At 38.5% G+C, this 57,671-nt stretch carries 46 protein-coding genes (1 of these 46 running past the window's edge); 19 read left to right on the top strand and 27 right to left on the bottom strand.

What is annotated here, in order from left to right; all coding sequences use genetic code 11:
- Window positions 1-66: the 5' end (the start) of a fumarate reductase/succinate dehydrogenase flavoprotein subunit gene (locus AC13EX_RS14965; protein ID WP_482893303.1), read on the bottom strand. Its footprint begins 1,869 nt before the window's first position; the window shows 66 of its 1,935 coding nt (coding positions 1-66); its start codon is at window positions 64-66; its stop codon lies beyond the left edge, outside the window.
- 448 nt (window positions 67-514) lie between these two features.
- On the opposite strand from AC13EX_RS14965, the gene AC13EX_RS14960 reads away from it, so the two are divergent.
- Together AC13EX_RS14960 and AC13EX_RS14955 are read left to right on the top strand one after the other, a co-directional pair.
- Window positions 515-1,387, top strand: a complete 873-nt coding sequence (locus AC13EX_RS14960; protein WP_482893302.1) for a sterol desaturase family protein — start codon at window positions 515-517, stop codon at window positions 1,385-1,387.
- Window positions 1,388-1,573: 186 nt separating this feature from the next.
- On the top strand, window positions 1,574-1,909 hold the full coding sequence (locus AC13EX_RS14955) for a CbrC family protein (RefSeq protein ID WP_482893301.1): 336 nt from the start codon (window positions 1,574-1,576) through the stop codon (window positions 1,907-1,909).
- A gap of 64 nt (window positions 1,910-1,973) precedes the next feature.
- On the opposite strand, the gene AC13EX_RS14950 is transcribed toward AC13EX_RS14955, so the two are convergent.
- Entirely contained in the window at window positions 1,974-3,827 is a 1,854-nt protein-coding gene (locus AC13EX_RS14950) for a leucine-rich repeat domain-containing protein (protein ID WP_482893300.1), read from the bottom strand.
- 37 nt (window positions 3,828-3,864) lie between these two features.
- The gene (locus tag AC13EX_RS14945; RefSeq protein WP_482893299.1) at window positions 3,865-5,385 is read right to left on the bottom strand and encodes a fibronectin type III domain-containing protein; all 1,521 of its coding nucleotides are present in this window, start codon (window positions 5,383-5,385) and stop codon (window positions 3,865-3,867) included.
- 226 nt (window positions 5,386-5,611) lie between these two features.
- Here AC13EX_RS14945 and AC13EX_RS14940 point away from each other — a divergent pair, with 226 nt between their 5' ends.
- From AC13EX_RS14940 to AC13EX_RS14920, 5 genes are all read left to right on the top strand, one after another.
- Window positions 5,612-5,809 carry a hypothetical protein gene (locus tag AC13EX_RS14940; RefSeq protein ID WP_482893298.1) on the top strand — a complete coding sequence of 66 codons (198 nt, stop codon included), beginning with the start codon at window positions 5,612-5,614 and terminating at the stop codon, window positions 5,807-5,809.
- 625 nt (window positions 5,810-6,434) lie between these two features.
- On the top strand, window positions 6,435-7,724 hold the full coding sequence (locus tag AC13EX_RS14935; protein WP_482893297.1) for an SGNH/GDSL hydrolase family protein: 1,290 nt from the start codon (window positions 6,435-6,437) through the stop codon (window positions 7,722-7,724).
- Between the two features lie 608 nt (window positions 7,725-8,332).
- Entirely contained in the window at window positions 8,333-9,088 is a 756-nt protein-coding gene (locus tag AC13EX_RS14930) for a DUF5995 family protein (protein ID WP_482893296.1), read from the top strand.
- A gap of 413 nt (window positions 9,089-9,501) precedes the next feature.
- Window positions 9,502-10,002: a GreA/GreB family elongation factor gene (locus AC13EX_RS14925; protein WP_482893295.1), complete on the top strand. Its 501-nt coding sequence runs from the start codon at window positions 9,502-9,504 to the stop codon at window positions 10,000-10,002.
- 527 nt (window positions 10,003-10,529) lie between these two features.
- Window positions 10,530-11,132, top strand: coding sequence for a YkgJ family cysteine cluster protein (locus AC13EX_RS14920; protein WP_482893294.1), 603 nt, complete (start codon window positions 10,530-10,532; stop codon window positions 11,130-11,132).
- Between the two features lie 274 nt (window positions 11,133-11,406).
- On the opposite strand, the gene AC13EX_RS14915 is transcribed toward AC13EX_RS14920, so the two are convergent.
- From AC13EX_RS14915 to AC13EX_RS14900, 4 genes are all read right to left on the bottom strand, one after another.
- Window positions 11,407-12,459 (bottom strand): DUF3500 domain-containing protein, encoded by a 1,053-nt coding sequence (locus AC13EX_RS14915; RefSeq protein WP_482893293.1) that lies wholly within the window; start codon window positions 12,457-12,459, stop codon window positions 11,407-11,409.
- Window positions 12,460-12,503: 44 nt separating this feature from the next.
- Window positions 12,504-13,670 carry an FG-GAP repeat domain-containing protein gene (locus AC13EX_RS14910; RefSeq protein ID WP_482893292.1) on the bottom strand — a complete coding sequence of 389 codons (1,167 nt, stop codon included), beginning with the start codon at window positions 13,668-13,670 and terminating at the stop codon, window positions 12,504-12,506.
- Window positions 13,671-13,750: 80 nt separating this feature from the next.
- Entirely contained in the window at window positions 13,751-14,416 is a 666-nt protein-coding gene (locus AC13EX_RS14905) for an SDR family oxidoreductase (protein WP_482893291.1), read from the bottom strand.
- 164 nt (window positions 14,417-14,580) lie between these two features.
- Window positions 14,581-15,417, bottom strand: a complete 837-nt coding sequence (locus AC13EX_RS14900) for a purine-nucleoside phosphorylase (RefSeq protein ID WP_482893290.1) — start codon at window positions 15,415-15,417, stop codon at window positions 14,581-14,583.
- 272 nt (window positions 15,418-15,689) lie between these two features.
- Here AC13EX_RS14900 and AC13EX_RS14895 point away from each other — a divergent pair, with 272 nt between their 5' ends.
- Window positions 15,690-16,214, top strand: a complete 525-nt coding sequence (locus tag AC13EX_RS14895) for an NADPH-dependent FMN reductase (protein WP_482893289.1) — start codon at window positions 15,690-15,692, stop codon at window positions 16,212-16,214.
- Window positions 16,215-16,217: 3 nt separating this feature from the next.
- On the opposite strand, the gene ftsZ is transcribed toward AC13EX_RS14895, so the two are convergent.
- The 14 genes from ftsZ to AC13EX_RS14825 form a co-directional block, all read right to left on the bottom strand.
- Window positions 16,218-17,804 (bottom strand): cell division protein FtsZ, encoded by a 1,587-nt coding sequence (gene ftsZ, locus AC13EX_RS14890; protein WP_482893288.1) that lies wholly within the window; start codon window positions 17,802-17,804, stop codon window positions 16,218-16,220.
- 53 nt (window positions 17,805-17,857) lie between these two features.
- A complete protein-coding gene (gene ftsA / locus AC13EX_RS14885) occupies window positions 17,858-19,174 on the bottom strand; it encodes a cell division protein FtsA (RefSeq protein WP_048642338.1) in 1,317 nt (438 codons plus the stop codon).
- A gap of 11 nt (window positions 19,175-19,185) precedes the next feature.
- Complete coding sequence (locus AC13EX_RS14880; RefSeq protein ID WP_048642339.1) at window positions 19,186-19,950, bottom strand: cell division protein FtsQ/DivIB; 765 nt, start codon at window positions 19,948-19,950, stop codon at window positions 19,186-19,188.
- Entirely contained in the window at window positions 19,940-21,340 is a 1,401-nt protein-coding gene (murC, locus tag AC13EX_RS14875) for a UDP-N-acetylmuramate--L-alanine ligase (protein ID WP_482893287.1), read from the bottom strand. The genes AC13EX_RS14880 and murC overlap by 11 nt, the downstream gene beginning before the upstream one ends.
- Window positions 21,337-22,449 (bottom strand): undecaprenyldiphospho-muramoylpentapeptide beta-N-acetylglucosaminyltransferase, encoded by a 1,113-nt coding sequence (gene murG, locus AC13EX_RS14870; RefSeq protein ID WP_482893286.1) that lies wholly within the window; start codon window positions 22,447-22,449, stop codon window positions 21,337-21,339. Before murG ends, murC begins: the two co-directional genes overlap by 4 nt.
- Window positions 22,450-22,453: 4 nt before the next feature.
- Window positions 22,454-23,623, bottom strand: coding sequence for an FtsW/RodA/SpoVE family cell cycle protein (locus AC13EX_RS14865; RefSeq protein WP_339715902.1), 1,170 nt, complete (start codon window positions 23,621-23,623; stop codon window positions 22,454-22,456).
- On the bottom strand, window positions 23,623-24,969 hold the full coding sequence (gene murD / locus AC13EX_RS14860; protein ID WP_482893285.1) for a UDP-N-acetylmuramoyl-L-alanine--D-glutamate ligase: 1,347 nt from the start codon (window positions 24,967-24,969) through the stop codon (window positions 23,623-23,625). The genes AC13EX_RS14865 and murD overlap by 1 nt, the downstream gene beginning before the upstream one ends.
- Window positions 24,970-26,181, bottom strand: a complete 1,212-nt coding sequence (gene mraY / locus AC13EX_RS14855) for a phospho-N-acetylmuramoyl-pentapeptide-transferase (protein ID WP_048642343.1) — start codon at window positions 26,179-26,181, stop codon at window positions 24,970-24,972.
- Window position 26,182: 1 nt separating this feature from the next.
- A complete protein-coding gene (locus tag AC13EX_RS14850) occupies window positions 26,183-27,649 on the bottom strand; it encodes a UDP-N-acetylmuramoyl-L-alanyl-D-glutamate--2,6-diaminopimelate ligase (RefSeq protein WP_482893284.1) in 1,467 nt (488 codons plus the stop codon).
- Window positions 27,646-29,754 carry a penicillin-binding protein gene (locus tag AC13EX_RS14845; protein ID WP_482893283.1) on the bottom strand — a complete coding sequence of 703 codons (2,109 nt, stop codon included), beginning with the start codon at window positions 29,752-29,754 and terminating at the stop codon, window positions 27,646-27,648. Before AC13EX_RS14845 ends, AC13EX_RS14850 begins: the two co-directional genes overlap by 4 nt.
- The gene (locus AC13EX_RS14840; protein ID WP_482893282.1) at window positions 29,751-30,137 is read right to left on the bottom strand and encodes an FtsL-like putative cell division protein; all 387 of its coding nucleotides are present in this window, start codon (window positions 30,135-30,137) and stop codon (window positions 29,751-29,753) included. The genes AC13EX_RS14845 and AC13EX_RS14840 overlap by 4 nt, the downstream gene beginning before the upstream one ends.
- Before the next feature lie 2 nt (window positions 30,138-30,139).
- Window positions 30,140-31,045 (bottom strand): 16S rRNA (cytosine(1402)-N(4))-methyltransferase RsmH, encoded by a 906-nt coding sequence (gene rsmH, locus AC13EX_RS14835; RefSeq protein ID WP_482893281.1) that lies wholly within the window; start codon window positions 31,043-31,045, stop codon window positions 30,140-30,142.
- Window positions 31,038-31,487, bottom strand: a complete 450-nt coding sequence (gene mraZ / locus AC13EX_RS14830; protein ID WP_482893280.1) for a division/cell wall cluster transcriptional repressor MraZ — start codon at window positions 31,485-31,487, stop codon at window positions 31,038-31,040. Before mraZ ends, rsmH begins: the two co-directional genes overlap by 8 nt.
- Window positions 31,488-31,815: 328 nt before the next feature.
- Window positions 31,816-32,790: a polyprenyl synthetase family protein gene (locus tag AC13EX_RS14825; protein WP_048644517.1), complete on the bottom strand. Its 975-nt coding sequence runs from the start codon at window positions 32,788-32,790 to the stop codon at window positions 31,816-31,818.
- Window positions 32,791-32,909: 119 nt separating this feature from the next.
- Between AC13EX_RS14825 and AC13EX_RS14820 the strand changes: the two genes are divergently transcribed.
- The 5 genes from AC13EX_RS14820 (at window position 32,910) to AC13EX_RS14800 (ending at window position 38,594) form a co-directional block, all read left to right on the top strand.
- Window positions 32,910-34,604: a 1-acyl-sn-glycerol-3-phosphate acyltransferase gene (locus AC13EX_RS14820; protein ID WP_482893279.1), complete on the top strand. Its 1,695-nt coding sequence runs from the start codon at window positions 32,910-32,912 to the stop codon at window positions 34,602-34,604.
- Window positions 34,582-35,643, top strand: a complete 1,062-nt coding sequence (locus AC13EX_RS14815; protein ID WP_048644519.1) for an NAD(P)H-dependent glycerol-3-phosphate dehydrogenase — start codon at window positions 34,582-34,584, stop codon at window positions 35,641-35,643. The genes AC13EX_RS14820 and AC13EX_RS14815 overlap by 23 nt, the downstream gene beginning before the upstream one ends.
- Before the next feature lie 179 nt (window positions 35,644-35,822).
- Window positions 35,823-36,731 (top strand): TIGR01777 family oxidoreductase, encoded by a 909-nt coding sequence (locus AC13EX_RS14810; protein WP_482893278.1) that lies wholly within the window; start codon window positions 35,823-35,825, stop codon window positions 36,729-36,731.
- Window positions 36,732-36,856: 125 nt separating this feature from the next.
- On the top strand, window positions 36,857-37,669 hold the full coding sequence (locus AC13EX_RS14805; RefSeq protein WP_482893277.1) for a metallophosphoesterase: 813 nt from the start codon (window positions 36,857-36,859) through the stop codon (window positions 37,667-37,669).
- 124 nt (window positions 37,670-37,793) lie between these two features.
- Complete coding sequence (locus tag AC13EX_RS14800; protein ID WP_482893276.1) at window positions 37,794-38,594, top strand: hypothetical protein; 801 nt, start codon at window positions 37,794-37,796, stop codon at window positions 38,592-38,594.
- A 135-nt stretch (window positions 38,595-38,729) separates the two neighbouring features.
- On the opposite strand, the gene AC13EX_RS14795 is transcribed toward AC13EX_RS14800, so the two are convergent.
- From AC13EX_RS14795 to AC13EX_RS14785, 3 genes are read right to left on the bottom strand one after another with little or no spacing between them, the layout of a single operon-like run.
- Entirely contained in the window at window positions 38,730-39,515 is a 786-nt protein-coding gene (locus tag AC13EX_RS14795; RefSeq protein WP_482893275.1) for a phytanoyl-CoA dioxygenase family protein, read from the bottom strand.
- A 45-nt stretch (window positions 39,516-39,560) separates the two neighbouring features.
- Window positions 39,561-40,790: a M48 family metallopeptidase gene (locus AC13EX_RS14790; protein WP_482893274.1), complete on the bottom strand. Its 1,230-nt coding sequence runs from the start codon at window positions 40,788-40,790 to the stop codon at window positions 39,561-39,563.
- A gap of 12 nt (window positions 40,791-40,802) precedes the next feature.
- Window positions 40,803-41,837, bottom strand: a complete 1,035-nt coding sequence (locus AC13EX_RS14785) for a PorP/SprF family type IX secretion system membrane protein (RefSeq protein ID WP_482893310.1) — start codon at window positions 41,835-41,837, stop codon at window positions 40,803-40,805.
- A 95-nt stretch (window positions 41,838-41,932) separates the two neighbouring features.
- Here AC13EX_RS14785 and AC13EX_RS14780 point away from each other — a divergent pair, with 95 nt between their 5' ends.
- From AC13EX_RS14780 to wecB, 3 genes are all read left to right on the top strand, one after another.
- Entirely contained in the window at window positions 41,933-47,029 is a 5,097-nt protein-coding gene (locus AC13EX_RS14780) for a T9SS type B sorting domain-containing protein (protein ID WP_482893273.1), read from the top strand.
- Between the two features lie 3 nt (window positions 47,030-47,032).
- Window positions 47,033-47,785 carry a peroxide stress protein YaaA gene (gene yaaA / locus AC13EX_RS14775; protein WP_482893272.1) on the top strand — a complete coding sequence of 251 codons (753 nt, stop codon included), beginning with the start codon at window positions 47,033-47,035 and terminating at the stop codon, window positions 47,783-47,785.
- Between the two features lie 407 nt (window positions 47,786-48,192).
- Complete coding sequence (wecB, locus tag AC13EX_RS14770) at window positions 48,193-49,290, top strand: non-hydrolyzing UDP-N-acetylglucosamine 2-epimerase (RefSeq protein ID WP_048642355.1); 1,098 nt, start codon at window positions 48,193-48,195, stop codon at window positions 49,288-49,290.
- A gap of 26 nt (window positions 49,291-49,316) precedes the next feature.
- Here wecB and AC13EX_RS14765 read toward each other — a convergent pair whose 3' ends face one another.
- On the bottom strand, window positions 49,317-50,081 hold the full coding sequence (locus tag AC13EX_RS14765; protein ID WP_482893271.1) for a class I SAM-dependent methyltransferase: 765 nt from the start codon (window positions 50,079-50,081) through the stop codon (window positions 49,317-49,319).
- 484 nt (window positions 50,082-50,565) lie between these two features.
- Here AC13EX_RS14765 and AC13EX_RS14760 point away from each other — a divergent pair, with 484 nt between their 5' ends.
- The 3 genes from AC13EX_RS14760 to AC13EX_RS14750 are packed head-to-tail and all read left to right on the top strand — an operon-like array spanning window position 50,566 to window position 54,735.
- A complete protein-coding gene (locus AC13EX_RS14760; RefSeq protein WP_048642357.1) occupies window positions 50,566-51,879 on the top strand; it encodes an efflux RND transporter periplasmic adaptor subunit in 1,314 nt (437 codons plus the stop codon).
- 59 nt (window positions 51,880-51,938) lie between these two features.
- Window positions 51,939-53,252, top strand: a complete 1,314-nt coding sequence (locus AC13EX_RS14755) for an ABC transporter permease (protein WP_482893270.1) — start codon at window positions 51,939-51,941, stop codon at window positions 53,250-53,252.
- Window positions 53,245-54,735, top strand: coding sequence for a TolC family protein (locus AC13EX_RS14750; RefSeq protein WP_482893269.1), 1,491 nt, complete (start codon window positions 53,245-53,247; stop codon window positions 54,733-54,735). The genes AC13EX_RS14755 and AC13EX_RS14750 overlap by 8 nt, the downstream gene beginning before the upstream one ends.
- A 442-nt stretch (window positions 54,736-55,177) precedes the next feature.
- Here AC13EX_RS14750 and AC13EX_RS14745 read toward each other — a convergent pair whose 3' ends face one another.
- Window positions 55,178-55,630, bottom strand: a complete 453-nt coding sequence (locus AC13EX_RS14745) for a hypothetical protein (protein WP_048642360.1) — start codon at window positions 55,628-55,630, stop codon at window positions 55,178-55,180.
- A 128-nt stretch (window positions 55,631-55,758) separates the two neighbouring features.
- Window positions 55,759-57,297, bottom strand: a complete 1,539-nt coding sequence (locus tag AC13EX_RS14740; RefSeq protein WP_482893268.1) for a hypothetical protein — start codon at window positions 57,295-57,297, stop codon at window positions 55,759-55,761.
- Window positions 57,298-57,671 lie beyond the last annotated feature (374 nt).

The raw sequence follows: 57,671 nt of genomic DNA, 5'->3' as shown, positions 1-57,671 counted from the left end.
GTCCCTCAGGTCACCTTGAGGGATTTTTGATTTGGGAATTTGTTTACTATCAGTACTGAAATACATGCTTGAAAAATTAGATTTCTACTTCTACTAGTTAATAATAACAATTTTATACTTTGTTCTGATGAATTTTGTCCTTTAATAATGATATTAAATTCAAAGTGTGACATAAGTCACGATTTTAAATAATATAACAAGGTATTCTTGTATAGAAAAACCTGGTAAATGACTTGAGTTTCTTCTGGAACAAACCAATTTGAAAAAAATAAGGTTATAAAACTGTCTGCTAAATTTGGGCCCTTGGCTTTTTGTCTAGGGAAATGCAAAAGGATTTCCCGAATCAATACAGCAAGTGATCTTACCACATAATTGATTGTCTTTTACCTAATCGGGTTTAACCAAGAGAATGCAAAGAGCTTTGTGAATCAGACAGGGAGTGTTTTTATCAGCTTATAGATAGGTTTTGCCTGTTTCAGGTTAAACGATGCGGTAAAGTTTTGAAACTTAGTAAATGGAGAAGTATATAAAATTAATTGGAGATGCCTACTATGGTTATTTTAATTACCTAGTCAATGAGATCATGTACCCATCCTGGAGCAATTATTTCTGGTGGTTGGTAGGACTTTCATTGGTGGTGTGGTTACTGGAATTGTTGTTTCCCTGGAGAAAAGAGCAAGCAGCCTTGAGAAAGGATTTCTGGCTGGATGGCTTTTATATGTTTTTCAATTTCTTTTTATTTTCATTGATCGCATTTAATGCAATTTCCATGGTGGCAGTGGAGGCTTTCAATGAGTTCCTTGGCCTTTTTGGAATTGAAAATGTTGTGGCCATAGAAATTGATACCTGGCCTTCTTGGGCGCAGTTTTTGACATTATTTCTGGTTGCCGATTTTATTCAATGGAATGTACATCGTCTTCTTCATAGGGTTCCTGCGTTTTGGGAATTTCATAAAGTTCATCACTCTGTTGAAGAAATGGGCTTTGCTGCCCATTTGAGGTTTCATTGGATGGAGACCATTCTGTACAAAACAGCTCAATATCTCCCTTTAGCAATGATAGGCTTTGGGTTAACAGATTTTTTTATTGTGCATATTTTTGCTACAGCCATAGGACATTTAAATCATGCCAACCTTAGGATAACCTATGGCCCTCTCAAATACTTGTTCAACAATCCCATCATGCATATCTGGCACCACGCAAAAGAACTTCCTGAAGGACGTTATGGGGTCAACTACGGGCTTACGCTAAGTATTTGGGATTATTTATTTGGAACGGCTTACATTCCTCATGAAGGCAGGGATATACCTCTAGGTTTTGATGGGGTGGAAAAATTCCCTACAACTTTTTGGCAACAAATTAGCTATCCTTTTACCAAGAATAAGTAGGGGAATAGAGGCTTATAGTTCTAAGAATTTTTGTGGTAAAACTGCTGTGATTTAGCAGGGATTCTACATAGTTAAGCTTCAATCGGACTTGTCGATTATTTCAAGTCTCTTAAATAAATTTTTTTCAAACGAATCATTGCTTCAACATAATAATAGTCTGCATATATGGCTTGATCTAACCCTTCATTGTCAGAGTTGCAAATTGACGAAATTGCAAATCAAAAGACGATAGAGTTGGAAAAGACAACACCACATTTGGTTACTTGGCAGGACTGGAGTTGGCCTCGTGTCGTCGGAGACTATTGCAAATTTATTGGTTATGGTTCTCGACCATTTTATAACTCTTTGGTGACAAAAGCTACAGGCGAACAACTTTTCAAAAACTCATTTTATTTTAACTTAATGGACGACTCTGATATTTATGGGCCGCTAATAACAACGGATTACCAAAACTATATAATCTTTCTTTTCAATACTTTGGCATTGAATTCCACCACCGTCATATTCCACCCTGCGGTATAATTAAGACCAGTTACTTTTTATAACTTACCCTAGTAAGAAATACCATCTCGCTTTGTGATTTGGATTAATCTCCCTCTAGATAAGTTATAATTTGGGTATATGGAAGCATGGCCTTTATTTTTTCTTCCTCGCTGGGTGGGTAATTATTTCCATTGATTTCGAGGTGCTTAAGCGTGTCGGCGAGCTTATAAAAGGTGTCTGGGAATTTGGTGATTCTGTTTCTTCCCAAGGCTAGCATGGTTAGACTAGAGAGGTCTCCTATGGAAGCTGGGATTTCAGTCAAGTGATTATAAACCAATCTGATGCTCTTAAGCTTACTCAGTTGTCCAATACTTTCAGGAAGTTCTTTAATTTTACAATCATTAGCACGGAATGCTTCCAAATTTCTAAGCCCTCCAAAGCTTTGGGGTAAGTAATCTATTTCACCGGATAGTGTGAGGGACTTCAAGCTACTAAGATTTCCTAAGCTTTCTGGAAGTGTGGTGAGTTTTAGTGTCAAACTGAGTCTTTCTAACTGTCTAAGGTCCCCGAAATTTTGAGGAATCTCTCTTAACCCAGAAGTATTATTCACAGTAAAATCCTTTAGATTTATAAGGTTGGAAAAGCTCTTTGGGAGTCTCTGATAGTCTCCAGTAAGCCAAAGGGTATGAAGTCGGGTGAGTTTGCCGAAATCTTCTGGTAAAATTGCATTTGGACCATTAACCCTAAAGAAGCAAAATTCCAAAGCTGACAATTCGGAAAAAGAATTGGGGATACTTTTGGACAAGTATGGTCCTCTGAAGGTTCTGAGATTCTTAAGGTTCCCAATGTTTTCAGGGAGTTTTTCAATAGTGTTAAGGCCTAAGTCGACATAATCCAAACTGCTCAATTCACCAAAACTTTCTGGTAAATGTGTTACACCTGAATTGACTAAATCCAAAAATTTCAATTTTTTAAGATTTCCAAAGCTCTCAGGTATTCTTCCCAAATCGGGAACAGTACTGATAATGAGGGTGTCCAATTCTTGGAGATTTCCGATGTCCTCAGGCAGGTTTTGAATTCTATTATGAGAAAGGAGAAGGTAGGTGAGTTGTTGATAGCTTTTAGTAATCACTTCAGGGAATTTATTGATTGGGTTTCCAGGAAGGATAAGCCTTTTCAGATGCTTTAATGCCTGCAATTCAGGAAACAGCTCCAAATTCGCAAACTTCGAAGCTCTTCTATCACCTAACATGGCTATTTCAATAACGTCTCCATTTTCATTTTCTTTGTAGTAGTAGTGATTGTTCAAAATACCAAGTTCCTGCAAAGCCTCTTTTTGGTGGTATTCTCCCGGAATGAAATCCAAAGTATCTGAAGCCGACACACTGCCATACCATGTGGTCCAAACGATTTGTATAGGTGTCTTTTCTAATGCGTATACCCTTATATCCGGATATTCATCTTGTGGCTTATATGTTCCAGTGCTAAAGCCTTGAATGTGATGATAATCTCCAATAATGGACCACTTCCCTCGATCGTATTCTACTCCTGATACTTCTATCCTTGTTCGATAAAAATCAGCTCTGGACTCGGTAATTTGGGTTTTAAGCGGGACAAAAGAAACGTTTACCGTATCTTCAGTTTTCTTATCGTCTTTCAATAATTCCCACAAAAGGTGGTATTCCTCTCCGGGCAAGCCATTGAAAATAGCTTTTGGATCGGATTGATCAGAAAAGTAAACCTTATCATCTACTAATCCACTCAGAATGCTCCATTTCCCCTGCTCTTTGGGTTGCAATGAATCAGCATCCAGCTTAACCCAAAAATTGGACGAATTCAGGATATCCTCACCTCCCTGAGTAGGTGGAAAAGGAAGGTCGGGACGCGGAGTTTCTTCGACTTCCTGACAGGACCAAAGAGCCACTGCCAAAAGGATAAGCAAACCAAAAGATTTCATTCTCATAAAGCTTAAAAGGTATATTTTAAGAAATGATTTATTCGTTTAGGCTAGGATGTTCAAAGTATCCCCATGGATCAGCTTTTATAAAAAGCAACTTTTGATCACAATCAAAGGCATTCATATTTTCCCTACTGGCAGCAATTCTAAATCCAAAGTCACCATCAACCAAGATGTCCTTAGCTGAGACATTTGTCATAGATTCGCCATAAGATTTTCTCCATTCAACTGTCCTATTATTGCCAAATTTGACCAGCCCCATTTTTTTTTGATAAGAATAGGCATTTACCATTCCTATTGCTATTAATCCATTCTCGGGAGTCTCTTTGACAGAATAGAAATAATGGTAAGGATCTATATGGTCCCAAATTTTTTCACCATTCGAACGAATTTCAAAAATTCGGGCACTGTAAGATTGAGAATTACTGATACTGATTCCTCCAAAAACAATATTTCCGTTTTTAAGCTCGATAAGTGTTTGCGGCAGGTCTAAATTGGAATCACCATAGGTTTTTTCCCATTCGATCTCTCCTGACATAGAAAGTCTTAAAATCCAAAAATCAATTTGTTCACAATAGCCAGAATTAGATTCCTGCTTAGTACATCCATTCGTTTCTTTTCCTCCAAGAATCACTAAATTATTTTCCCGGGAGATCACTATTCTCTTAAAAGAACTTCGTAGTGATGTTTCAAAGAATTTTTCCCATACAATTTCTCCATCAGGACTTAGTTTCATCAATACTCCCTGCTTGATTACGTCAACCTTCTCCGAATTAAGGTCACCGATAAGGAATATTTCTTCTTTCGCTCCTTCTACAATATCTTTAATTTCGACTCCACCTATACCTCGATTGAACAGTTCAATAGCCTTTACCCAAATCTCATTTCCATTATTGTCTAATTTGATGACATGATGATTACTCATGATCAAGAGACCTGTTTTTGTTAAGAATGCTTGGATTTCCCAATAATCTCCATTTTCATAAGGATACGACTTCATCCAAATCGGATTCCCAAATGGATCAATTTTGGCAACAAAGTTGAAATAATTAGAGCCGTTTTCAGATGACTTTCCTATGGCAAGGTAATTCCCATCCGGTGCCTTAATAAGGTTTTGGATAAAGCCAGAAACACACTCTTGATCCATACTGAAATTCAGGTATTTTAAGAAGGTTTGATAATCTCTTTTCGTGATAAATTCAAAGTTCACTGAGTAGGTATTCCCCTGAGGATCTTTAGCTAATACTTTACCTGTGTAATTTGTCAATCCATTGAGTCTATCAATGACAAGGCCTGTATCAACTTGGTTTTCTGATAGTATGCTATCCCCCAAAAAGATTGTGTATTGATTTCTAAATCCCTCAGGATCTATGGATTCTTCCCAACTCAAAAATGCTTTGTCGTAGGTTACACTATCAACAGAAACAATGAATTTCTCTGGAGGTAGATTTATGTCACTTTTTTCATCTGGTGAAATTGGAATTTGATCATCTTCGGAAATTCCTTCACAGGAACAAAAAATTGCCAATAGCGCCAGTACTAAAAAATTATTCTTCATGAGTAAAAATCTGATTTCGAATCAAAAAATGATTTCTTAGTTCAATGATAATTTATAAGTTGGTTGTTTTCAAGGATTTTTTTTCAAAATATTGATAATCAGTGGGATTATTTTCTTAGGGGAAACCCCAAGAATGCTATGAGATCTAACGCCCCATGCTTGCCCCGCTATTGCCAAACGTACTTAGCAAAGGAGAAATAGTGGGAATCATTCGGCGTGTGTTAATATGAAACATCGGACGACTCTGCTAATCATCCAAAGCGTCGGACTTCGGATTAGTGAAGCAATCAACTTGCGGGTGAGAGGCATTCACTCAGAAGAAGGTTACTTGTTCATTAAAGGAGAAAAAAACTTAAAAGACCGTAGAAACGGTCCTTTCTCCCAAATTACACCAGGAACTTCGAGCATATTATCGTGGATTTAAGCCGTCATATTGGCTTTTTGAAGGACAGGAAGGAGGACAGTACACAACTAAAAGCATCCAAAATATCTTCTGGGCATCAGTTACCAACAGCTTGGCTAATCCTTTGGCGACAGCTCATACGCTCAGACATTCCTTAGCAACTCATTACCTACAATAATTGACCAATCTACGCATGATCCGAGTCCTATTAGGACACTGCAGTAGCAACACCAAAGACGTATACAGTCATGTTTTGAAAGTTTCCAACAAAAATAGTCATCACTTAACCAAATCATCGAGTTGCTTAATTTGACAGGACAAACAGCCGCAAAAGCTGACTTTCCAGCAACGGTTCTTATACAAGCATAAAAAGCCATAACTGAAAATAAAACCCTGATAGATAATAATTTAAGAGGGGAAGTTTGTCCAACTCCGTTTTTCTTTAGAGATGCCCGCAGGAGCAGGAGAAGATGAGTCTGTTTTTACAAGGCAAAGAAAAAGGCATTACAACAGTAGGTATCTAGCTATTTGAATAAGTGTTACTAGTCCTTATATTGTCTTCTTCAAACATTAGATACCCTATTGTTACGGGCAAGCAAAACAGTACTGACATTATGCAAAGTAAATTATTTAAATAATCAAGAATATGAAAAGCAAATTTATACTATCTAGTATTATATGGATAATCTCTTTACAATGCTTTGCTCAGTGGGAATTGAAAGACACAACTGAATTTTCACCAAGACAAGGTCTGCCTAATTTCTTTGATAAGATAAATACAAAACAAGACGTTAAAATTGGATTTATAGGTGGAAGTATCACTGCGGCAAATGGTTGGCGACCTAAAATAGTATATTGGCTAGAAGAGCAATACTCCATAAATGACTTGTTCAGCTACAGTGCAGCCATTGGAGGAACTGACTCTAAATATGGAGTATTTAGAATTGATGAACATCTACTGAGTAAGTCCGATTTTGACTTGATTTTCATAGAATTTGCAGTGAATGATGGCAGTGCAAGTTCCTCTGATGTAGAAAAAAGTATGGAAGGAATGGTGCGTAAAATATGGTCAAAAAATCCATATACAGATATTTGCTTCGTTTATACAGTTAATAAAGCTTCATTATCTGCCTGTGAAAACGGTAAAATGAATATGTCTGCGACTAAACATGATTCAATAGCGTCATATTATGACATACCATCAGTTTTATTGACTCCTCAAACTTTTAATAGGATTGAATCAGATTCTGTTGTTTGGTATGACAGCGATTATGACAAAACTACTTTCTTAAACAGTTCTGGACAGTACGTTTTTACAGGAGACAAAGTTCATCCAACAGATTTCGGACACGAAGTTTATAAGAAAATTTTAGCAAAATGTTTATTGAAGATAGATAAGTTGAGAGGTGTAAAAGAACATTTTTTAAAGCCTGTATTGATTACCGGTAATTATGAAAACACAACGATGGTTAAAGGTATAGTAATACAATCAAAAAATTACGATTATGTTGATTCAACTGGACAGTTAAGCTATCTCGACAAATTTAATCCAATAGAAAATCCCTATTTTGTTTCTCAAGACACAAGCTCTACTTACCAATTTTCCTTTATAGGGAATGAAATGGGTTTAGATATATTAGTAGGTCCAACAGGAGGAAGGTATATTATTGAGGTCGATGGAGTAAAAAATGAGTTTGCTAACTGGGATGGTTATTGTTCTTATTATAGAAAGCAGTCAAGATTTGTGAAATTGAATGATTTGAAGAAGCATATTGTGAAAATTTATCCCTCCTGTCAACCTTTAACTTTAGAAGAAAAAAGAAATTCATTGAATAATGAGAGTAGGAAAGCAGACTTTGACGCTAACCCTGAGAAATATGATAAAAATGAATTGATTTTTTCACATATATTTCTGAATGGAACATTGTCTGATTAATCAACTGATAATATGTCAAGGAAACACCATTGATTGGTATGGGGATTAATATTATGAAGACGGTGTTTTCTATGATGTATTTTCAATAAATTATGGTATTGACAGTTTCGCACAATTACAATTAAATGTTAATCCTTCATATCTGCTTCAGCACTATGACCCTCTAAACCAAAATTCAATACCCGACTGGTATAGCGATAGCTTGACAGAGTCAGGTAATTATCAGAAAATTTTCACATCAATAACTGGTTGAGACAGCATTCATTCTCTTCAGTTAAATGTTTCACCAATCCACACTAGTATTGAATTCAATGGATCAATAATCGATGTTGTCGTTTATCCTAACCCAACAAAAGATAGTAAGTGTGCTCCTTTCGTAAAGGAATTGCCCCTTATTGCCCAATTACCACAATTTATGAAATAAGTTCGAAAATCTTATTGCAAAATTCCGCGTAAACATATAACTGCATAATTTCCTATCTTTGAGGCTGAACCAAAAAATTTTTAAAAGCACCTAACGATAGGTATCAGCTTATTCCCTTAAGTAAGGTTACCATTAGGACCTTGTTCAATATGCTATACTTTTACGTTAGAAATCCTTATTAAACATGCCAGATACTACGACGATACAGGATGTCATTAAGGAGCTTGATGTGATTATTGATGAGAGCATCAAGACCAATAGCAGACTAGGTTTGTTTGCTTATATCTATAGACGAACTACTTTTGAGATCGCTTCCGAGATTGCTTTAGGGCACTTTGAGAACAATGCGCGCTTAGAAACTTTAGATGTGGCTTTCGCCAAATTGTATCTGGATGCTTACAGCGCCTATAAAAAAGGCGAAACTATAAGTGCTTCCTGGGCTTATGCTTTTGACCATGTTGGGGATTCATTGACAATTGTGCAACATATAATGTTAGGGATGAATGCTCATATAAACCTGGACCTTGCAGTGGCCACAGCAGCAACAATGTCTGGAGGAGAAATCCGTGATATAGAAAATGATTTCAATAAAGTGAATGACATCCTTTTTCAGATCACCAATGAGTTGCAAGACCGACTTAATCGTGTATCACCCTTAATGATTATTTTAGACATTATAGGGAAAAATAAAGATGAAAAGATCATAAACTTTAGCATGCGTAAAGCGCGTAAACATTCTTGGAATTCGGCAAAACTTCTATGGTCATTAGGCGAAACCCATAGTGGAGATACCAGAAATAAGATTGACTATTTTGTCCTTAAGTTAAGCGAACACATTCAATCCCCCAAGTCAATAGGGATTAGAATTTTACTCAAGTTGATTCAAAAATTTGAAACAAAAGAAGTGGGTGCCGTCATTTCTGAATTAAAAGCAGATTAGGCTAAACATTGATACAAACAATAAAACTCTCAAGGAAATCCTGCTAAAGGTTGTAGTAATTAGCCATAAAGTTTTTTACCACTTAATATTTTTAATAATAGTAATTCTACATTCAAATTTGAAATACGAAAGTAACAGTCGTTTAATTATCTAAATTTTTTTTCCTTAAATATACCTTAGGCTTTCTTTTTGTAGCTACTTCTTAAGCTGCACAGCCATAGTAAGCGCCATAAAATATAAATCTGGGGCTCTTTGAACCGAGAAAGTAAAGGTAATCTCATACAAATCAAAACTACCCTTCCCTTTCCCTTATCAAGCCCCAAAAAAGGGTTTATAGTTACGATTTAGGCTGTTTTAAATCGCCTAAACTCGAATTCAGGTTGTAAATAATTATAACGAAACTTAAGAATGTCATGAGTAGAGGATTTGTAAAAGAAGACGATCAGGAAGAAATTCCAATGGTTCCCCCTAGAGCCGACTTGCCAGAAGGAATAACGAATTACGTAACCCGGATCGGTATGGATGAACTTTTGGAAGAAAAGGAAAGGTTGATAGCGGAAAGAGAGCAGTTGGACTACAATAATGAGAAAGAAAGGAGAATTGCCTTTAATCATATCAACGCAAAATTGCGATTGCTAAATAGCCGTATAAATTCTGCCATAATAGTGGATTTGGGCAAGCAGCCTCAAAATGTTGTGCGGTTTGGAGCAATGGTAACCCTCAAAATAGGGGATGAGACTAAACTTAACAGGTATCAAATTGTAGGTGTAGATGAAGCAGATGTTTCAAAAGGGAAAATCTCCTTTATTTCGCCAATTGCAAGATTATTAATAGACAAGAAAGTTGGAGACAAAGCAATTTTGAAATTAGCCAAAGCAAATAGGGTTTTTGAAATAATAGAGATAAGCTATTAGAATATTTAAACCTAAAATAGGCAATACAATCTATAATGTGCTGAAATCACTTCAGAAGAAACCATTTTGTTTCTGGTTCTCCATAGTGGGCCATAGTTAGGGCAATAATTTAATTATTGGAAAAGTGCAGAAGGTTTTGGGATAGATCAAGGTACAATTATGAACTATCCTTGGGCCATGAGATTTTTTTAATGCAGAGATGTACTAACTGCTATGCATGATATTTCCTAAATTAAATCTATTTGCAACACTTAAGTGCGATCCCAAATAGTCTTATATTTTTTGTTTTCAACAATTCCTTAGAAATTTCAAGACAAACTTACTTGAATAATTTATCAAAATTCGGGTCATTAAAATGACTTTATTATCCCCTCTTTGGATTCAGGAATTGATTTGTTCTGGTTTAGACCGAGTTATACCTTTAGGTCTGAAATAATTTCATTGAGATTCTAAAATAAAACCGCACGATTTTTTTATAAATAAACATCATCTTATAGCATTTTTAAGTCTATCTTCGATAAAAAATAATGTCGATAGAACGAAGAGTGGAATTAGTGGAAAAGCTTTTCCATCAATTGGAGCAAGAAAGCGCTCAGTTTGAACAGGCATCAGGAATGAGCTGTGTTGCTGGTTGTGGTAAATGTTGTACTTATCCGGATATTGAAGCCTCTCCTTTAGAGTTTTTACCCTGGGCTTTTCATTTATTTTTGAATGGAGAGGCAGAAAAAACCCTTCTTCTGCTTGAAGAGGCCCATGGCCCAACCTGTCATATTTACAAGCCTTTAACCATCAATGGGCAAGGTAGGTGCAGCAGTTACAAGTACCGCGGTTTAATTTGTCGCTTGTTTGGATCTGCTGCCAATAAAGACAAATACGGAGTTTTGAGATTGGCCACTTGTAAAATTATCAAAGAAGGTCAGGCCAATAATTATAATTCTACCGTAGAGGCCATTTCTAAGGGATTGAATGTACCGATTTTTACAACGTATTACATGCAATTGAATCAGATAGATTTTCATATGGGCAACATAATTTTACCCATAAACAAAGCTCTTAAAATGGCATTGGAAGAGGTTCTGCAATATTATGCCTACAGACCTTCTCCTGAAATTAATAAAAGGGTGGTTTAACCCGAAATATGCAATAGACAATCTATTACGTGCTGAAATCGCTTTAAAATCAGCCACTTCGTTGCTGTTTTCAATTTCACCATAGCAGTGCTATGCTAAAATCTCCAAACAGCCTGATTTTCTTGCGATTGCAACACTCATCACTAATTCTATTACATAATCCGGGTTTAACCCAGATTCGCGGTAATTAACAAATATCTCATAGTATTAACTATGAGATATTTGGAGTGAAGCTAAGGTTTATAAAACACCTTAACCAACAAGTCTGGTTTATTTATTCAGCGCTGTGCGCTATATTATTTCCTAAATGATCTTGAAGATAATGGCTCTGAAGTAAGTCTTCTCCAAAGTCATTTTGTAGATCTCTCACTACAGCATGCACATGATTGGCATTGTTCTGAACATTGTCATACTCTATCAGTAATCCGGCTCCCTGTATGCTGTAATAGTGTGGATTACCAACAGCATTTATTTCTGAACCTGCCCAAGCAAAGGATATATTTCCCCAGCCTGATTTTTCAATTCTTTTCAGCATTTTCGCATGGTATTCTGCAGTATACCTGGAAAGGTAAATTCCTACAAGTTCTTTTAATAATGCGAGTTGATTGGGCTGTAGATCGCTACCCTTTACCCCTGGTTGGTCTAAGATTTTAGCCTTTCTGTCATTGGATGTGATAATGTCTGCAGGTGCCTTACCTGCGAAAATGGCTTGTTTTTTTTGAGCATCATTCAGGGAATGTAATAATTCGAAACCAACATTGGTTTCATCTGCCAATACCTGCCTGTTGATATGAGGGCCAGAAAGGATAATACCGGGATTAGACCCCATAAAGGATGGTGTGGACGAAGTAATGGATCCTTTAGCAGAGGAGAAATTTAAAGACATATGGTGTCCTTCCAATCTCCAGCCCCAGGCTTTGTCTGAAGAAGGTTGACCAAAAACACTAAAATGATAATTTAATGGATCTCTGTAGGTGTCATTTTCAGGCCGGTTTTCTACTTCCCTCAATACATTTTCGAGTTCGATAATGGCTGCTACCTTTTTTTGTCCAGCAACACCCAAAGAAGCCCTCATTAAATTTAAGGCATGTTCAGTTTGGTTTTTGTCAAAGTCGTGGAAAGTTGGGCCGTTTCTTTCCCTAGGAACAAAATGCCAGTTGAATCGTTCTGAGTGATCGAAAGGAAAACAGGCTTGTTTTTTTAATTCCGGACTTAAACTTTCTATGAAATCATTGGCAAGAGGAGAAATATCTTGGGCCTGACTGCAGAATACAATTCCTATTGTAAGTAGGAGGGCTGAGAAGGTGATTTTTATGGAATGCTTCATGAAATTGCTTTTAGCTTGGGTTTATATAAGTAAGTTGTACCAGATCAATAACTTTTGTTCCAATAGATTTTTAAATTCTTTGTTGATCGTCCTGAAGCGATAATTTCTGCTTTTCCATCTCCATCCAGGTCTGCGACTTTAAGGTCTTCGCAGGCCATGCCATTTTTATCAACCCAGTGTTTACTCCAACTGCCATCATTTTGAGGAACAAACATCTTGATCCCGAGATCTCCATCATCATTGGGCTCTCTCCAGCCAACTAATACCTGATCTGTGCCCATATTAAGCAAGTCTCCTGTGGCGAGTCCATGACCTTGCATCATTGCAGCAGTAAGAACATTGCGATTCAAGTTCTTTTTGGTAAAGGTGGAATTGTCAGTAGTATAAACAGACAAAGTTGGGCCATGAAATGGCTCAACCCCTGTGAGGAAGTGATGTCCACGAGCATCCTTACCAATGCGAATTTCGCCAAACCCGTAGTCGTTGATCAACCATCCATCATTCTCTTTGGGCTTCCAATCTCCCTCTTTGTAGGTTAAGGTTTTTACACCTTCTTTCCCAGCAATATAAAGGGTTTCAGCATTACCAACTGGAAGGGGTTCCATATTATGGGTTACATGCATGCTTTGATCTATGACCCAGTGTTTCCAATCCCGACCTTTTTTATCCTGTTTTTCATAGGCGATGACTTTAACGCCTTCACCAGCCCCTCCTTTATTACCTCGTCCATGGAGAGGAAGCATGATCAGATGAAATAAGTTATTATTGGCCTTTACCCAGCGCATTCTATGCACGGTCGGTTCATGATGAAGTTTTACCGGCTCCCAAGCTTGAGTGGGATCATCTGGTCGGATGAGATAATGAACAGACCCTGATTGTTCTTCATCTGAAGTTTCACTTGGGTTCCATTGCGCTCCTACTGCTACTTCCACCAATCCATCACCATCAATGTCCCTTGCTGCGATACAAACATTGTCATAGGGGGTAAGGTCTTTTACCATTACAAAGCGCTTCCAGTCACCATTTCTGTACCAGACAAATTCCTTTTTATCTGCCAGCAAGATATCTGGTTTACCATCCCCGTCCACATCGCCTATAGCAAGCCCGTAACCAATTTGGATATTGCTGTCAAGGACCTGGGTTAGAAAATTTGGTTCAGGTGAGTTGTTTAAAACAACAGAGGAGAATAAATAAATCAACCAGTTTATCATAGTTAAGGTTATTGGGTTATTGTACCAATAAATTTAACTAAAAAAATTATAAATGGCTAAAAACTGTACAATATGGAATTTTATGTCACTTCCTGTCCAGTTTTAAGATATAAACGTACAGCGTCTTCAATTTCTACCTTACCACTTAAAATTTCAAAAACCTGGGTACCGTCTATTCCATGATCTAGCATATGGATCAAAACGGCGGCTACATCTTTCCTAGAAATATCTCCTTTCTCATTAAAAATATTCGCTATTTTTATTTTTCCTGTAGCAGGGCCATTGGTCAATGCTCCCGGCCTAACAATGGCATAAGGAAGATTGGTAGATTTAAGGTATTCGTCAGCTGCTTTTTTAGCAAGAAGGTAATGTTGCATCGTTTCATCGGCCTTCTCAGCATTTTCAGCTCCTCTTGAGCTCAACATAATGAATTTCCTCACACCGTATTTTATCGAAAAATCCACACTTCTGATAGCCCCTTTTTTGTCTACTAAATCCGTTTTATCCTTTCCTGTTTTAGCCCCTGATCCAGCAGCGAAAATAACTTTATCCATTCCTTGGAAAGCATGGTCGAAATTTTCTTCTAAATCCGCAATAACTGTGGAAACACCTTTGTTTTTAAATTCTTCTGCTTGTGATTCTTTCCTTACCATAGCTACCGGACTGTAGTCGGGGTGCTCAGATAGGTTTTCAATAAGAATACGTCCGACATTTCCATTTGCACCAATTATCAATACTTTTTCCATAATTATTTATTTTTTATGAAAAGTGTCCAATAATTGTTCCAATACTTAACTTTTGTGGTAATTTCCTGCAAATGAGTATTTAAATCCCTCAAACTAATTCCCATTATTCTCAGGGAAAAAAGTGTTAAACAGAGCCGGAAAGGTTTTTGTAAATTACCTATGGATTACGATGACTTAATAAGAGTAAGTAAGACTTTCCTCATCGAGGGTTCTGCTTTGGCAGCTGCTTGGAGAATATCAGGAAGATTTATTTTCTTAATATTTCCTGGGGTACAAAGATCGGTGATAGCCGATAGAGCAAAAACTTTCATTTCAGATTGGGCCGCTACAATTACTTCTGGTACGGTACTCATCCCTACTGCATCTGCACCAATAGTTCGCAGGTACCGGTATTCTGCGGGGGTTTCAAGGTTTGGGCCTTGGACACCTGCATATACTCCTTTTCTCAAGGAAATATTGTTTTGCTGGGCAATTTCAGAAGCTAGCTGAATCATTTCTTTGCAATAGGCCTCGCTCATGTCAGGAAAACGATCTCCAAATTGATCCAAATTTTGCCCTCGCAATGGATTCTCAGGAAAAAGATCTATATGGTCTTCAATGACCATAATGTCTCCAATCTTAAATTCTGGGTTTAATCCCCCGGAAGCGTTGGAAAGCATTAATGTTTGAATACCTAGCATTTTCATTATCCGTATTGGGAAAGTCACTTCCTTCATAGAATAACCCTCATAATAATGAAATCGGCCTTTCATTGCCAGGATAATTTTGTTTTCAACTTTTCCTAGGATTAATTTTCCTTGGTGTGAAGTGACTGTAGCTATTGGGAAATGTGGGATCTCCTGATAGGGGATTTCGGTAATAATTTCAATATCGTGGAGTAAACCTCCCAATCCAGTCCCTAGAACTATTCCTGTATCTGGACTTTGGCTTATTTTTTCTTTTAGGTAGGCTACCGCCTGATTTATTTTTTCTAAATAAGAAATTTCGAGGTCTTTGTTCATAAGAATTTGGCAATTCCGTAATCAAGAGTAAAATATAGATTCAACTAAAATAGGTAAATTCCTCGTACTTAGTGTGGATATTGTTAGACAATCGAGTAATTCACCTTTTTGTTTTTGCCTATCTACGGATAAACTATACTGGCAAAACTTTTATGTTAGCCCAGTATTTTCATCACCTGATAGATTTTTTAATACGGATTTTGGGTTTAATCTAAAATTAAGAAACTTTCTACGCTCCTTGCTTGTAATAATAGAATTAAAATTGAGTCTTTATGATTAAAATAATAGTTGGTACCAACCGTAAAAATGCAATTTCAAAGAAAATCGCTGTGATTTATCAGGAGATTTTAGCGCAACAAGGTGGCGAGTCCGAGATTATTAACCTTACCGAATTACCGGATGATTTTGTTTTTACAGCACTATATGAACACAATGGTAAAAACAAAGCCTACAATGTCATTCATGACAAAATTAAAAGTGGGAGCAAGTTTGTTTTTATCGTTCCTGAATACAATGGCTCTTTTCCGGGAATACTAAAATCCTTTATTGATGGCATGACTTATCCCAACAGCTTTGTTTCTAAAAAGTGTGCCTTAGTTGGTATTTCTTCAGGTATCGGGGGCGGTGGCATTGCGCTTAGCCACCTTACCGACATCTTTAATTACCTTGGTATGCATGTTTTGGCCAATAAAATTAAATTGGCCAAAATAGAGGAAAATATGTCAAACGATCATGTTACCAACAGGTTGTACATGGCACTTTTGCATGAGCAGGCAAAAATGTTGATTGACTTTTAAAGGTCAATCAACATTGTCATGTAAAAACCTGTTGTTACTTATGATTTCATTGTCATCATTAAGGTTGAATTTTGAAATACTCCTTTCAGAACTGTGTTGAACTTCCTGAAGTTTGATTTTTTTCCTCATATAAGCAGGAACCTCAATTTTCTCTTTAAACTCTTCGGGAGTCTGATTCACGGATCTCATTTGTCTTAATTTCTCAAAACGATCATGGGCTCTTTTAAGGGCCTTTTCCTTGATCTGTTCGAAATAATCTACCTGATTCACAGGCTGAGTTTCAGTTTCTCTTTTTTCCGGCGAATTTTGCTCTGGTTTGTCAAATAAAGTCAAAACCTTCTTAGGTTCAGGAGAATGAAATTCAAAATCCTCTGAATCATCTTCCTCCTCTGGTTTAGTCATTCCACTTTGAGGGGTTTCCTTGGGAGTGGTGTTGCTGTATACCGTTTCTTCCTGTTTTGGTGTTTCCTGAACAGGTAAAGGAGGTTGTTGTACAGTGAAGGTTACTGATTGCCCTGTAAGTGAGGCTTCCTCTTCTTTAGAAGTTTTGCCTGATTCCAGATCAATCACTTTTTTTGATTCCTCTTCTTCTTTGTTTTTGCTGGCTTTGGCTGGTAAAGATTTTGTTTCAAAACCAGTGGCAATTACCGTTACTCGGATTGCCTTTTTAAGGTCTGGGTCTATACCTTGACCAAAAATCACATCAGCCATATCTCCAGCTCTTTCCTGGATGTATTCTGTAATTTCCACCAACTCGTCCATAGACAGTTCTTCGTCCTCTCCAGACATGATAGAAAGTAGAATTTTTTCTGCACCTTTTATATCGACATTGTTCAACAAAGGTGAAGAAATGGCTTTTTCTGCTGCTTTTATAGCTCTTCCTTCTCCTTCTTCTACTGCTGAACCCATTACTGCAGCGCCCGCATCTTTCATTACAGTCTTTACATCCTCAAAATCCACGTTGACATCTTGTGTCTCAGTGATGATTTCTGCAATGGATTTTGCCGCTGTGCTAAGAATATTATCCGCCTTACCGAAGGCTTGTCGAATAGGCAAATTACCATAAATATCCCTCAATTTATCATTAAGGATGACCAATACAGTGTCACAATTCTCTTTTAAGGATTCTATTCCTGCCTGGGCAGAAAAAGTTTTTTTCCTTCCTTCAAAAATAAATGGAGCAGTAACGATACCCACAGTAAGGATGTCCATGTCTTTTGCAATTTTAGCAATGACAGGGGCAGCTCCTGTACCAGTACCACCGCCCATACCAGCAGTGATAAATACCATTTTGGTATTGTCTTCCAGAAGTTTTCTAATATCGTCTTTGCTTTCTAATGCAGCATTTTTCCCTCTTTCAGGATTTGCACCTGCTCCTAAACCTTCTGTTAGGTGTGCTCCTATTTGGAGTTTTAAAGGTACGGGACTGCTTTTTAAAGCTTGGGAATCAGTATTGACTACCACGAATTCCACATCCTTTATTCCTTGGTTAAACATGTGGTTCACGGCATTGGAACCACCTCCTCCTACACCAATGACCTTGATGATCGATCGGTGGTTTCTTGGAATATCAAATTCATAATCTTTCATATCGCTTGACATTTTTCCTCTTTTAAATTCTTTTTTTCTATTTACCTCTGATATCAATAGTTTTCGGAGTCGTCTCCGATATCGTCAGTAATGAATCTTTTTAATTTTTTTGTTATTGAGCCGAAGATATCACTTCCACTCTGGTCCATTCGGAACCCCTTTTTCTCTACAGGACTTTTTTGACTTTCTTTTTGCCTGTAATTGTCTTCTCTATCATCCAGACCTCTAAAACCAGCTAGAACCAGTCCTACAGTGGTTGCATACATTGGGCTTTTGACATCGTCGACTTTAGATTTTCCTAAATGTTCATTAGGGTAGCCTATTCTGGTATCTAGTCCAGTTATGTATTCAAAAAGCGGGCCTACTCCGTGGAGCAAAGAACCACCACCTGTCAAAACAATACCACCGGCGAGTTTTTTGTATACCCCGCTCGTTGCTATTTCAGATTGCACCATTTCTATTATTTCTTCCATCCTTGCTTGAATGATGGAAGCAAGATTCTTAACAGAGATCTCTTTCGGTGGACGATTACGCAAACCAGGAATAGATACTATTTCATTTGGATTAGCTTCTTCTGCTATGGCCTTTCCAAATTTTGTTTTCAATAGTTCTGCCTGATGCTGCATAACCATGCAACCTTCTTTAATATCTGCAGTAATGATGTTTCCTCCAAAGGGAATTACAGCGGTATGTCGAATAATGTTGTCGTAAAATATAGCGACATCGGTAGTTCCACCACCAATATCTACCAAGCAGACGCCAGCTTCTTTATCCATATCACTTAGAACAGATAAAGAACTTGCCAAAGGCTCAAGGATCAAAGCTTTGGATTGTAGGCTAGCACGTTTTACACAACGATCAATATTGTTTATAGCAGCTGATTGGGCGGTAATGATGTGGAAATCTGCTTCCATTCTAGCGCCAGACATTCCCACAGGATCCCGGATGCCTTCCTCATAATCTACCGTATAATCTTGAGGCATTACGTGAATAATGCTATTTCCTGGAGGAACGACAATGTTTTCCATATCATTGGATAACCTACGTACGTCCTCTACAGTGATTTCATCTTCTTTTGGGTTTCTGATAATTACACCATGGTGGATGGAGCTGCGTATATGCTGGCCAGCTATACCTACAATTACTTCTCCAATATCTACATTTGACATTTCTGAAGCTTCATTTACTGCTTTAGTAATTGCATTAACAGTTTTGTCAATATTGGTAACGATGCCTCTGATTACTCCATCAGATACTGCTTTACCCATACCCAACACCTCTAGTTTTCCATATTCGTTCTTTCGACCTATAATGGCACATATTTTCGTGGTGCCAATATCCAGTCCTACAATGAGTTTTTCGTTTTCCATAGCGCTAACAATTATTCACAAATAATTTGATCCTTGTATTTTACATTTACCCGATCATAAGTGTTCCATCCTTTTTGTGGAAGGATTTTCTTATAATAGGTTTTTATTTTTCTAAACTTCATTTCAATATTTTCAGGCTTACCAAATTCAATTACCTGTTTCCCAACTTGTTGGTACATGTTGATGTCTCCATTTCTAAGTAATTCTAGGGCGCTAATTTGAGCCGTCCAGAAAGGATTTGAATTGATGTACTCGATTAACTCCAACAAGGGAGCATTGGATATTGAAAGGTCGTTTTCCTTCAATAAAGCCTCAGCCTTACTACCAGTTAGGATTAAAACCCTAGTGGTGTAATTGGATGAGGTGGGAAGTATTTTTCCAGTGGAACTGATATACCCATCTGCCGCCATTGGTCGTACTATTCTTGCTATTGGTACATGCTGATTAACTTTCACCATTAATGTTCCCTTTAAATCTTCGAACACTTCTGCTTTTTTTACAAAGGGATGTGCTTCTACTTTTTTTTCTACAGCATGGATAGAGACTTTTTCCCTTGAGGTATTGCTAAGCAATCCCGGGAATGCATTTGTCAATAATTCCGTTACTTCTTTTTCATCAACAAAGTATACATCACTCACCCCCTCTACATGGACCTCAAGTTCGGTAAGCGCACGGTTCTCCGTCTTATGCTCTGTAAAAGCAATAAAGCCAACCAATGTCATTCCTAAAACGATCATTAGGAATGATTTTTTAAGTTTCCATCCCTTATTTTTCATTCTCTTTTATCCATTTTTCAATTGGTTTTACCAAACGATCAATATCTCCAGCACCAATAGTCACTAAAACCTCTGGTGTATGTTGATCCAAATGGGACAATAATTCATCTTTTGAAACCACCCATTTATTTGTACTAGTGATTTTAGGAAGCAACATCTCGGAAGTAATACCAGCTATAGGCTGCTCTCGAGCAGGGTATATGTCTAGCAAAATAACCGAATCAGCCAAGGACAAGCTTTCTGAAAAGCCGCTGGCAAAATCTCTTGTACGCGTAAATAAATGAGGCTGAAATACCGCGGTAATTTTCTTGGCAGGATACATGGCCTTTACCGATTGTAAAAAGGCCTTGATCTCCTCTGGGTGATGCGCATAATCGTCAATGTAGGTTGTGCGCTCACTATTGTATATTTTTTCAAATCTTCTCTTTACACCTTTATAGGTGGCTATTCCATCTATTATTGCCTCTTTTGAAAGCCCATAATGAACGGCTACAGCCACTGCAGCCAGCGCGTTTTCTATATTGTGGAAGCCGGGAACTTCTAATACTAAACCATCGATTCGCTGATCCTCTGCTACATAGTCAAAGGAAAATGAGTTGGTGCCAACCTTGATGTTGTCAGCATGAATATTCCCAGAGTTTAAGCCATACTGGTAAATTTTTGAGCTCCCAATTTCCTTGTTCCTGACCTTCTCATAGGCGTTTTGATGAATAATCAATTTTCCTTTTGGATTGGTGAGCTTAATGAATGCAGCAAAACCCGATATTAATTGTTCGGCGTCTCCGTAAATATCCAAATGATCAGGATCTATGCTGGTAACTATGCTCAAGTCTGGGTGTAAGTGGAGAAAAGAACGATCAAATTCATCGGCTTCTACCACCACCACAGGGGCCTCAGTACTTCCTTCATCATGAAGGATAAGGTTGTTTTTATAATTTTGGGTAAGGCCTCCTAAAAACGCAGCGGTATTGTGTCCTGCATGTTTTAGCAAATGAGCTACCATGGAAGAAGTAGTGGTTTTACCGTGCGTGCCTGCTATTGCAACAGACTCCATGTTTCGGGTAATTAACCCCAATACTGCGGCCCTTTTTTTGATAGCAAAATCATTTGCTTCAAAATACTTGTACAAAACACTAGTCTGAGGTACGGCAGGGGTCCATACGATTAATTTGTCCGACCCGGAATTCTTAAATGGCTCAGGAATGTGGCTACTCTCATCCACATAACTTATTTGCATTCCTTCTGACTCGAGGGCTTCGGTCAGTGGTGAAGGCGTTTTGTCATATCCATATACTGGAACACCAATATGATTGAACCATCTGGCGATGGCACTCATGCCAATGCCACCTATACCTAGAAAATAGACGCTATGTAAGTTTTTTAAATTCATTGTATCAATTCTTCCATTACTTTTACAATATCCTTCGCCGCCTCAGGCTTGGCCAACTTTTTAATTGCCAATGACAATTCATTTCGTTTAGCCTGGTCAGTAAGCAAGGAATGTACCATGGGTCCTAATTTTTCTATGGCTTCCCCATCTTTAAGTATCAATGCCGCTTTTTGCGAAACATAGGCCATGGCATTTTTAGTTTGGTGGTCTTCGGCCACATTTGGAGAAGGAATAAAGATCACCGGTTTTCCTATTAGGCTTAATTCCGAAACCGATAATGCTCCGGAGCGGGATATTACTATATCTGCTGCTGCATAGGCAAGGTCCATGTCTTTGATAAATTCCAAAGGGTAAATCCCTTTGACAGCAGATGCTTTTACTTGCGCGATGGTCTTCTCATAATAGAACTTTCCTGTTTGCCACAAAACCTGGTACCCTTTAGACTCAAAATCTGCCATTGTGTGGAGAAGAGCCTGATTGAGTGTTTTGGCTCCCAAGCTTCCTCCGATGGAGAGGATTACTGGGGCTTTAGGGTCAAGTCCAAAATGGGACAAAGCCATAGCTTTTTTATCTTCAATCGAGAGAATGTCCTTTCTTACCGGGTTACCGGTGTACTTGATTTTAGCTCCCGGAAAATAACGATCCATGTCAGGATAAGCCACACAGATGGCATTTGCATTTTTTGCCAATAATTTATTTGTCAAACCAGCATAGCTGTTTTGTTCTTGTATTAAAGTTGGCAAACCTCTACGCTGAGCAGCAAATAGGACTGGTCCACTCGCGTATCCTCCGACACCAACCACCAAGTGTGGGTCAAAATTTTTGATCAATTTTTTGGCTTTTTGGAGGCTGTCCAGCAACTTAAAAGGAAAGCTTAAATTTTCAAGTGTAAGTTTTCTTTGTAATCCTGCAATTTTTAATCCTTCTATTTTGTAGCCGGCTTCAGGAACCTTTTGCATTTCCATTTTACCTTCAGCACCTACAAAAAGCACTTCACTTTCTGGATACTTTTCGTTCCAAGCTTTAGCGATAGCAATGGCAGGGTAGATATGTCCACCAGTGCCTCCACCACTAATAATGATTCGATATGTTTCTCCAGTATTATTCAATTTATTAAGCTACTTTAACTTTTCTATTGATTGATTTTTGTTCATTTACAAAGGCATCTTCATGATCCCCTCTACTAATACTTAAAATAATTCCCAAGGATATTCCAGTGAATATTAGGGAGGTTCCCCCCATACTTACCATGGGTAAGGGTAGTCCTGTGATGGGAACCATTCCAACGGCTACGCCCATATTTATCATGGCTTGTATTACCAGCGAAAAACTTAATCCTGCTGATAATAAGCCGCCAAAAGGTCGGGTGGATATTGCGACCACCCGCATGCCTCGGTAGAGTAATGCCAGGTAGAGAAATAAAACAAATCCTCCGCCGATCATACCATATTCTTCTACAATGATCGCAAAAATGAAATCGGAATAGGGGTGAGGAAGAATATTCCTTTGTTCACTATTTCCCGGGCCTTTTCCAGTAATGCCTCCTGTAGCAATAGCGATATAGGAGTGCTTGGCCTGAAAAGAGATTGCAGCAGGATCATCGTCAAAAAACTTTTCAATTCTTGCAAAGAAAACGCCGCCCCTTTGCCCCATCAATATGGCGGTAGAAAGTACCAATGCTCCTACCATGCCTACCACCAATAGGTATTTTAAAGGCACTCGACCAATAAACATAAGTAACAAGCAGGTCGCAAGTAGCATGACTGCCGTGGACATATTTGCCATGGCAATCAACAAGCAGATAATTCCAATCCAGATAATAATGGGTATAAATGTTCCTTTAATATCTGTAATCTTCCTTTGCCTTTTTGCCAGCATGCCTGCTACTGCAGATATAAGTGCTAGCTTAGCCAAATCAGAAGGTTGGAAAGCCTGGTTTATAATTGGGACAGTCAGCCACCTATTGGCTTCATTGATAGTAGATCCAAACAGGTAGGTGATCATAAGTAAAGGCACACTTACCCAAAGTGCAAATAGACTTAGTTTGGAAAAGTATTTGTAGGGAATATTATGAACTGCCCACATTACAACCAAACTGGCAAGGATCAAAGCACTGTGCTTAAATAGATAAATTTCAGTGTTGCCACCCATTTTTCTGTAAGCAAGAGAACCTGTGGCTGAATAAACAGCCAGGATACTGATAAGCGACAATAGAAGGACTATTCCCCAAATAATTAGGTCGCCTTTTAAATTGTCTTCCAGCCAGATTTTTACTTTTGTCATTAATTTATATCCTTTAAACTTATTACAGCCTCTTTGAATTGATCTCCTCTGTCTTCGTAGTTTTTGAATAAATCAAAACTTGCGCAAGCAGGGGATAATAATGCCACATCTCCCGGCTTTCCATGTGCTAATGCTAATTGTACGGCTTCCTTAATGTCTTCCGTAGTTAGAATGACTGGGATTTTTCCTGAGAAAGCCATTTTCAATTTTTCATTTTCCTTACCTAAGCAAATGAGCAACTTGACATGATCTATTACTTTGTCATACAGTAAACTGTAATCATTCCCTTTATCCACTCCTCCAGCTATCCAAATCAACGGTTCCTTAAAAGCACTAAGCGCAAAGGCTGTTGCATCTACATTGGTGCCTTTACTGTCATTGATAAACTTGATGTTATTGACATCTGCTACATGTTCCATTCTATGGGCTGCATTTACAAAGCTTTTAAGTGCAGGGCCTACTTCGCTTGTAGGAACTCCAGCCAATGCAGTAGCTAAGGTGGCAGCAAGAGAGTTAATTAAATTATGTTCCCCTTGTAGGACCATTTCACTTATCGGCCAACTCCAGTCTCCATCTGCCAATTCAAGATTTAGTTCTTTATTATAAACATAAGCTCTTGTTATAGCTTGTTTATTCAGTGCTATAGGGGCAAGGGTAGGTTTGCCTTTCATTCCTACCATGGCCTTTATGATGTTCAGATCAGATTCGTGGAAGACCAAACAGTCTTCTTCATTCATGTTATCAGTAAGTTTCATTTTGGCTGCGGCATATTTCTCGAGCTCATAATGATACCGATCCAAATGATCTGGGGTAATGTTTAATAAAACCGCGATTTTTGGTTTTAAATCTACAAATCCTTCGATTTGGAAACTGCTAACCTCCAAAATCCACCAGCTGTAATCCTTCTCTACCAACTGTAAAGCCCAACTTTGACCTACATTTCCACCTAGGCCCACATCCATTCCTGCACTTTTCATCAAGTGGTAAATCAGTAAGGTAGTGGTGGTTTTTCCATTTGTTCCGGTGATTGCGATTACCTTTCCTTTAGAAAACCTGTTGGCAAATTCTAACTCATCTATGACTTCTATTCCAGCTTCTAATAATTGTACAACCAGTGGAGCTTCAAATGAAATCCCAGGTGATTTTATGATGGTTTGAGCATCCAAAAGAAGCGGTAAACTGTGTTGCCCTTCTTCAAATGCAATGTTTTTATCTAGGAAAATGCTTTTTCTCTTCTCATTAATCTTTCCCGCATCAGACACAAAAACCCTATGCCCATGCTTATGGGCTAACAAAGCAGCGCCAAAGCCACTTTCTCCGGATCCTAAAATTACAGTCTTCTGCATTTACCTTAATTTTAATGTTGCCAAGGCCATAATGGCAAACAAGATTCCTAAAATCCAAAAGCGTACTGTAATTTTTGCTTCTGGAATATTTTTTTTCTGATAATGGTGGTGTAGAGGAGACATCAGGAATATCCTTCTTCCTTCACCGTATTTTTTCTTGGTGTACTTAAAATAGCTTACCTGAAAAATGACAGACAGCAGTTCGATTAAGAAAATCCCACATAAAATGGGGAGCAATAATTCTTTCCTTAGGGTAAGGGATAGTACGGCGATTACTCCACCTATCATCAAACTCCCTGTGTCTCCCATAAACACTTGAGCAGGGTAGGAATTGTACCATAAAAACCCAACGCAAGCTCCCACAAAAGCCGAGCAGAAAATCACCAACTCACCTGAGTTAGGGATAAACATTACATTTAAATATTGGGAGAAAATGACGTTCCCGCTGATGTAGGCATAAATGGCAATAGTTAGGCCAATGATTGCGGAAGTTCCTGCCGCAAGCCCATCAATTCCATCTGTAATATTGGCCCCATTAGAAACAGCAGTAACTACAAATATTACCAATAGTATATAGAGAAAAGGGGTGAAGTTTTCCCCTAAAAAACCAAAAACAACATCATAATTAAGCTCATTGTTTTTGAGGAAGGGAATCGTTGTTTTCATGGACTTTACATCCTCAAAGGTGGGGGTAGCCACCAATCCTTCTTCAATGGATACGCTATCGTGAAATTCTCTTACTACTACATCTTCATGGAAGTAAAGGGTGGTTCCGACGATGATACCAATCCCAACTTGACCAACAATTTTAAATTTTCCAGCTAACCCTTCTTTATTCTTTCTGAACACTTTAATGTAATCATCCAAAAAGCCGATGGCACCCAACCATAGTGTGGTTACTAGCAAAAGAATGATGTAAATATTATAAATATTAGCAAAAAGCAGGGTAGGGATTACTATTGCAGCCATGATCATTACACCGCCCATTGTAGGAGTGCCTTTTTTCTCCACTTGTCCCTGAAGGCCTAATTCTCTTACAGTTTCTCCAATAGATTTTTTTCTGATCCAATCGATAATGGTTTTACCCAAAGTGATAGTGATCAATAAGGAAAACAAGGAAGCCATGCCTGCCCTGAAGGAAATATACTTAAATACTCCAGCTCCAGGGAAATCAAATGTTTGGTCGATATAGTCAAAAAGGTGGTACAGCATCTTAATCCTTAGATAATAGCTTTAAAAGTTCACTTACTATTTTTTTGTCATCAAAAGGGTGTTTTACTCCTTTTATTTCTTGGTATTTCTCATGGCCTTTGCCTGCGATAAGTACAATGTCACCCGGTTTGCAAAGGTGGCAAGCTGTAGTTATTGCAGATTTTCTATCCTCCATTGAAATGATTTTCCTTTGGTCTATTGGGCTGAGACCTTCTTCCATATCCTTAATGATGGATATAGGGTCCTCGTCTCTTGGATTGTCAGATGTTAGAATGACCTTATTGCTGAACTTACAGGCAATTTTAGCCATCATGGGCCGTTTGGTTTTGTCTCTGTTGCCACCGCAGCCTACCACAGTAACCAAAGTTTCTGTTCCGGTACGAAGTTTTTGGATGGTTTTTAAAACGTTTTCCAAAGCATCAGGGGTATGGGCATAATCGATTATGGCAGTGATACCACCTTGAACCAGAATGTCAAATCTCCCTTCTGCTCCTTTTAGCAGTGATAACTGTCTCAATACTTCTTCCTCATTCTCCCCTAGGAGTTGGGCAATGCCCAATACACCAAGAAGGTTGTAAGCATTGAATTCTCCAGTAAGTCTGAACCATACGGATTTCCCACCAAGGTCCATCTCAAGACCTTGTATGGAGTTGTCGATAATTCGGGCCTTAAAGTCTGCAGGATACTTTAAGGCAAAGGTGTAGTGTTTGGCTTTGGTGTTCTGAAGCATTACAAGGCCCCTTTTGTCATCAGCATTGACCAATGCAAAAGCCTCTTTGGGCAATTCGTCAAACAATTTTTTCTTCGCCTTTATGTAATGGTCAAAGTCACCATGATAATCCAAATGATCATGAGATAAATTTGTAAACAGAGCCCCTGTAAATTTCAATCCTGCCGTTCTTTCTTGGATTATGGCATGAGAACTGGCTTCCATAAAACAATGGGTACAGCCTGCTTCAAGCATCTTGACCAGTAGTTTATTAATTGAAATGGAATCAGGGGTAGTATGACTTGCAGGAATTATTTCCTCCTTGATTTTATTTTCTACTGTCGATAATAGCCCTGTGGAATAACCCAGTTCTGTATACAATTGATGCAATAAGGTTACGGTGGTGGTTTTTCCATTTGTACCTGTTACCGCAACAATCTTAATTTTTTCTGATGGATTCCCGTAAAAATTGGCGGCCATCAATCCCATAGCTTTAGGAGCGTTTACTACCTGAACGTAGGTGATCCCTTCTACCAGTTCTTCTGGTAAATGTTCACATACTATCGCCATAGCACCTTTAGTTATGGCTTTCTCAATATAAGCGTGTCCATCCACTTGGGTGCCAGCAATGGCAATAAACACAGCACCTTCATTGACTTCTCTACTGTCAAATGTCAGTTGACTGATTTCTACCTCCATATTTCCTTTGGTAGAAACCAATGAAACTTTGTACAATATGTCCTTTAACTGTTGGCTCAACTCAAAGATAATTTAATGATTTGTTCATTTTTATAGCTTGTTCCTTTAGATAAGGATTGGGAACTTACCCTTCCAGATCCTGAGAATTCCACTCTAAATCCTTTGTTCTCTAATATATAAATGGCATCTCTTAAGGTCATGCCCGTAACATCTGGCACCACAGGTTTTTCAACAGCATTTCCTACCCACTGTATGGATTTATTGGAAACCCTGGATTGAACCCATGTTTCATTGCCTGCATAATGATTGGAGATGCCCATGCTATTACATATCATTTGCAACTCTTCAGCTTTTCCCGCTCTTATGTAAGGGAACTCATCGTTATTGACACGTTGAAATTCACTTTTCTCTGTTTCTTTCCGTTGTATGCTCATGTCCTGGGCATAAATTTTATCAGCAATCTCTTTAAATACAGGAGCTGAGATATCCCCACCATAGGCATTGAATCCTTTGGGGCTATCAATTACCACTATGGCACTGTATTTCGGTTGATCCGCTGGAAAGTATCCTGCGAAAGAGGTATAATACTTCTGTGTGTATTTCCCGTTAATTAATTTTTGAGCAGTACCTGTTTTACCAGCAATAGCATAGGTATCGGTAGAGATATTTCTGGCAGTACCTTTTTCTACTACTCCTTGAAGCAAATCCTGGAGTTGGCGGATAGTTTTTGTAGAAGCAATGTTTTTTACTAAAGTTTCTGTTTTGAACCTTTCCTCGATGGTATTTCCTCTTGAGATTTGCTGTACAATCATTGGCTTCACCATGGTGCCTCCATTTGCGATGGCATTGTAAAAGGCCAATGTTTGTAATGGAGTAATCTTTAATTCATAACCAATGGACATCCATGGTAAAGTTGTGCCATACCAGTTTTTGTCATCAGGATGCTTGAAGTAAGGAATGCCTTCACCTTTTAACTGAAATCCTAGAGGTTTGTCTAGCTTCGCTTTTTCAATGTAATCGATGAATCGCTGAGGTTGGTGACCAAAATGTTCATCTACTAATTTTGAGATGCCGACATTTGAGGATTTTTCGAAAACATCCCGAATAGAAAGCATGCCATAACCTCCATGTTTGGCATCCCTCATGTACCTGTCATAAAATTTATAACTTCCGTTTCCAGTATCTATACTGTCATTTAAATTGATCTTACCTTCTTCAAGTAATGCCATCATGGAGAGCAATTTGAAAGTAGATCCAGGTTCTGTCAAGCCTTGTTCACCCACGGCATAATTATAGTATTCACCGTAGCCATAGGAGTTCTTGTTTTTTTCTAGATTAGCAATAGCTTTGATATGACCTGTCGCTACCTCCATCACAATCACTGATCCAAAAGCTGCATCTTTGTTGATCAATTGCCTTAATAAAACAGATTCAGCTACATCTTGTATGTTAACATCCAATGTAGTGACGATGTCAAATCCATCGGTAGGTTTGATGTCATCAGCATCGTGCAAGGGCTTCCAGCTACCTCCCACGATTTTCTGAAATAAGGCTTCACCATTTCTTCCCTGCAGGTATTCATTAAAGCTGTATTCCAAACCTGCACCATATTGGTCCTCATTTAAAAAACCGACTGTTCTTCCTGCTAAATTTTTAAATGGGCGATATCTTTTATCAATTTTCTCGAAAATCACACCACCTCCCATTCTTCCTTTTTTGAAGATGGGCCATTGAGACATTATCATTTTTTCTTGATAATTAATTTGTCTCCTATTTAATATTAAGTATTTCTTCTCTTGATTTCTGGCGTCCAGAATCATCCTTTTGTATGCGTTGGCAGATCTATCTTTATAAAAATTAGCAAGGTTTTGAGATAGTGAATCCACACTAGCTTTCCAATAAGGACTCTTATCAATAGAAGGGTCTATGGCTACTCTATAAAAAGGTAGACTTGTAGCCAATAGGCTTCCATCTGTACCATAGATGTTTCCTCTGGTAGCTTTTACTGGTCGGTATTGTAGGTTAATGTCTTCGGATAATTGGCGCCATCTATCACCATCAACCATTTGAATAAAGCCTATTCTATAAAAAATAGAACAGGCAATAAGGGTTACTGCCAAAAAGGAAAGCCTTACACGGAGCAATATGGATTTTTTTATATTCACTTTTCCAATACTATTTTCTGTGGGGGTTCCTCTATTTCAATGATGCCCAAAGGCTGAATTTTTTTTGCTACTTCAGATTGCTTACTTGCATACATGTATTCTGCTTCTAGGGTGGTTACATCTGCACGCAGATCTTCCACCTCCTGTTGAAGCGTGTCGATTTTTCTAATTGTATTTTCAGCCTTATAGTTGCTCCATATGTATACCATGGCTAAAAATGAAGCGTACAAAAGAGGGAGAACCAATTTGATTGGCACATTCTCGCCTAAAAGTGCGCTTACATCCATTTTTCGCTCTATGAAAGCAAATGGATTAAACCTGGATTTTTTTTGATCCCGGGATGATTTGATCGGTTTTTTATTTTTAAATGTGTTTACTCCCATGATCAAAGTTTTTTTGCAATCCTCAACTTGGCACTTCTTGCTCTCTTATTTGTTTCTATCTCTTCCTGGTTTGCAACTATGGGCTTTCTGCTTATAGGTTCTAGTGGTCGGATCGGATTGCCATAAAAATCTTTTTCAAGCTCACCATGAAGTTTGCCCTTGGTCATAATGTTTTTGACCATTCGGTCTTCAAGTGAATGGTAGCTCATTATTACCAACCTTCCTTCACTTTTCAACAACTTGGTACTTTGCTCCAGCATTTCTTCTAAAGCAGCCATTTCCTGATTTACTTCGATTCTTAGCGCTTGAAATACCTGGGCACTATATTTTGCATATTTGCCTCGTGGCGCATATTTGTCAAGAAGATTTTTGAAATCTGGAATGGATTCAAAAGGGATGTTAGCCCTGGTAGAGACGATGGCTCTTGCTAGGGTTTTGGCATTCCTTATTTCTCCATAAATACCAAAAATCTTATGGAGCGCTTCTTCTTCGTAAGTGTTCAATATAGTAGCTGCAGAAACATCTCCTGATTGACTCATTCGCATGTCCAGCTTTCCTTCAAATCTAGTAGAAAAGCCTCTTGAAGGCTCGTCAATCTGGTGTGAAGAAACGCCTAAATCGGCAAGGATGCCATCTACTTTTTCTACACCGTATATCTTCAGGTATCTGCGTAAATCCCGGAAATTGGCCATGACGAAAGTGAATTTTTCATCGTCAGGGGCATTTTTCTCTGCATCAGGGTCCTGATCAAAACCATACAAGTGTCCCTTGTCTAATTTTTTTAGAATTTCACGAGAGTGCCCACCTCCTCCAAAGGTCAAATCGATATAGGTGCCGTTAGGGTCTATATTTAAACCTGACAGGCACTCTTCGAGCATTACGGGAATATGGTAGGCTATATTATGCACTTTTACCTAAGAATTTTTTGTTTAAATCACTGAATCTTTTTTCTTCTTTACTCATGAATGCTTCATAGCATTCCGGGTTCCAAATTTCAATTTTTGTACCTATACCTATCACAATGACTTCTCTTTCTAATTGGGCATGACGTAGCATGGTTTTGCTAATCACAAACCTGCCAGTAGCATCTAAATCTACTGGGGATTCCCTCCTGAAAAAGGACCTTTTGAAAAACCTTACATCATCATCTGTATCATCTAGGCTGGCCAATTTGCTATGGTCTTTTTTAACTTCAACCATCGGTATCAATTCCAGACATGGCTCCAAACCTTTGCGCAGCATCATTTCCTGACCCAAGGATTCAGGTAATAACGCCTTCATTTTTGAAGGCAATACCAACCTGCCCTTGGCATCCAATTTACACTCAAATTCACCGGTGAATGATGCCATACCTGTTCTTCCTGCTTACTGATTACAAAAGTAGTAAATAGCTAAACACTTTTTACCACTTTGCCCCACTTTTTACCACATTGCTATAAAAGTATCCAAATCTAACTAGAATCACAATTATTTTTAAAAAAATAAACGGATGGCTGCAGGGCTTACAACGGGCTATGAATCAGCAGGTAATCATCAGTAAATATACGATTTTATGAGTTTAAAGCCAGATTTTGGGGGTGTACTTGCCCTAAAAAAAAGTTGAATATCTGGTGTGTTGTATTAGTGGGGAAAATTCCCTTAAATTCCCAGTGTTTGCCTATTAATGTAGGATTTAAGGCTATTTTTTTCTTTCGATGGTGTAAGTTACCAAGGTTTCCAAAGAATTTTTAAAAGGGGATTCCGGGAAGTTTTCTAGTAAGGATAATGCTTCTTGGTAATAATTGTTCATTATTTTTTGAGCGTATTCCAGTCCACCAGATTTTTTAACAAAATCTATAATTTCATTGATGGTGCCTTTATTCTCACTTTTATTCCGGATCTTAAAAATGATTTTTTTCCTATCTACCCAGCTTGCATTTTGGAGTGCATAGATGAGTGGAAGTGTCATTTTTTTCTCTTTGATATCAATCCCTACAGGTTTACCGACAACGTCTTCTCCATAATCAAAAAGGTCATCTTTGATTTGAAAGGCCATTCCCACTTTTTCGCCAAAGAGTCTCATTTTCTCAATATTTTCCTCACTGGATCCAGCGGTAGCAGCTCCTACAGCACAGCATGAAGCTATCAGGCTTGCTGTTTTTTGTCGGATAATTGTATAATACACTTCTTCGGTAATGTCCAGTTTACGGGCCTTGGAGATTTGTAAAAGTTCACCTTCGCTCATTTCCTGTACGGCATTGGAAACGATTTTAAGTAGTTCAAAATCACCATTGTCCACACTAAGTAGCAGGCCTCTGGAGAGTAAATAATCTCCCACGAGGACAGCAATTTTATTCTTCCACAGGGCATTGATAGAGAAAAATCCCCGCCTGTAGTTGGCATCATCCACCACATCATCATGCACGAGTGTGGCCGTGTGCAATAATTCTATTAAAGCCGCTCCTCTGTAGGTTGATTCTGAAATATTGCCACTTACTCCTGCAGTTAAAAAGACAAACATCGGACGCATTTGCTTTCCTTTTCTACGGACAATATATTGGGTAATATGGTCCAATAATTTCACCTTGCTCTGCATAAAAGAGCGGAACTTCTTTTCGAAATCAGCCATCTCAGTGGCTATCGGGGCCTGTATCTGCTTTAAATCTTGGTTCATTTGAGCTTTAGATGGTGCAATAATACAATCTATTCCACCATTGACAAAACCACCCAATTGATAATTCTGTTTAATGAATTTTATTTTTGGTTATCTTTGATCAACTAAACTACATAAACTTGACCGACGACTATATCAAACACCAGTATGAGCCAATCCTTCCCAAGAAGGATGAATGGCCTGTGGTAAAGCTAAGTAAGAGCCGTAAAGAATTTATTCAACAGGTGGTGGAGTCGAGTGTTGACAATATTAAAGGGCTTACTGGCAATCAGTTACAGGCGCTTAAGGAGGAGTTGGAAATCACCCTCTTTAGAGAGAGAATGCGGATCAAACAAAATCCATGGGTGGTTGACCCTGATGATGAGAAGAACTTTTGGGCCGCTGTAAAAACATCACTATTGGAAATGGATGCGGACCAGCAAATAGATGATGAAAAAAAGAAACAACAATACTTTGAAGTTTTAACAAGAATTACCCGAAGGTATGCTGAGGAAATAGCGAGTAATTTTAAACACAGTCATTACAAGATGACACGAAGGATTGTATCCTTTGGCTTTTCTCGATTGCTAAATACTTCTAGGGTTAAAGGATTCAGGTCTATTTTCAGTAACCAATACAGGCTTCAGGATAAAATTCAAATTATTGGTGAAACCGATCAGATAAGGGATTTGGCCTCCAAAGGAACCATCGTGATGGTGCCAACTCATTTTAGTAATTTGGACAGTATACTGATAGGCTGGACCATAAGTACTTTGGGTTTACCCCCTTTTATTTATGGGGCAGGACTAAACCTATTTAATATTCAGATTTTCGCTTATTTTATGAATGCCTTGGGTGCTTATAAAGTGGATAGGCGAAAAAAAAATCAGGTTTATTTAGAAACACTAAAGACCTACTCCAGAGAAGCTATTCAGTTTGGTTGCCACAGCCTTTTTTTCCCGGGAGGTACACGTTCCCGTAGTGGAAGCATAGAGTCCAAGCTAAAACTTGGCTTGTTAAGTACAGCCATTGAAGCACAAAGGGCCAATTTTCAATCTGGAAACAAGGAATTTGGTAAGGTGTTTATCGTTCCGGTAACTATCAATTACCATTTTGTACTCGAAGCACCAAGCTTAATTAAGGAACACTTAAACCATACCGGACAAGAACGCTATTACAGTGAGTCTGACGAATTCTCTACTTCTTATAAAATCTCAAAATTTTTAGTGAAATTTTTCACTAAAGGGTCTGACATTTCTGTGTCCATTGGCAAGGCCATGGATATCATGGGTAATTATGTGGACTCAGAAGGGAAAAGTAGGGATGCCCATGGGAGAAGCATTGATTGCAAGGATTACTTTATGGTAGATGGCAAAGTAAATGTAGATTTGCAGCGAGAGGAGGAATACAGTAAAAAGTTGGGCAAAAGAATCGTGGAGGAGTTCCACAAAATCAATAGAGTATTTAGCAGTCACCTGGTTGCCTATACAGCGTTCAGGTTACTCAAAAAGGAGAACAATAAATTGGATCTTTTTAGCTTGCTTAGACTTCCAGAAGAGGATCTTTACTTGCCTTATGAAACCTTCAAAGAAGCCTGTGGGCAGGTTTTGGCTAGGATTCATCAACTAAGAGAGGAAGGAGCTGTCCACATGGCCCCACACCTGAATGTGGGGCTTGAGGAGATCATACAACATGGCCTGCAAAATGTAGGGATGTACCATGCCAAAAGACCGCTCAAAAGAAATGAGGAAGGAAATATCGTAACCGAAGACATAAGATTATTGTATTATTATCATAACAGACTTGATGGATATGAATTGGAGAAAATCATCTGAAAATAAACCGATTGGGGTAATTGGGATCGGTAGTTTCGGAACGGCTATTTCCAATTTACTGGCTGAAAAAAACAATGTGTTGGTATATGCTAGGGATGAAGCGGTAGTCGAAGCCATCAATAAAACCCATATGGTCAAAAACCGAAAGTTGGCCCCAAGTATAAGGGCGACCACTGATCCGGAGATGGTATGTGATTCTTGCAATGTCATGTTTCCAATGATCCCCTCATCCGCGTTTCGAGAAGTAATGATAAGGTTTGCTCCCTATCTACATCCTTATCATTTTTTAATTCATGGGACCAAAGGACTGTCTCTCAATCTGCCAGAGGGTAAGGATCTGGGGAATATCAAAAAAATAAGACGTAAAAATATTTGTACCATGAGCGAAGTGATCATGGAAGAAACGGTAGTGGAAAGAATAGGATGCTTGGCAGGCCCAAATTTGGCCAAGGAGCTTTTAGAAAACCAACCTGGGGCCACAGTGATCGCAAGTAGGTACAATGAGGTAATTCGAGAAGGACAGCAGCTTTTGCGTTCCGATAATTTTCAAGTTTATGGAAATTCTGACATTATCGGTGTTGAGCTTTCAGGCGTGTTGAAAAATATCATAGCCATTGCCTCTGGTGCCTTGTCAGGACTTGGACTTGGCGACAATGCCAAAGGTCTTTTGATCTCAAGGGGAATGGTAGAACTGGTTTACCTAGGCAAAGCCATGGGAGGTAGCACCAAATCCTTTTTAGGACTAGCAGGCGTAGGAGACCTTGTGACCACCTGTAATTCCACACTCTCTAGAAATTACACTTTGGGATTTAGGCTGGCCAAAGGAGAAAAACTTACCGATATAGTGGCAGATATGGAAGAAGTGGCTGAGGGGGTAAATACTGTTAAATTGATAAAGTTGTTTTTAGAGTCTACAGATTTACGAGCCCCCATCACAGAAAACCTTTATAAGGTCTTGTTTGAAGATTTAAAAGTGGAGGCAGCCCTTCAATACTTGATGAAGTTCCCAATCTATACCGATATCGATTTTTTTGATTAGTGACTTTGTTGCTCGTTTTTTAAATCGATTCAAGGATTTGACCAACTGTTCTTTATGGCTATTAGTAGGGATAAAAAAGGGAAGTGGTATTAGGAGATTGTGTGAGTTGATGGATTCAGGGCTTAATAAGATGACCACGGTTTTAGAATGATGGATGTATTTGATAAAAACAGCTAGGTATGAGTAAGGTGTTAATTTTTGGAGGAACTGGATTTATAGGCTTAAGTCTTGCAAATCATTTAAAAGAAAAAGGATTAGTCCCTATTTTAATTGCTAGGCATAAACCTGATCCATCTATTAAACATGAATTTCGAGAATGGGATGCCGTTTCGTTGGAGGAATGGGTTGAGGACTTAAACAATGCCAAGGCAATTGTAAATCTGACAGGTAAAACTGTTGACTGCATCAAAACTCCGGAAAACTGTGATGTGATTCTTAGGTCAAGAGTAGATTCTACAAAAATTATCGGAGAGGCAATTAGAAAAACTGAACACCCACCTAAGGTTTGGGTACAAATGTCCACGGCACATATCTATGGTGATCCACCTTCTCAGGTGTGCACAGAATCTTCATCCACAGGGTATGGACTGGCCCCGTTTGTTGGTAAAGCTTGGGAAAAGGCTTTTTTACATGCATTACCAAAGAATATAAGAGGTGTTAGGCTACGTACAAGCTTTGTTATTGGTAGAAATGGTGGTGCATTAAAAAGTCTAAAGCAGATTGCCATGTTGGGATTAGGAGGGAAAGTTGGAACTGGCAAGCAGGGGATGAGTTGGATTCATGAGTATGATATGAACGAATTGATTTACCAATCAATTTCTAATGAAAAATATACAGGAATGTATATCGCAAGCGCTCCAAACCCAGTGTCCAATACTGAATTTATGAAGCTATTGCGGAAAAAGCTAGGCCTGCCAATCGGATTATCAGCACCTGAATTTATGGTTAGGCTTGGAGCGAAATTGATTTTCAAAACAGATCCCGAACTCGCCCTTTATGGGAGGTATGTCAAATCAGAAAAACTTCAATCCGAAGGTTTTATTTTTAAATTTCCAGAACTAGAAAAAGCACTAAACGACTTGTTGTAACTAGAAGAGCTTGGAACATGGAAATGTTCTCTATTATGCAGAGGGTTCAGTTAATTCTTTTGGTTATATTTGTTTGTGCTGCTAAGCCGTTGGTCTGAACAGTTTTTTCCATTAAATTTAACCGGATGATTTTGCGTTTGAATACCCTCGTTATTGTTGGGCTACTTGCTTTATGTTTTTCTTGTGTTGAAAAAGAGCAGCAGCCCTTTAGTTTTGTACAGTTGTGTGATACACAGCTAGGAATGGGTGGTTATGAGCATGACATTATGACATTCAAGCAGGCAATTGTACAGATAAATGAGCTCAATCCTGACTTCGCCGTAATCTGCGGTGATCTGGTTCACAATGCAACTGACAGTTCCTATTCAGATTTTCTGGAAATTATGGAGACACTAAAAGTGCCCTGCCATTTGGCACCCGGAAATCATGATGTTGGAAACGTGCCCAATGATACAACACTAAGTTTTTACAGAAAAACCATAGGGAAGGATTATTTCGATTTTCAAAACAAAGGATATTCGTTTATTGTGACCAATACCCAATTATGGAAAGTCGATATAGGGGATGAATCAGCTAAACAGGACCAATGGTTTGAAGAGACCCTTAAAATTCAGGAAGCTAAAGAGCTTCCCATATTCGTTATTGGGCACTATCCTATTTTCCTGGATAATCCGGAGGAAGAAGAGAAATATTACAATATACCTCCAGTTAAACGCAAATGGATTTTAGATTTGTTTAAAAGCAATAATGTTTTGGCGTATTTGTCTGGACATACGCATAAATTGTTGGTTAACAATTATGAAAACATTCAGTTTGTAAGTGGTGAAACTACCAGTAAGAATTTCGACGAAAGACCTTATGGATTTAGGCTTTGGGATGTTTCTTCCGACACTATTCAACATCAATTCGTTCCTTTAAACCTCCCGGAGGAAAAGTAAAGATTTGCAGTAAAAAAGGTTAATCAATCAAATAAGAGACCATATAAGAATAAGAGGGGGTGTCAATTTCCCCATCTTATTGATATTTAAGGAGTATTCATCTATTTAATCAAGAAAGGCCACTATGAGCACAACCCAATACCAGCTTGTTTTTAAAATAGATGTCAATCATGCCTATTTTAATGGAGGAGAGGAGCCTGACCTATATTTTAATCCTTCCGTTTCTTCCAACCAATCCTTTGAAAGGTTGAATTTTGTAGTAAATGGAAGGAAGGGCGGCATGGATTTATTTGCCGGATCTCCCTTTCCATTGGTAGACTATTTAAAGACAATAGTTCTTGAAACTGGGATTGAGTTCTTTGATTTTGACATTCTTAGCAAGGATACTTCCTTCACTACTTATACTGACTTTCCTATAGACGGCTTAGGCTTGTTAAAGTATTCAAGTGATGATAAATTGAACCATACCGAAAATGAAATGACTGTTCTTCACCCTATATTTGAGAGTGATCTAGATGCTTCTGCAATAGGGATGGTACGTGTCAGTTTGAAAGACTTAATAGCAACTTTAGATGCTGGGAGAATTGTTCATTTTAATATCAACTTCAATTCAAGATCAATCCAATGGCAATATCATATAATAAATTATAGGGGACTTCCCTTAACGGACATTTCCATTGCTAGTGATTCTGGCATTCAATTTAGTGGACCAACTGAAGTAGTTCTTGAAAATAATCAAACCGCACAGCAATTTGATAGCAATGTTTTAATTCCATTTAGGCAAAATCCTGAACATTCATTTGATTTATTAATGGGAGGAAAAATAATTGTCAAGGGCTTACCTAGTCCAAGTCCTTTAGGTGTTTATCCACTAGAAACTGACTCTGAGAAGATAATGATCGCTGCTATGTACGTTAATGTATAGAAATAACTATCCCAAAGGAAGCTTAATTGTGCAGCTGGACCTTTCTAGTCTTAAATTTTTTATCAATAAGTTTTTTCCGTATTTAGCTTAGGGTAGCTTTTCTTCGAAAAATCACGATAAACTCAAATTACCTCACTAAGTTTCTTCTAGCCCTAAAACGTAAGCGGCATCAACTGAAATTCGATCAAGCGTGTTTTTCTTTATAAATTGGCTTTGGTTGGTTTGTTGGACTTGATCTCTTTTACAAAAATAACTATGGATTGCCCTTCTTGGTTGGGAGGTATGGTTGGTGGTGCCGCCGTGCCAGGTGTGGGAATTGAAAATGACTACAGAACCTGCTTCTGCTACTATTATTTTCTCATCGGGATGTGAATTCATTGGGTCATTCATGGCCTCGGCGGGTAATTTGGATTGTAAATGAGTGCCTGGAACTACTCTGGTTGCACCATTTTCCTTATAAAAGTCATCCAATAACCAGATCGAATTACAAACCATATAATTCATGTTTTGAATGGATTCGGGCCAATCCACATGTAGTTTTTGTAAGCCTGCACCAGGGAGTGCTGCTCTATAATTGAGTGAAGAAAGCTTGAACTGGTCACCAAGAACCAGGCTGATGGCTGCCAATACTTTGGGCTGAGTATAGAAGATGTCAAAGGCAGCGCCTTTGTTTACCAGGTCACCTAATCTTGTGGCTCCTGACTCCTTTGGATGCCGGATACTGGGAGATTGCATCAATTCCGACCCGGCATTTTCACCCTCTTCTTCAAGTATTTCGTTTATACGAAGCCTTATATTATGTAGGCTCTCATCTGAAAGTAACTTACCAAGGTTAAGGTATCCGTTTTTTCTTAAAAATTGTTGTTCCTCTTTCGAAAGCAAATCTGAAGAAACGCCCATTTTTTGGAGATGTTCATTCATAGTCTTTTGGGTTTTATTGGTTTTACGAATCAATCAAAGCAATATTTATTCAAGTTTCTCCAATCTTTTCAATAGTGGAGGGTGTGAATAATTGATAAACACATATAGAGGGTGTGGATGGATGTCTGAAAGTGTTTTTACCGAAAGGGTTTTCAATGCAGTAGCAAGGGGAGGACCGCTGTAAGTGGTTTTCGCAAAATTATCTGCCTCAAATTCATTTTTCCGACTCAAATAATTCATTCCAATTCCTATAATCATAGATATAGGCGTAAATAACATGGAAAAACCAATAATATTGAGGTGTACTGCCATTTGACTCCCCCCAAGTGCCAAACTCAAAGGTTCGCTGAATACAAATAGTGAGAGGATATAAAGAATTAATCCTGCTTGAATAACTCCTGCCACCAGTCCGGATTTTATATGACCTTTTTTATAATGACCGATTTCATGGGCCAATACGGCTACCAGTTCTTCCTGCTTATGCTGGGCTATTAAAGTGTCGAAAAGCACTACTTTCTTTCTTTTGCCAAAACCGGAAAAAAATGCGTTGGCTTTTGAAGAACGTTTACTGCCATCCATTACAAATACATTTTTCAATGAGAAGCCCACTGAGTTGGAGTAAGAAGTAATGGCCTCTTTCAATTCACCATCTTCTAATGGAGTAAGTTTATTGAATAAAGGCAGAATCAAGCCGGTATAAAATAAGTTGGCCAAAAGCATAAATAGAGAGGCTACGATCCAGAAAATCCACCAGAAATCCTGACCCAATTCAAGGATGAGCCAAAGTAGAGTTGCAAGTAAGCCCCCTCCAATAATGATGGAAAGGAGATAGCCCTTTAACTTATCCATGAAAAATGTTTTTACGGAACTGGTATTGAAGCCAAAGTCATTTTCTATTTTAAATGTTTGGTAATAGTCAAATGGAATAGAAAAGATATCTGAGCCTATGAAAACAATTCCAAAATAACAAAGTGTGAGTAATATTGGGTTTTGAATGTACTGCCTGAGCCACTCGTCCAACCATCCGAATAGGCCAAACCCGATCAATAATAAGGTAATTACAAATGTAAGGGTGCCCGTAATCAAGCCAAATTGGTAGCCTGCTTTCTGATAGGCTTTGGCTTCTTTTAATTTGTCAGCATCAAGGTAGCCTAGAAGGGTAGAGGGTATTGCCTCGGTTTTTTTGTTGACATTGAGGTAGTTTATGATTTTTTCAAATACATAATTAAAACTTACTACCAGAAGCAGTAGGTACTTGATTGTCTCTTGGTCCATGGTACAAAATTATTAAAATTTAGGACATGGCAGAATGGTGTCTCTTTTTCTTGGAGCGCCAGGGTTTTTTGGAGGGAAAATATAGGAAAGACTGATTTCATGTGCACCACCGGACTGAATGCCTAGCTTAGATACAGTATAGTCAAAGCTATACCCAATATTTAGCCCTGTAGGCAAATTAAATCCGACCATTAGAACTACAGCATCCCTGTTGCTTTGTTTTTCTACAGGCTTATATGGAAGTCCTCTATACCAAAAGCCAAGCACAATTGGTTCAAAATAAAAGTACCCACCAAGGTCAAGTTGCTCAAATGGGCCCTGTCGTTTATAATTGATGGTTGGGGTAAAATACCTCTCTTTGTAGGTATGTGTAAAATCATTTCTAGGCGAGCCTCTTCCTAATGAAATTCGGTAGCCGGTGTGAATGGAGTACTTAACAGGTAATCGGCTGAAACTCTCGTCCAAAAAACTTTGATTGGGTTGATTTATATGGTGGGTAGAAAGACCAAACCAAAAATTATCAGTAAATACAAGCCCTCCAAACGAAACTGAGAAAAAATTTACCGGATCGCCAAGTCCAGGGATGTCATTTCCAGGTAGAATAGGGCCAAATGGGTCGGCAGGGTTTATTTGATTGGCAAAGACGAGGTTTTCATAAAAGCCTACGTCCCGGCGCATATAGCTTGCCTGAAAACCTGGTTTGAAATACAAGTTGTCTGCTAGTTTAAGCTCATAAGATAAAATACCGGAAATATGGGTAGACTGCAGCCCTGAAACTCCTTCTGTGTCATTTGTAACCAAAAAGCCAACACCTAGGTTGTAATCTTCCACATAGGTGTCTCCATAAGCAGAGAAAGTAGAGAAATTGGCTTCCAGCCCCGGCCATTGGTTCCGGTAATTCACACCAACTCTGGTAGCAAGTTCTGCACCTGCAAAGGCAGGGTTAAGGTAGAGTGGAGCAGCATAGTATTGGCTATATTGAGGATCCTGACCATAGGCATGAAATCCAGTGGTCAATAGCACTATGGTTAAAAAAACTGTATTTATTTGTGCCTGAAACAAAGATTTATTCGTTTATTGAATACCAAACAGTTTATAAACGTATAGCAATTGTAAACTGTATGCAAAGTTGCGCCTAATTTATGAAATCTAACCATTTTAAAAGCATATTTAAATTTATTATTAAATTAGTATTTATATTTTGTTGTATAAGTACTCCCATAACACTTTATTCTCAAGGCTTTAATAACAATGAGTGGATCTTTGGATATTGTGAAGGAGGGGATAATAATTACATCTCTTTCGGTAAGGATGGTAAAGCCAAGGTTGAAAGCCTTTCTGGGGATATTACACTAGGAAAAGCCAATACGGCCATGGCCATTGATCCTATAACTGGAGAAATATTGTTTTATACGGATGGGGCATTGGTTTACAATTATCTCAATGATGCCATGCAGGGTGTTGTAGGTGAGCTGGGAGGAGTAGAAACAGCCCGGCAATCCGTAGCTATATCGGCACTTGATTATGATCCTAGCCCTGGTGGATCCAGAGATTTTTATATTTTCTACATCGATCCGGCTGGTCAGCTTCAATACAGTCTGGTGGACATGAACGATCAGGGTGGAGCACCTTCTAATCAACCAGCGGCAGGTGCTGTGTCACAAGGTGGCACAGTGGGGGATGCCCAAGGAGCAATTTTAGCTGTCAAATCCGGTAGTTCACCTGATTATATTGTCAGCTATGACAATGGTAATCTTACAGCCAAAAGGCTGGAGGATCAGCCGGGCCAGTTCACAGCAGCAGATACATTATCCTTAGGATCAGCATCGCAGACAATGCTTTTTGATGAAGATGCTGGTGTATTGTATATAGTTCCCAACAATCCGGGAGAAGACTTATTAGTGGTTCCTTTTGATGCTGATTCAGGTTTGTTTGGGACGCCGGAAGCCTTGCGAGGTACTGGTGGTACTGAATTAATTACAGGTTTGGCCATCTCTCCAGATGGAGATTTTCTGTATTATTCACAAGGCGATGAATTGAAAAGGTTTTTTATAAGTGAAGAGGAGATTGCTCCAGAGATTCCTGCTAGCCAAATTCCTGATTCTACTGCTGTTTCATTACCCCTTACCGCTGAAATTTTTAAGATTTATGATGTTAAATCAGGCCCTGATGGACAGCTCTATTATATTTATGAAGAGGTAGAGGGTGGACCTCAGTATGTTGGCAGAGTAAGCAATCCTGATGAATGGACAATGATAGGATTGCTTATTGAGGAACTTCCTTTTAATGGGAGTGATTTTTGTGGAACTGTTTTCCCTCAATTTTCACCAAATATAGATTTGGGACCAGTGGTGGATTTCACCTGGGAACCGGAGATGCCTTGCATGAATACTTCTATTCAATTGACAAGCGAAGTTACCCCGTTGAATTACCGGCCAGTAAGTTTTGAGTGGGAAATTTTGCCACCCCTTACGGATGAAGATGGAGAAGAGATTGAAATGGACCTTTCAGTTGAACACTTGTTATTGCCACAGGAAGCTACTTCCGAACAACAAGTGACCGTAAGTCTTACCGTTACCTATGCCAACGGGGAAACTGGGAATGTGACCAAAAGCATTTCCTTAACAGAAAATAATTTGACGGCACAGTTCAGTCCCTCAGATACCACCCTTTGTGAGCCATCGTGTATTGATTTGATGCCATTGTTAGAGGCGCAAAGTGAAGGTGAAGACGGAGGTCAAGGTGGGCAACAAGGAGGCGGAGGTCTTGGAGGTGGCACAGGTGGTCAAGGGCAGGGAGAAACGAATTATGAATATTTCTGGTCCAATAAAAGAGATGAAGGATGGGGACCGGAAGCGCCTAATGAAGTTTGCGAACCAGGTTATTACTGGGTTTTGGTAAGAGAACAAGGATCTACTTGTTATGCTTATGCAGGAATAAGAATAAAAATTTGGGACATTGAGGACCAAAGCAATAATATCTGGTATTTTGGTGATGGCGCAGGTTTGGATTTCAATAGAGATCCAGATGATCCAAATGCATCAACTCCGAGGCCTATTGAAACCCCACACCCGCAGGATATTCCAGCAGGTGTGACTACCGTTTCAGACCAAACAGGGCAAGTTCTGTTTTATACGGATGGACAAACCGTTTGGGACCTTAATGGTGATCCAATGCAAAATGGCGAAGACATTGGCGGGGACAACCTTTCTAGCAGTAGTGTATTGGCCGTTCCCATCGCAACAGATGAGACCCTTTATTACTTATTTACTACTCAATTGGGAGCAGGAGGTCAGAATGAAGTAAGGTATTCTCTGGTAGATATTAAAGGTGATAACCCTGATGGTATAGGAAATGTAGTCACCAAGGACAACCTTTTATTTAGTCCCAGTACCCAACATTCTGCAGCTTTTAATTCTGGAGATACCATCTGGGTAGCTTTTCATGAAAAAGGGAACAATACTTACCGCTTATATCCCGTGAATGATGATGGCATAGCCCAGCCAGTTTTTAATTCGGTTGGTAGTAATTTTGATTTTGGGGATGGTTCAGGTACCATGAAGTTTTCCTCTGATGGGGAGAAGGTGGCAGTCACCTTTAAGGAAGGTGGATCCAATAAGCTTGAAATCTTCGATTTCGACCAGGAAACTGGAGAAATGACACCTTATGCCTTACTTGATTTGGGTACTGAGGGAGATATTTATGGATTGGAGTTTTCGGATGATACCAATAGGGTTTTTGTATCCTATACCAATGGAGGTCCGGGTATTGAAGAATACTATATACAAGGTTTCGAAGAAACAGATAACAGTGATCCGGAAAATCCTGTTACGACAGTCTGTCCTGATTGTTTTGAGGAAGCTAAATTTCAGACCGAAATAGAAAGTTGCATCTTATCTAGTAAAGCGGTGATTTCGGGTACTGAAAGTTTGCCCTTAGGCGCATTGCAGATTGGTCCGGATGGGCAGATTTATTCTGCGGTAGTAGGATCCAACCAAATAGGTCAAGTTCAGGTTGGTGGAGCCTGTAACCCCTCGACCTTTACCCAACAGGGCGTAGCACCAATGCCGGGTACAACAAATTTAGGATTGCCCTCATTTGTCCAAAACTCAGGAAGTTCCATTCCAGACCCAAGTCTCGATGGGCCAGATAGGCTTTGTCTGGGGAATGATATTGGAGCCAGAGGAGTTTTTGAAGGTGGTGGTGAGCCAGATATTGATATTTATAATTGGACAATATTTGATGCCGAAGGAGAGGTGGTTGATGAGTTTTTGAATGGAGGAGAAGATTTTCAAGAGTTGGAATATTTCTTTCAGGAAACAGGTGTTTTTACTGTACAATTGCAGGTAGATAGGTGTGGAGCACCTTGGGAAGAAGTGTTTACCCATGAAGTAGAAGTTGTTCCTTCCCCTGTAATCACGCTGCCTTCTGAAATATCTCTTTGCGGAGAGGAAATAACATTGGTAGCGGTTGATCCTGATGATTCAAGAATTGGTGAATATATATTCCGTTGGGTAAATGCAGCAGGAATAGTGGTAGGAAATAGTAATGAGTTGACGGTCACTGAAGAGAGTATTTATACAGTGCTTGTAGCCTATGATATTCCTGAAGAATTCAGAGATGAGGATGAAGAATATCAGACTTGTCCCGTCAGTCAATCGGTTTTTGTAGGTCCACCCTTTGAGTTTACCATTGATCAGTCAGCAGCCGCTGTCTGCTATGGTGACTCCGTGAGCTTTTCTCCGGATACACCAGTATCGGGGACTTGGTCCATACGGTTGGGGACAGAGGCTGAATATAGTGTTATCGGAGAAACGCAAGAGCTGAGCTTGAATACAGGAGACCTGGAAGGACCGGGAACCTATGAGTTATTGTTTCAAACAGCCGATCCACTGAATAGTAACTGTACAGTAGAAAGAACAGCTACTTTAGAGGTGACTGGTTTGCCTGAATTTTCTGTTGTAGATGTTGATCCTTCACAGAGTTGTACGGTTACCAATGGGAGCATAGTCGTGGAGGTCGTTTCACAATTGGATAGCTTGGTTTTAGTAGGGGCAAATGATGTGTTTAGGGATATCCAACCAAATACCCAGCTTAGCTTTGACAATTTGGCTCCCGGTAACTACACCTTTACAGGTTATATTGGATCTTGTGAGATGACTCATTCAGCTGTAGTGGAAAATAACACACCACCAGATGATCTTGTCTATACGGTTTCCACCCTTCCTGAGTCTTGCAGTGATTCAGGGCCTCAAAATGGGGCTGTAGTAATTGTTTTCGATGGGGATCCAGTTTCAGGCGATTACACGATTACAGATTTGGCTACAGGGGAAAAATTCAATGCCACATTTAGTGATAGATCAAGTATTAATGTAGTACTTCCAGCGGGTACTTATTCTGTTGAAGTCGCTAATGAATTGGGCTGTACTGTTCCAGATCCAGGAACCTATGAGATTGTATCAGTAGAGGAAGAGGTAGTGTTATCAAGTCCTGGTTTTTGTGGAGGAGTAGTGATAACGGAGATTTTGGCTGAAGCTGATTTGTCCTTTGTAGATAAAATTGAGTGGTACAATGTAGTAGGGGCTTCAAAAAATTTGATTGTAGGTGAAGAACAACTCACTCTGATGGTAAGTAGTCCAGGGACTTATGAAATTCACTTATTAAATGCTGCGGGCTGTCTTTTGGGAACTGGACAAATTACAATTAATCAATCCGATTCGACACCACCATCTTTACTGCCAAATTATGACATTTGCAAATCTTCAAATGACCTGGTTACGCTTGAAGTAGGTAGTTGGGACAGTTATGAATGGTCTAAAAATGGATCTGTAATTAGTTTGGACCCTTCCTTCACACCCATTGAGGAAGGAAATTATGAATTAATGGTGATTGATTCAGAGGGATGTGATTATACCATTAACTTTACCATTACTGAAGTATGTGAAGTAAATGTGGTCTATCCGAATGCCATTAGACCTGGGGATGCAGATAGGGGTTTTCTGATTTATACCACTGGACAGCTTGATACCCTTACGGTATTAATTTATAACCGATGGGGAGAATTGATTTATTTCTGCGAACAGGAAAACATAGCTGAGAGCATTTCTGTTTGTGCTTGGAATGGATTGGTCAATGGAAGAAAAGTACCTTCGGGAACATATCCTATCGTTGTTAAGTTTACCAATGAGAAACAAAATATTAACAAAATAAAAAGAGACGCAATTGTCGTCATTGAATAGTATATGATAGTATTGATTTCCCCAGCCAAAACCTTGGACTATGATCCTTCAGCTGTTAGTATTAAAACCCAACCTGAGTTTAAGAAGGAGATTGGCCAATTGGTAGAGATAATGAAAAAAAAGTCTCCTAATTCCATTCAGAAATTAATGGGGGTAAGTGAAAATTTGGCGGAGTTAAATGCAGAACGATACCAGAGATTTTCGGAAGTTTTCAACGAAGAAAATTCAAAACAGGCCCTTTTGGCTTTTAAGGGTGATGTATATACCCATATAGACGTGGCCTCTTTTTCTGAAGAAGATTTTTCCTTTGCCCAAGAACATTTAAGAATTTTATCCGGACTTTACGGGCTTTTGAGGCCCATGGACATGATTCAGCCCTACAGGTTGGAAATGGGGATTAAATTGAAAAATAAAAGAGGTAAAAACCTCTATGAATTTTGGGGGGACAAAATTACCAATGCACTTAATGGAATTGCCCTTGGGCAACCTGTGATTAATTTGGCATCGAACGAATATTTTAAGGTAGTAAAAAAGAAAAAACTAAAATCTAACCTAATTAGCCCTGTTTTTAAGGAATATAAGGATGGGACTTACAAGAATATTGGGATTTTCTCTAAACAAGCAAGAGGGTTAATGACGGATTTTATTATTCGGAATAAAGTGGAGGATCCAGAGGTACTTAAAACTTTTAACGAAGGCAGGTATGAGTACTCTGAAAGTAAAAGCAATTCTGAGGAATGGGTTTTTATTCGGTGAAATAGTGGTGAAATCACTTTTTAAATAAGTGGACTTCCACCCATTTTAACCCGAAATATGCAATAGACATCCTATTACATGCTGAAATCGCTTTGAAATCAGCCACTTCATTGCTGTTTTCAATTTCACCATAGCGGTGCTATGCTAAAATCTCCAAACAGCCTGATTTTCTTGCGATTGCAACACTCATCACGAATCCTATTACATAATCCGGGTTTAAAAAGATTTTAATCCTAATTGGATAGAATTTTGGAAGTTGTAATTGAAAAAAGGGAATTTGATATTTTAATACTGTAGGTATTGTTTCTTAATTATTATCTTTTTTCAAATTTTCGAAATATTTAGTGGGTGTTTTCCTCTTTTTTTCAGATTTATTTGGTAAACTTGGGAAATTTAATTTTTGAAATATGATAAGCGTAGACTTGATTGCAGGGGCTCGCCCTAATTTTATGAAAATTTCTCCTATTATAGATGCGATTAACGCAGCTGCAGGAGAAGGAAAGGCAATAACTTTTAGACTGATTCACACAGGTCAACATTACGACAAGAACATGTCTGGAAGCTTTTTTGAACAATTGGGCATTCCAGAACCGGATGTAAATCTAGGAGCAGGTGGTGGAACCCAGGCTGAACAGACAGCAGCTATAATGGTCGGTTATGAAAAATTGCTAATGGAAAGTGCCAAGCCTGATCTTTGTCTTGTAGTAGGAGATGTAACATCTACCATGGCCTGCGCCATAACAGCTCAAAAACTACATGTTAAAGTAGCTCATGTGGAGGCGGGAATTAGATCAGGTGACTGGTCCATGCCCGAGGAAATTAACCGAATGGTTACTGATAGCATTACCAATTATTTTTTCACAACTTCAGAAGTTGCCAATGAAAGCCTCAGGAAGTCAGGAATTGGAAATGAAAGGATTTTCTATGTTGGAAACACGATGATTGATACTTTACTCAAGCATCAACCAAGGTTTCAGCAACCAGAAGTCTGGAGTGAAATTGGTCTGGAAAAAGGCAAGTACATTGTCATGACCTTACACAGGCCTGCCAATGTGGACCAAGAAGAAAAACTAAAAGAACTTATACAAGAAATTATTGACCATTCAGGAGGTTTGCCTTTAGTGTTTCCGGTTCATCCAAGAACCAAGAAGATGCTACAGAATCTAGGCATTTCTCATGAAAGGTTACACATGATAGATCCTTTGGGATACCTGGAGTTCAACTACCTTGTACAAAGTGCAAAAGCGGTTGTGACAGATTCAGGTGGAATAACGGAGGAAACTACAGTAATGGGTGTGCCATGTATGACCTTAAGAGACAATACAGAAAGGCCTGAAACCATCACTGAAGGCACCAACGAACTGCTAGGAACAGACCCTAAAGCAATTAAGCCAGCCATGGAGAAATTGTTTTCAGGGAGTTGGAAGAAAGGTCAGATTCCTCACTTATGGGATGGTAAAACTGCTAAAAGAATTGTAGAAATTTTGGTGGATAAGCTAGGTTAATTTAGCTGGAAGAAACAAAAATACATTTACTGCCCTTTCTGACAATAAAAGATAATTTCATTTTCAGGAAGGGCATGCTTTTTTATTAGCTCTTCAGGAAGGTTCCGAACAAAATTATTTTCTAAAACCTTTAAGCCTGATTGGCTAAGTCTTTTGGCATAATCTTTACCGTACTTTCTTACATGGTCACTTTGCCCAAAGACCTTTTCTCTTTCTATGGGATCTGTAATAGAATTGTCTTCTAGGGTAATTTCCTGCTCATAGACGGGTGATTGTATAATTCCCCAACCGTTGGGTTTTAGTACCCTATTGATTTCAGCACAAGCTTTCAAATCATCTGCCACATGCTCGAGTACATGGTTGCAAAAGACTACGTCAAAAGAATTATCAGGAAAAGGAATCTGGTGAATGTCCATTTTGACTTCTGCCAAAGGGGATTCAATATCGCCAGTGATGTATTTAAGGTTTTTTAATTTTTTAAAACGATTCAGAAAGCACAACTCGGGGGCAACGTGAAGTACTTTTTTTTGCGCTGAAAAAAAATCTGTTTCTCTCTGTAAAAACAACCACATGAGACGGTGTCTTTCTAAACCCAGACAATTGGGACACAGTGCGTTTTCACGGGCAATTCTCCCGTAGGGAAGGAATTTACTAAAGCTTTTTTGGCAAATATTGCAAGAAACATTTTTGCCCCTGTAAAGTATTACGGCGATTTTTAAAAAAAAATGGCTAAAGAGTTGCAGGTACTTTCTAGGAATATGACGAATTGTCCAGCTAATCATTGATTTCATATTGCAAATATATAAGGTAGCATTGAAATGGCACTTTGTTTAATCCGAAATATGCAATTGTCATATTGATAAGAATAAAGTCAGTATCCTATCTACTTAATTAGTATTCATAAAACAGGTTAGTGTCAATCAACCTTTTAATTATGATAATACCCTTGTTTGGTTTTTCTTATTTAGGCAAAATCTTATCGAAGTGTTGGATTGACCAAAGATAAATCCTCGTTTTAGGTATGGGATTTGTGGTATAATGGACTGATTTTTTTTTTATTATGTGGTTTTTTTAAATAGGAAAGATGGATTGTGAACCTTATTGATAAATAAGGGTTTAATAATATTCACCGCAAAACTTGTGTCTAAGGTTGTCGTTTCAATTTAAATGTCAAGAAGACACTTTAGTTATTATTCTAATGGCTATATAAAATGCTATGTGGGGAAGACTTAGGTTACAAAATGTTTAAATTTGAATGTAATTAACTTAATCAAAATGAAAAGGAATCTGATATACGTCGCCATAGGGAGCATATTAGTCATAGGAGCCTTGTATTTTTTCTTTGCCTCAGGGAGTACTGGAGTAGAAAACAACATTCTCGCTACTGTAGAGCAAGGAGAGTTTCGTGTAGAGATTACCACCTCAGGTGAGTTGGAAGCACTACGCTCAGTACAAGTTTTCGGCCCTGCCGAAGCAAGAAGATTCCGTATTGGTAGTTTTACCATTGACAAAATGGTGGACGAGGGTACGGTTGTTCAAAAAGGAGATTTCATTTGTTCTATTGATAAAACTGAGCTGTTTGGACGACTTGAAGATCGACGATTAGACTTAGAGCAAACTAGGGCCCAGTATGAACAAATTCAATTGGATACTTCTTTAAACCTTAGGGTAGAAAGGGACAATATTCTTAATCAAAAATACATTGTTCAGGAGCAAGAATTGATTTTGGAGCAGTCTCAATTTGAGCCGCCAGCAATTATCAAACAAAATGAATACAATGTTGAAAAGGCCATAAGAGAGTTGGATCAGGCTCAAGAAAGATACAGGATAAAAACGCTTCAGGAAAAAGCCAGGATGATGGAGATCGCAGCCAAACTTAGGGAAGATGAGTTGGAAGTGAAACAGATGGTTGAAGTACTGGATAAATTTGTTGTCACAGCCCCACAAGATGGGATGGTTATCTATGTGGATTATAGAGGGACTAAAGTGAAAGAAGGTTCTCAGATCAACTCATGGAATCCAGTGGTAGCAACTCTACCTGACCTTACCACCATGCAAAGCATTACCTATATCAATGAGGTGGACATAAGAAGGGTGAAAGTAAACCAGCAAGTAGAATTGGGAATGGATGCTTTTCCAGACAAGAAATATACAGGTGAAGTAAAAAAAGTGGCCAATGTAGGTCAACAAAGGCCAAACTCAGATGCCAAAGTATTTGAAGTGATCATCGAAGTAAATGAAAGCGATCCACTGTTGAGGCCATCCATGACTTCCAGTAATACTATAATTGCAGATAAATTAAATGATGTTTTGTTTGTTCCTTTAGAAGCTGTCAATGTTGCCAATGACAGTATTAATTATGTTTACTTAAGGAATGGTACCAAGCAGGAAGTATTGTTAGGTATGACCAATGCCAACGATGTAGTGATAGAAAAGGGATTGAATAAAGGTGAATATGTTTATTTAAACACACCTGATTGGGGTGAAAACATTGCGATTAATTTGCTTGAGGAATTGAATGGAAAGAGGAATTTAGACAAGGCAAAAGAGGAAGAAGAGCCTTTGGCATCAGCCACTAAATCTTATTGACGCTTATGTAATTTTTTCACATTAAATAATTGAATCCTCAGACAAACCAATCAAAATATATGTTCAATGAAAGGTTATTAGCCAACTTCCACATTGCTTTCGAAGCCGTTTTAGCCAATAAGGTTCGCTCATTATTAACGGCATTAGGAATTATTTTTGGAGTTGCTGCCGTAATTGCGATGCTCGCTATCGGCACAGGTGCCCAACAGGAAATCCTGGAACAAATTAAGCTTGTAGGAGTCAATAATATAGTAATAGAGCCAATAGTAGAGCAGATAGAGGAGCAGGTGGATCAAAATAGTGGGATGGATAGGGAGAAAAATAAATTTTCTCCAGGACTAAAGCTTGAAGATGTTACTGCAATTAAAAATATCATTCCGGGAATCAACAGAATCAGTCCTGAAATTGTCATGGATACCTATATAGTAAAAAGTGGTATTAGACGATCAGCAAAACTCGTAGGAGTAGATGTTGCTTATTTTGATGTACTCGATTTTCAATTGAAGGAAGGGCGAATGTTTAGTGAACAAAATCTCGTTCAAGGAAATCCAGTTTGTATTATAGGCAGAAATGTGGCAGCTAGATTTTTCCCCAATGAAAACCCAATAGGTAAAAGAATAAAAAGTGGTAGTCAATGGCTGGAAGTAATAGGAATTCTTGAGGAAAGGATAGTCTCCGAGTCCAGTATTTCCAAATTAGGCATAAGAGATTTTAATATGGATGTGTATATTCCCATTCAAACCATGTTGATCCGCTACCGAAACAGGGACCTGATTACAGAATCTCGATTAAATGATTCAAATGGAAACACTTCTAATAATTACCACCAAATAGATAAATTGGTAATTCAGGTGTCAGACAGTGAGCTGCTTAATCCCACAGCGGAGGTATTGGCCAAAATGCTTCAAAGAAGGCATTTTAATGTGGTAGATTTTGAAATAACCATCCCTGAGCTATTGTTAAAACAACAACAACGGACACAAAATATTTTCAATATTGTTCTTGGAGCAATCGCAGGCATCTCTCTTTTAGTTGGCGGAATTGGGATTATGAACATCATGTTGGCATCAGTAATGGAAAGAATAAAAGAAATTGGCCTAAGACTTTCGTTAGGTGCGAAAAAAACCGATATTGTCAATCAGTTTTTATTTGAATCTATTATGATAAGTGTTAGTGGTGGCCTAATAGGTGTGATTCTGGGAATTGTTCTGGCACATTTGGTGTCCACTTTTGCAGATTTCCCTACGGTCATTACCCTAAGTTCTATTATTCTGTCTTTTGGCGTAGCTGCCACTGTAGGATTGGTATTCGGTATCACTCCAGCGAAACGTGCGGCAAGCCAAGACCCTATAACCTCTTTGCGCTATGAATAAAAAATATTTAATTGTTACGGGTATCTTTCTCATTCTGACTTGTTTTTCTGTTCGTGCTCAGGAACTTGTAAGTTATACACTAGAAGAGATTATTGAAAGAGCGAAAAACCAATCTCCTGCGGCATTGAATGCAGATACAAGAAGGGAAAACAGATACTGGACCTATAAACTTTACCAATCAGACTATAACCCACAATTGAATCTGGAAGGAACACTGCCAAGATACTCTCAGGCCTTCAATAGTGTCGAACAACCGGATGGAACCATTGAGTTTCGAGAAGTCCGACAAAATTACGCAGATCTTGAGTTGGGATTGCGACAGGTAATTGCCCCTACTGGCGGCACATTATCCGTGAATAGTTCAACAAGTAGGTTTGATAATTTCCTAGCGGCAGACAATGAAAACCAGACAAGGTGGAATGGGGTTCCGATTAATGTTCGTTTGATTCAACCTATTTTTGCTTTTAATCGGTATAAATGGGATAAGAAAATTGAACCCTTCAGGTACGAGGAAAGCAAGAGGGAATATGTTGAAGAAATGGAGCAAATAAGCAGGATAGTGACCCAAATGTTTTTCGAGTTTCTCATTGCTCAGGTAAATTTGGACATTGCATCTTTAAACTTACAAAACTCAGAAGCTATACTAAAGATTGAGCAAGGGAGGTACAATATTGGGACTACCTACGAGGATAAATTGCTCCAAGTAGAATTACAAGTCCTTGAAGCCCGACAAGCGGTTGCGCAGGCGAGGTTAGATATGGAATCCTCTTCCTTATCACTAAAATCCTATATTGGCTTGAATGAAAACACTACCTTAAACTTATTATTGCCTAGTGATATTCCTGATTTTGAGGTCGACGTACAAAAGGCCATTGAATATGCTTTCCAAAATCGATCGGATGCGATCAGATATAAACGACAAAGAACTGAAGCTGAAGCTCAAGTTGCTCAAGCAAGAGGAGAAAGATTTCAAATGAGTTTGAATGCCAGTTATGGATACAATAAAGCCGACTTGATGTGGTCAAGCATTTATTCGAATCCAAATACCCAAGCCTTAGTGAGTTTAGGTATTAATGTTCCTATTCTTGACTGGGGCAGGAATAAAGCCAGAATGAGTATGGCCAAAGCTGATCAAAAACTGACTGAATTTGAAATAGAACAGGAAATCATTAATTTTGAACAAGAGATTTTTACCAAGGTAAGAAAGTTTATCATGCTTATAGACCGAGTGGAGATTACTAAAACTTCTGACTTGGTGGCAGACAAACGTTATGAGATCTCATTCAGAAGGTACCAAAGTGGAAATGTTACAATAACTGACCTTGGCATAGCTCAGCAAGAAAAGGATAAAAATAGAAGAAGTTATGTAGAGTCTTTAAGAGATTATTGGATGGCATATTATGAGCTTCGTGAGCTTACCTTATTCGATTTTGAAGCAGATAATCTATTATATACGCCCGATATGGGCTTTTTGGAAGACTGATTTGATAGCCAATTTTTAAGCTTATAGAAGCTTGGGTTTTGTTAGCACCTATTGCCTGAAATAGCTTACATTAACAATTATTCCATTGTGTGAAGTTTCCCTGAAAATACATGTAAAGTCAAAGATTTAAAATAAAAAAAGCATCCGGATAAAGGATGCTTTTTTTATGGCTTGCTAAGCGGGAATGAAGTATCCAATTTTGAACCCGAAATAGGCAATAGACAATCTATTACGTGCTGAAATCGCTTTAAAATCACCCACTTCGTTGCTGTTTTCAATTTCACCATAGCGGTGCTATGCTAAAATCTCCAAACATCCTGATTTTCTTGCGATTGCAACACTTCCCGTAAACACGGGACAGGCTTCACCCCTGACTATTGTCAGGACGGAGAAATTCTATTACATAATCCGGGTTGAAAATCCTTGTTCTAATAATTCAGTCTTAATGTGGCCAAGGTTTGGTAATTCTTTCTTTGATATAAGCCTTATAAGAATTCCCTAAACAATAGACTCCTGCGCCAAACAGGAGAGCGATATGAAAAAGACCATTGTTATAAACCCCTAGTATAGCACTAAAGGCATCCATAAATGAATTCGTTTGGAGAATATGGTCTCTTACCCATCCTATCGAAAATACCACCCGAATAAAGATGGACAATAATGCCAAAATACCTGCTCCAATTCCAATTAAAGGTTTCTTATAATGAATAAGCAAACCAAAAGCGGCAAAGGTCTCTATGGCAGCTAGAATTATTGACCAAAATAGGTTGTATTCCAGAGCTCCAATAAGTTTTAACTTCGTAAATCCCCCAAACAATAACAGACATGCAAGGGAAATTCTGATTATATGACCTCCAATGGCCTCAATTTTCAAGTATTTTAAGAATGTTTCCAAGTAATCAATATAAGAATTAAACCCAAATATTTCATAATGGATGTGTTTTTTATTCCCTTAACGAATTAATAGAAGCATTAATAATAGGGGGAAAGGAGAATTCACCCTATATCAAAACAGCATAGGAATCATTTAACTTGAATCAATGCAAGGCTTCCGTTATCTACTGGCGGTGCAATAGAGCGCTTATCTCCACCATCGAGGAGAATGCTTTTCCCCCAATTGGCTTCTTTTAGGCTTATCCAATTCAATTCAAATTGTTGGGGATAAGAACTTAGGTCTAGCTTTACTTCTCCTCCTTCAGGGAAATAGAGCAAATAAGTTTCACCTGCCTTACCGGTCAGAAAAGCTTCATTTTCCTCACGGTCGGATAAATTTTCCATCATGGGTTTCAAATCCCATAATTTAACCTTTTCTTCTATTTTTCTCATGGTTTTAATGCTTTGCATTGACCAATTGCTTAATCCCAAACCATGGGGAGGTCTATGGAATCTGCTAGAAGCAAAACCTCCTAAAATATTTCTAATAAAGGTACTGACGGCATGCTTGGTAGAGATGCCTCTGGAAAGCCAAGGCTGGTGTGCATCACTACCATAAATTTTGACTGAATTCACTGGTCTTGGTCGCTCCTTTATATAAGCAAATACATACTGTGCATTGTTCCAGTTTTCTTCTTCTATTTTATGGCTGTTTTGTGAGATGTCTATAAAGTCATACTTTTCTGGATGATCTAAAGTCCTTTTATGTTCTGCGGATGTAAGATCCCAGTGATCCCACATTTCTGTCATGTTAATGTTCCTATCTCCAGATTTGTCCCTTAAGAAAGCAGCCCAATAACTTGCCCATTCTTCCACACCACTTGTTTCATTGTCCAAGCAGTAGAGGACATTGTTGTATTGTAGAGAAATGGAAAGCAGCTTTTCTACAAATGCTTCCTGGTATTTCAAAAGTACCTTATTGTCCTGAAGGGTAGGGGGAGTGAAAAAGAAAGGTTGTTTGTTTTGCCCCGGATGATCGGGATAGAGGCTATCCAAGCTTGCTTGTTCGTAGGTGTAATTCACATTGTTTTTAGGGTTGTAGGGGTCTTTTTGCCATTGTTCTCTGGCATGGTCGAAGCGGTCCCAAATCTCTATTTGAACGATAATGTCTCTTTCTTTTGCTAGTTGCAACAGGTTTTCAAATCTTTGCCAGTATTTTGGATTCCATTGTTCAAGGTCATACTTTCCTTTCTCATTTTTATAGAAGGCCTTCTCATCAGTTTCATCCCGGTCACTCATGGTATTTCTGATATAATTACCCCCCACTAGCGCTAGACTGTCCAGGTGAGAATTCAAATGAGCCAATTGAAATAAATTGTCATTGTCACTTGCCCCTAATAAAAGCACAGGCTTTCCCTTATATTCCCAATAGCTTGGGTTTTCTGACCAAGGCTGAATGCCTGTTGGTAGTTGTTCTTCTTTGCTTTCAATTTTGTTGTTACAACTAGTTATCAAAAAGAGAAAGCATAATGGAAGGATAAAGCTGGAGTAAGGAAGTTTTTTCCAGTTTTGATAAATGCGGATGTTATTGTGGCAGGATCTTGAAGTAAAGTTGAGTCGAGGCAAATTCTGCCCTTTGACCGTTTTATGAGATCTTTCAGTTGAGCGCTTCATGGTGGTAGCTGTCATATTGCCGTATTTTATTCTTATTCACTAGGTTGATAATTTTCAGATAAGCATAATAATTATTTTAGCACAAGAATTTTTTGTAATATCCAATTTAAGTTATACCTCTAAAGTAACATTTAACCCGAAATATGCAATAGCCATTCTATTACGTCCTGAAATCGCTTTAAAACCAGCCACTTCGTTGCTGTTTTCAATTTCACCATAGCGGAGCTATGCTAAAATCTCCAAACAGTCTGATTGTCTCGTCCTGAAAATGGTTGACACTTTTGTTTTTCAAATATAGTAAGTGTTTTAATTTCTAAGAAGTTTCATTTAACTTACAGTACCACGATAAAGCGGAGGCAAGCTCTGCTGAGGAGCAACTTGCCAAGGAA

Source organism: Cyclobacterium sp. L-R, assembly GCF_056859355.1.
Note: the sequence above shows the minus strand (reverse complement) of the source record. Positions and strands in the feature narration are given on the sequence as shown.

What these genes read in the sequence shown, in the direction of transcription:
- AC13EX_RS14960 (WP_482893302.1), top strand. Translation starts at nt 515, where the DNA reads ATGGAGAAGTATATAAAATTAATTGGAGATGCCTACTATGGTTATTTT.
- AC13EX_RS14930 (WP_482893296.1), top strand. Translation starts at nt 8,333, where the DNA reads ATGCCAGATACTACGACGATACAGGATGTCATTAAGGAGCTTGATGTG.
- murC (WP_482893287.1), bottom strand. Translation starts at nt 21,340, where the DNA reads ATGAATTTAAAAAACTTACATAGCGTCTATTTTCTAGGTATAGGTGGC.
- AC13EX_RS14900 (WP_482893290.1), bottom strand. Translation starts at nt 15,417, where the DNA reads ATGAACAAAGACCTCGAAATTTCTTATTTAGAAAAAATAAATCAGGCG.
- AC13EX_RS14920 (WP_482893294.1), top strand. Translation starts at nt 10,530, where the DNA reads ATGTCGATAGAACGAAGAGTGGAATTAGTGGAAAAGCTTTTCCATCAA.
- AC13EX_RS14935 (WP_482893297.1), top strand. Translation starts at nt 6,435, where the DNA reads ATGAAAAGCAAATTTATACTATCTAGTATTATATGGATAATCTCTTTA.
- AC13EX_RS14895 (WP_482893289.1), top strand. Translation starts at nt 15,690, where the DNA reads ATGATTAAAATAATAGTTGGTACCAACCGTAAAAATGCAATTTCAAAG.
- AC13EX_RS14880 (WP_048642339.1), bottom strand. Translation starts at nt 19,950, where the DNA reads ATGAAAAATAAGGGATGGAAACTTAAAAAATCATTCCTAATGATCGTT.
- AC13EX_RS14810 (WP_482893278.1), top strand. Translation starts at nt 35,823, where the DNA reads ATGAGTAAGGTGTTAATTTTTGGAGGAACTGGATTTATAGGCTTAAGT.
- AC13EX_RS14840 (WP_482893282.1), bottom strand. Translation starts at nt 30,137, where the DNA reads ATGGGAGTAAACACATTTAAAAATAAAAAACCGATCAAATCATCCCGG.
- AC13EX_RS14945 (WP_482893299.1), bottom strand. Translation starts at nt 5,385, where the DNA reads ATGAAGAATAATTTTTTAGTACTGGCGCTATTGGCAATTTTTTGTTCC.
- AC13EX_RS14950 (WP_482893300.1), bottom strand. Translation starts at nt 3,827, where the DNA reads ATGAAATCTTTTGGTTTGCTTATCCTTTTGGCAGTGGCTCTTTGGTCC.
- AC13EX_RS14805 (WP_482893277.1), top strand. Translation starts at nt 36,857, where the DNA reads ATGATTTTGCGTTTGAATACCCTCGTTATTGTTGGGCTACTTGCTTTA.
- AC13EX_RS14780 (WP_482893273.1), top strand. Translation starts at nt 41,933, where the DNA reads ATGAAATCTAACCATTTTAAAAGCATATTTAAATTTATTATTAAATTA.
- AC13EX_RS14755 (WP_482893270.1), top strand. Translation starts at nt 51,939, where the DNA reads ATGTTCAATGAAAGGTTATTAGCCAACTTCCACATTGCTTTCGAAGCC.
- AC13EX_RS14765 (WP_482893271.1), bottom strand. Translation starts at nt 50,081, where the DNA reads ATGAAATCAATGATTAGCTGGACAATTCGTCATATTCCTAGAAAGTAC.
- AC13EX_RS14790 (WP_482893274.1), bottom strand. Translation starts at nt 40,790, where the DNA reads ATGGACCAAGAGACAATCAAGTACCTACTGCTTCTGGTAGTAAGTTTT.
- AC13EX_RS14915 (WP_482893293.1), bottom strand. Translation starts at nt 12,459, where the DNA reads ATGAAGCATTCCATAAAAATCACCTTCTCAGCCCTCCTACTTACAATA.
- AC13EX_RS14795 (WP_482893275.1), bottom strand. Translation starts at nt 39,515, where the DNA reads ATGAATGAACATCTCCAAAAAATGGGCGTTTCTTCAGATTTGCTTTCG.
- mraY (WP_048642343.1), bottom strand. Translation starts at nt 26,181, where the DNA reads ATGCTGTACCACCTTTTTGACTATATCGACCAAACATTTGATTTCCCT.
- AC13EX_RS14910 (WP_482893292.1), bottom strand. Translation starts at nt 13,670, where the DNA reads ATGATAAACTGGTTGATTTATTTATTCTCCTCTGTTGTTTTAAACAAC.
- AC13EX_RS14750 (WP_482893269.1), top strand. Translation starts at nt 53,245, where the DNA reads ATGAATAAAAAATATTTAATTGTTACGGGTATCTTTCTCATTCTGACT.
- AC13EX_RS14940 (WP_482893298.1), top strand. Translation starts at nt 5,612, where the DNA reads ATGAAACATCGGACGACTCTGCTAATCATCCAAAGCGTCGGACTTCGG.
- wecB (WP_048642355.1), top strand. Translation starts at nt 48,193, where the DNA reads ATGATAAGCGTAGACTTGATTGCAGGGGCTCGCCCTAATTTTATGAAA.
- AC13EX_RS14740 (WP_482893268.1), bottom strand. Translation starts at nt 57,297, where the DNA reads ATGACAGCTACCACCATGAAGCGCTCAACTGAAAGATCTCATAAAACG.
- AC13EX_RS14800 (WP_482893276.1), top strand. Translation starts at nt 37,794, where the DNA reads ATGAGCACAACCCAATACCAGCTTGTTTTTAAAATAGATGTCAATCAT.
- murD (WP_482893285.1), bottom strand. Translation starts at nt 24,969, where the DNA reads ATGCAGAAGACTGTAATTTTAGGATCCGGAGAAAGTGGCTTTGGCGCT.
- yaaA (WP_482893272.1), top strand. Translation starts at nt 47,033, where the DNA reads ATGATAGTATTGATTTCCCCAGCCAAAACCTTGGACTATGATCCTTCA.
- AC13EX_RS14905 (WP_482893291.1), bottom strand. Translation starts at nt 14,416, where the DNA reads ATGGAAAAAGTATTGATAATTGGTGCAAATGGAAATGTCGGACGTATT.
- AC13EX_RS14815 (WP_048644519.1), top strand. Translation starts at nt 34,582, where the DNA reads ATGAATTGGAGAAAATCATCTGAAAATAAACCGATTGGGGTAATTGGG.
- mraZ (WP_482893280.1), bottom strand. Translation starts at nt 31,487, where the DNA reads ATGGCATCATTCACCGGTGAATTTGAGTGTAAATTGGATGCCAAGGGC.
- ftsA (WP_048642338.1), bottom strand. Translation starts at nt 19,174, where the DNA reads ATGGAAAACGAAAAACTCATTGTAGGACTGGATATTGGCACCACGAAA.
- AC13EX_RS14760 (WP_048642357.1), top strand. Translation starts at nt 50,566, where the DNA reads ATGAAAAGGAATCTGATATACGTCGCCATAGGGAGCATATTAGTCATA.
- ftsZ (WP_482893288.1), bottom strand. Translation starts at nt 17,804, where the DNA reads ATGAAAGATTATGAATTTGATATTCCAAGAAACCACCGATCGATCATC.
- AC13EX_RS14825 (WP_048644517.1), bottom strand. Translation starts at nt 32,790, where the DNA reads ATGAACCAAGATTTAAAGCAGATACAGGCCCCGATAGCCACTGAGATG.
- AC13EX_RS14925 (WP_482893295.1), top strand. Translation starts at nt 9,502, where the DNA reads ATGAGTAGAGGATTTGTAAAAGAAGACGATCAGGAAGAAATTCCAATG.
- AC13EX_RS14865 (WP_339715902.1), bottom strand. Translation starts at nt 23,623, where the DNA reads ATGACAAAAGTAAAAATCTGGCTGGAAGACAATTTAAAAGGCGACCTA.